The sequence below is a fragment of the Thiohalophilus sp. genome (genome assembly GCF_046483665.1).
Lineage (GTDB): Bacteria > Pseudomonadota > Gammaproteobacteria > UBA6429 > Thiohalophilaceae > Thiohalophilus.
On record NZ_JAWOCR010000063.1, the window covers coordinates 12,501 to 65,992 of the forward strand.

Consider the following 53,492-nt stretch of genomic DNA (forward strand, 5'->3'; position numbering starts at 1 on the left):
GCCCTTTTGCCGTCTCAGGAGGCGCGCATTATACGTAGCTTTGCCACCCGGTCAACACCCTTTTGAATAAATGTGTAAAAAAAATTACAGACCGCTATCGGCGAGTAAATTTGCGGTTGTTACCGGCCGGTTTCTACCCGGGGCTGCGGTCGATTTGTCACGCAAAAAAGCTTTCAGGGTCTCGCCCGGCATAACCCGTAAATAACGGCCCCTCCAGGCAGGCCCGATCAACGAGCGAAACCGGGCCATCGCACTGTCAGTTGAGAGACTCGGGTGAAAAACGCTTATCGACCTGTCAACAACAGGGCCAGGCCATCCCTGGTGTACAGGTGGCGAAGGGAAAATGTCGCCCGCCGCTGTCAGAGAATAGTGACCCGGGCAAATCGCCGCTTACCGACCTGGATTACACAGACTGAGCCGGTGGCCAGCTCCAGCTCGATGTCGTTGATACGCTCACCATCGATTCGAACCGCTCCCTGTTGAACCATTCGCCGTGCATCGGACGTACTCTTTGTCAGTCCAGCTTCTTTAAGCACTGATGAGATGGGCATACCGCCATCTGCCGACTGCAGACTTTTCTCCGGTATTTCGTCGGGCATGGCGCCCTGCTGGAAGCGGGCAATGAAATTCTCCTGTGCTTTTTTAGCCGCCTCGACAGAGTGAAAACGGGCCACGATCTCCTCGCCCAACAGGAACTTGATATCGCGCGGATTCTTGCCCGTAGCAATCTCCTCTCGGAACTGCGCGATTTCCTGCAGCGGTCGGAAGCTGAGTAATTCGAAATAACGCCACATCAGATCATCAGAAATCGACATAATTTTACCGAACATGTCGTCAGGCGGTTCATGGATACCAATATAGTTGTTCAGGGACTTGGACATTTTCTGTACGCCATCCAGTCCTTCGAGAATCGGCATGGTCAGTACGATCTGCGGCGGCTGACCGTACTGCTTTTGCAACTCACGGCCCACCAGCAGATTGAATTTCTGATCGGTACCACCCAGTTCGACATCGGCTTTCATAGCCACCGAGTCGTAGCCCTGGACCAGGGGATAGAGAAATTCGTGAATAGCAATGGCCTGTCCATTGTTATAGCGCTTGTGAAAATCGTCCCGCTCCAGCATACGCGCAACCGTGTGTTTGGCGGCCAGCTGGATCAGATCGACAGCACTCATCTCGCCCATCCAGCTGGAGTTGAACATCACCAGAGTTTTTTCGGGATCGAGTATCTTGAAAATCTGCTGCTCGTAGGTGCGGGCGTTTTCGATCACTTCATCCCGGCTCAGCGGCGGACGGGTGGCACTCTTGCCGGTGGGATCGCCAATCATGCCGGTAAAGTCCCCGATCAGGAACAGCACTTCATGGCCCAGATCCTGAAACTGGCGCAGCTTGTTGATCAGTACGGTATGCCCCAGATGTAAATCCGGGGCGGTGGGATCAAACCCCGCCTTGATTCGCAGGGGGCGGCCGCTCTTGAGTCGCTCGATCAGCTCCGACTCGATCAGTATCTCATCGGCCCCGCGTTTGATCTGTTCCAGCATCTTGTGGATCGAGCTCATCGGTCACTTTATCCTGTGCGAAAAAGGCTGCGTAGATTAGCATATTGCCTCGTAGCCCTCATCTATACGACCGGCAGCGGTGGCCCGGACAGATCAAATTCTGTCGACCCGGTAATTGACGTTACCCGGGAATCAGGCTATCTTAAGAAACGACTACAAAAAAACAAGATAATTCCGTGGATTACAACACATTCTTAACAAAAGATTACAAGTCTCTCGGACAGCCGATGCATCGCCGGGGACTCCGCTGGTCGCATTTGCACACCATCGTGGTGCTGATCGTACTGAGTACCGTCGGCACCCTGCTGGCGTTTCTCTCCACGGACGTCGCCGCTTCGCGCAACGATACGACGGACAGTTCACTGCCTCGCGCCCTGTCGGCCGCGCAGATTACGATTCCGCTGGAACTCGCCCAACCCACTGGCAAGGGAAGCACCGCAGCCCCGTCGACCCGTTTTGAGCCTGATCCGCTGGTTAATACCATCACTGATCAGGAACCCGGGGAGCAACCCGCCATGGCTCGCCCCGATGAGAGCTGGCTGACCATTACTGTTCGGCGCGGGGACAGCCTGGCCGCCATTTTTAAACGGCATGCGATTCCTGCCCGGGAACTTCACCAGATCATGCAACTGGGCTCCATTACCCGCAATCTCAATGCCCTGCACCCCGGCGACACCCTCCGCTTCAAGCTGGATGAACAGCAGCGAATTCAGCAGATGGTCTTTGACATTACCCGTCTCAAATCACTGCAGGTATCCCGACAGGCCGATGAGCAGTTTGCCGCACGGATAATCGAACATGAACTCGATCGACGCCTGACCCAGAGCAGCGGGGTCATCAAAACGTCCCTGTTTGAAGCAGGTAAGGCCGCCGGACTGGATAACGGGCTGATCATGCAAATGACCGCCATCTTCGGCTGGGATATCGATTTTGTTCTGGATATCCGCCGCGGCGATCAGTTCACACTAATTTACGAAGAACAGTATCTCGATGGTGAGAAAGTCCAGGACGGACCGATCATTGCCGCCGAATTTGTTAACCAGGATCGCCAGATCCATGCCATTCGCTATACTGATAAAGAAGGTCGCAGTGATTATTATTCACCCGAGGGCTATTCCATGCGCAAGGCTTTTTTGCGCACGCCGGTCGATTTTCGCCGCATCAGCTCGCGCTTTGGCAAGCGCCATCATCCGGTACTGAACCGGATGCGCATGCACAAGGGTGTCGATTATGCCGCGCGCCCGGGAACCCCGATTCAGGCCGCCGGCGACGGTAAAATCGTTTACCGCGGATGGAAAGGTGGTTACGGTCGGGTCATCATCCTGCAACACGGCGGCCGCTACAGTACGCTGTATGCCCACATGTCCGGATTCAAGGGCGGGCTGCGGGTGGGAAGTCGGGTCAAACAGGGACAGACCATCGGCTTTGTCGGCAGCTCCGGACGCGCCACCGGTCCGCATCTGCATTACGAATTCCGGGTTAACGGGTCGCATCGGGATCCGCTCACTGTCAAGCTACCCGAGGCTGAACCAATCAAGCCCACTTACCAAGCAGACTTCAAGCAGCTGGCTCAACGACGCCTGGCCCAGCTTGACGCCGCTCGACCCGCTATGCTGGCGCTGAATCAATAACCCGGCGCGGAACCCGGGCCTGGATTATTTCAAATCAAAGCCTTGACGTTAAAGGGAATTATTGCCAACAATTGAATTAAGAATTGTATGGTAATTAAGCTGCCCGGAGGCGCCATGTCAGTATCCAGCGAGCACGTCAGCAAGGATAAGGAATGCATCATTCACCTTGGCGACAAGCTCGTCTATCGACTCTATCATGAATTTCGGCAGGCCTATACCAACTGCGATCCGGCCACCGAACTCATTACAGTCGATCTCCAGAATACCCGTTATATTGACAGTTCGGCACTGGGTATGATGTTACTGTTGAAAAAACACGCCCGGGACAATCAGCGTCAAATCCGGATAATCAATGTCAGTGACCCTATTTTACGCACCTTCCAGATCGTGCAACTGGATAGTGAATTTGACATCCAGTCCACTACCGAGAACCGTCAGCACGCGAGTTGACAGGCCCCCGGCACACTTTAGCTGGAGATCAGTGTCTGCATTTGCCGGCCAACAACGTTTTGCATAGCATGAGCGCATGACAACCTATTATCTTGGCCTGATCTCGGGAACCAGTATGGATGGTATCGACGCCGCCTTACTGGTATTTAACGAACAACCCCGGCTGCTCGCCCATTACAGTCATCCTCTACCGCATCATATTCGCCAGCAGCTCTATCAACTGCAGACACCCGGCCAGGATGAACTGGCCACCGCCATGCGCCTGGATGTGGAACTGGGCCGGTTGTTTGCCACAGCGGCACTGACTCTGCTTGAACAGGCCAACCTGGACCCCGATCAAGTAACCGCTATCGGCAGTCATGGCCAGACTCTGCGCCATTACCCGGATGGGCTCACCCCCACTACCTGGCAGATTGGCGATCCCAACATCATCGCCGAACAGACCGGCATCACCACGATTGCTGATCTGCGCCGACGCGACGTGGCCGCCGGGGGGCAGGGCGCCCCACTGGTGCCGGCCTTTCACGCGGCGGTGTTTCGTCAGGGGGGGACTAACCGGGCCATTTTGAATATCGGCGGCATCGCCAATCTGACCCTGCTACCGGGAGAAACCACCCGGCCGGTAACCGGCTTCGATACCGGCCCCGGTAACGGCCTGATGGATGCCTGGATCGGACAACACCAGGACCAGCCTTACGACCGGGACGGTGAATGGGCTGCCAGCGGCCACGTGCATCCCGGTCTGCTGGAGCGACTGCTGCACGACGCCTATTTCCAGCGCCCACCGCCCAAAAGTACCGGTCGCGAATACTTCAACCTGGACTGGCTGAAGCCGCGCCTGGAACCTTTCGCGGATCTGGCTCCCCGGGATGTGCAGGCGACATTGTGCGAGCTGAGTGCACGCACGATTGCGGAGGCACTGGAAACCAGAATGGATTATGTGGAAGAGTTACTGATCTGCGGCGGAGGCGTTCACAATCGCCAGCTGTATCAACGCCTGGAAGAACTGCTCACCCCGGCCCGGATCACCACGACCGCCGAAGCCGGCATTGATCCCGACTGGGTCGAAGCCGCCGCCTTCGCCTGGCTGGCGAAACAAACCCTGGCCGGCGCTCCCGGCAACCTGCCTTCGGTCACGGGTGCCTCGCATCCGGTGGTGTTGGGAGGGATATACCCCGGGAAAGGGCCGAGTGACGAGTAACGAGGAAAAGCTTCACCACGAAGACACCAAGACACGAAGGCTTGAAAATGAAATCCTTCATGGCCTCACGTCGTGATAGCTAAACAGCGTAAAACACCTGCCTCTGAGAACAGGGATGAAAAAAGTTCCGGGTTTCCTCGTTACTCGTCCCTCGTACCTCGGCCCTGAGAAAAGCGCGGGCGCGCTTTTCGTCAGCGCTTGTTAATCGGGACGTACTTGCGGACCGGCTCGCCGGTATAGACCTGGGTTGGCCGGAAGATACGATTGTCGGCCAGCTGTTCGCGCCAATGCGCCAGCCAGCCGGCGGAGCGGGCCATGGCGAAGATAGCGGTAAACTGATCGGCAGGAATCCCCATTTCCGAATAGAGAATGCCACTGTAGAAATCCACATTGGCATAGACGCCCTTGTGGGCCAGTCGATCTTCGCAGACCTGTTCCACCGCCTTGGCAATATCGAACAGCGGACTGACATTGCCAGCCTTGGTCTCCATGTACTGATCGATCAGCTTTTGCAGAATGATGGCACGCGGATCCTTGGTCTTGTATTCGCGGTGCCCCATTCCCCAGATCACTTCCTTGTTGGCCAGCCGTCTGTCCACGTATTCTTCGGCGTTCTCGGGAGAACCGATCTCCTTCAGCATTTCCAGTACCCGCTGATTGGCACCGCCGTGCAACGGGCCGGACAACGCACCGATAGCCGCAGCGACCACGCTGTAGGGACTGGAGAGCGTCGAGGCGTTCACCAGCACCGCGAAGGTGGAGGCATTGATAGTGTGTTCGGCATGAAGAATCAGACAAACATCCATGATCCGCGCCAGCAGGGGCTCCGGCTCCTTGCCAGTCAGCATCCACAAGAAGTTTTCCGCATGACTCAGATCATCACGGGATTCGACCGGATCGTAACCCTCGCGAATGTGCTGCCACATGGCCACAATCGGCGCCATACGGGCGATGATCTTGATCGACATGTTATGGATGTAATTGACATCCTCACAGGCATCGCCGCCGGTTAAACAGTCATTACCCGGATAGAACATCCCCAGACTGGCCACCACGGTTTGCAACATCTCCATCGGATGGCCGGTATTGGGGAAATTCTTCATCATTCCGCGGGTATGGAACTTGATGCGACGGTTGTCCTTGAGCTGATCGCTGAAGGTCTGCAGCTCCGAACGGGTCGGCAGGCGCCCATCGAGCAATAACAGAGTGGCTTCCTCGAAGGTACTGTGTTCAGCCAGCTCCTCGATGGGATAGCCGCGATAGGAGAGAATGCCTTTCTCGCCGTCGATATCCGAAATATTGGATTTGGTGGCGGGAACGCCGGCCAGCCCCGGAAGGTATTCACTCATGGAAGACTCCCTGAATTTAAAAAACAGTGCGCTATACCAAGAATAACAAAAAAAACCCGGGGCATCGGCAAGGACAACAGAAAAATGGTGATCCGATGGCGGGCGGCGCGGTTTTCATCTCCCGCAAACAAAAAATGGCATGACCGAAGTCATGCCATTTTCTGTACGGACGCTGTCGGGATTAAACGCCGAAGGACGAACCGCAACCGCAGGTGGTCGTCGCGTTCGGATTGCGAATCACGAACTGTGCACCGGAAAGGTCTTCCTTGTAGTCGATCTCCGCTCCCATCAGGTACTGGAAGCTCATTGGATCCACCACCAGGGTAACGCCGCCTTTTTCCACCCGGGTATCACCGTCCTGTTCGTCTTCCTCGAAGGTGAAACCGTACTGGAATCCGGAACAGCCGCCACCGGTGACGAACACCCGCAGCATCAGATCGTTATTGCCTTCGTCTTCGATCAGCTGCCGGACCTTGTCGGCCGCGGAATCAGTAAAGACCAGCGGGCTGGGGATTTCGCTTGCTGTATCGGTTGCTGTGCTGCTCATAATGTCTCTCCACCAGGATTGATATCTACAGGGCCTATTATGCTATTCCTGATTGTTTTAATCAAGAATCGCTTGTGCCACTGTCAGGCGCTATACGTGAGTGGTTACTACTCTTGTGAACCAGGTTACCATTAACTTCCGCACCCATCGCCATCTCGATCAGGCTGTAATAGACGTTCCCGTGTACCCGGGCCTGGGCGGCCAGCTCAACATGTCCGGGCGCGTGGACATCGCCGATGACCGTGCCGTTGACCACGACATTGGGCACCTTCACTTCCCCTTCTATGGTGCCGCGCTCGCTCAAAGTCAAGAGGGACTCCTCGCCGTCTTCGGCGATCACGCTGCCTTTAACACTGCCATCCACATGCAAACCGCCGCTGAAAATGACGTCACCCCGGATTTCGGTGTTCTGGCCTATTAACGAGTCAATCTGTGCCGTCCGGCCAGGCTTTTTATTGCTCCCCCACATGCTATTTATTCTCCTCAATAGACCAGTCGATGGTTTTTTCAATGCTGTTACGCGCACTGCCCCGGGGCAAAATCCGCAGTGTGGCCCGTAACAGACTGAAATTATCCGGTAGCCGGATGTCCCCTTCGAGCTTTTGAAAATACTTGAAGCGGTAATTTAATTCGTTGACGGAATTCTCGGTTACATCCTTGAAGGTCAGGGACCTGGATTCGCTTTCCTGAAGTCCTTCGAGTTCCAATTGTACCCGGCCACTGGCCAGCCTGTCATTGCCCAGCACCTGGGTCAGTACCACCCGATAGCGCAACCGGCGATCGGAGCCGCCAGGCTCAAGGCTGAACTTCTGCAATTGCAGACCGGTAGAGGCTTCCCGGGGTGAAACAATACCGCGATAAAAAGCCAGTTCTTCCTTCAGTTCCAGAATTTCCGATTGCAGGTTCTTGATGGTGCCATCCAGTTCATCATAGGCCTGACGCTCGATCTGTCGGCCTCGTTGCAACAGAGCTTTTTCCTGGCGCAGGGTCTCAATCTCCCCCTCCAGCTGTTTTTTGACCTGCAGCAATTCTTTTTTGATCCGACCGGCTTCGCCACTGTCATAACCGGCCAGGTAGCGCCCGTAGTCGAACAGGGTATAGCCCCCGGCCAGCATCAGCAGGACCGCCAGGGCCCACAACGCCCGTGTTTTCCAGGGGTGGTGAGGTTTGACCACCAGACTCATAGGTACATCCTAGGGCAACAATCCGATTGTATTCAGGCCCGCTGTCTCATCCAGGCCGAACATGAGGTTCATATTCTGTATGGCCTGGCCGGAGGCGCCCTTGACCAGGTTATCGATCACCGACAGAACTACTACCGTATCACCATCACCGGGCCGGTGCAGGGCAATCCGGCAGTGATTGGCGCCCTTGACGCTGCGGGTTTCCGGATGCGAGTCAGGTGGCAGAATATCCACGAACGGTTCGCCGGCATAGCGTTCGCTATACAGTGCCTGCAGTCCCTTGGCCGGGCCGCTCAAGCGGGCGTAAAGTGTGGCATGAATCCCCCGTATCATTGGCGTCAGATGGGGCACAAAGGTCAGTCCTACCGGCTGGCCGGCCGCCCGGGTCAGTCCCTGGACGATCTCGGGCAGATGGCGATGGCCCGCCACCCCGTAGGCCTTCATGTTCTCGCTGGCTTCGCCCAGCAGGGTGCCCACGTTGGCCTTGCGCCCGGCCCCGCTGACCCCCGACTTGGCATCGGCCACCAGCTGGTCAATATTCACCAGACCCTGTTCGATCAGAGGCAGGAAACCCAGCTGGACGGCGGTAGGATAACAACCCGGGCAGGCGATCAGGCGCGCCTCGCGAATCGCCTCGCGATTCATCTCGGGCAGCCCGTAAACCGCCTCGGCCACCAGCTGCGGCGCGCTGTGGGCCATGCCGTACCACTTTTCCCATTCCCCCACATCCTTGATCCGAAAATCGGCGCCCAGATCGATGATGCGCACACCCTTGTCCAGCAGTTCAGCCGCCGTATTCATTGCCACGCCGTGCGGCGTGGCAAAAAACACCACATCGCATTCGGCCAATTGCCCGGGGTCGGGGTTACTGAAAGCGAGATCGACAACCCCTCGCAGATTGGGAAACATGTCCGCCACCGGCTGCCCGGCTTCGGAGCGGGAAGTAATCAGATGCAGATCCACCTGTGAATGCAACGCCAGCAGACGCAGTAACTCCACGCCCGTGTAACCTGTCCCGCCGACAATGCCTGCCTTGATCATGATTCCATCCCGGTTATTCAAGGGGGGTAATGATAAGTGCTGGCGGGATAAACGAAAAGGCTGATACGTGATGAATCTCTCAACCCCGGTCGCCTTTATTCATTCGCCGGGACAAATAAAAAAGCGGCCTTGCAGCCGCTTGAGGTGATGATATTGCACGTTATTGTTATTAAGGCTTGGCGGTTACTCCCCTAAGGGATTTCTACCCTATTCCCCACATTTCACAAGGTCAAGGTTTTTTGCGGTTTTTTTCGCCAATGGCCTGGTCGCGCCTGGCCGGTGCGTTGGCACGACGCCATGCTAGAATCGCTGCGCATGAATTTTCAGCATTTCAAACGCACCCGGCAAAAGCTCTTCACTCTCATGAAATGGAAAGTGCGGCTGCTGTTCTGGGGTAGCGCACTGACTGTGGGTGCCGTGGCGGCCCTGTTTGCGCTGGTAGCGGGTACCGCGGATGAGGCCTTTCATCATCTGCATGAACAGCGACCCTGGTTAACTTATCTGCTACCGCCCGTGGGGCTGGCGCTGATCGCGTGGCTGACCCGGCGCTTTTTCCCGGGCAGTGAGGGCAGTGGCATCCCCCAGGCGATTGCCGCCCTGTCGATGCGCAGACATGCCCTGCGGAGCAAGGTGCTGTCGCTGCGCGTGGCCGTGGCCAAGATGGTACTGACCACCTTCGGCCTGTTCTGCGGCGCCTCCATTGGCCGCGAGGGACCCACTGTGCATATCGGCGCCTCGCTCATGTATTCCCTGCGCCGTTTCGCCCCCATGCCGTTACGTGGTCAGGATATGCTACGAGGGATGATCCTGGCCGGTGGGGCCGCCGGGATTTCGGCGGCCTTCAATACGCCGCTGGCCGGGATTTTGTTTGCCATCGAAGAGATGAGCCGTTCCTTTGAACAACGCAACAGCGGGACGTTGATCATTGCTGTCGTCCTCGCCGGTATCACGGGGCTGATGATTCTGGGCCCGTATACCTATTTTGGCAGCACTGACGCCACATTGCCCCTATCCGGCGCCTGGCTGGCGGTGATCGTCTGCGGGGTGGTCGGGGGGCTGCTGGGCGGGCTGTTCGCCACAGCGCTGATTCAGGGGTCCCGTCGCGTGGCCCCCCTGGCCTGGCGTTACCCGGTGCGCGTGGCCTTCATCTGTGGCCTGCTCATCAGCGTGCTGGGATTTGTCTCCGACGGTCAGAGTTACGGCACCGGCTACATTGAAGCACGGGCCCTGGTAGACGGCGGCGAGGCGTCACTGCTATTCCCGCTATGGAAGTTACTGGCAACTCTCTCTTCCTATCTCAGCGGCATCCCCGGCGGGATTTTCGCGCCGTCCCTTTCGGTGGGGGCCGGACTGGGGGCCGATCTGGCGCTGTTGCTACCCCATTTGCCCGCCGCAGCCCTGGTGATGCTGGGGATGGTCGGTTACTTCAGCGGCGTGGTGCAAACCCCGATCACCGCTTTTGTCATCGTGATGGAAATGACGGACAATTCCGGTATGCTGCTACCACTGATGGCCACGGCGCTGATCGCGCGAGGCGTTTCGAGCCTGGTCTGTCCGCGGCCAATCTATCAGGCTCTGGCCGAAGCCTATCTGCACAAACAGGATTCCCCGAAGGTCAAAGATGAAAAATCGTGACAAATTAATTGCTGTATTTGTGGTACTGCTTATCGGTGCGCTGGCCTGGATCTGGTTCAGCCCCTCCGGCTTGCAACGTGCGCCCGACATCAGCTTCAAGAATGTCGAGGGGAAAACGATCAGTTTGCAGCAACTGCACCAGCAGGATCGACCGGTGCTGGTGACTTTCTGGGCGACCTCCTGTCCCGGTTGCATCAAGGAGATGCCGCACCTGATCGAGATGTACCACGATCTGGCTCCCCGGGGACTGGAAATCATCGGGGTAGCCATGGACTATGATCCGCCCAATCATGTGATGCGCATGCGCGAAGAAAAAGCCATTCCCTATCCCATTGTGCTGGATATCGACAGCGCCATTGCCCGGGCTTTCGGCGACGTCAAACTGACGCCCAGCCATTTTCTGATCAACCCCAATGGCCGCATCGTGCATCACAAGATCGGTGAACTGGATATGGAGCGTGTACGCACCCGTATCCTCGCTATGCTCAACTCAAGCTCTCAAGGATAACGCAAAATGCTCTGGGTCAAGGCGTGGCATATAATCTTCATGGTGACCTGGTTCGCCGGCCTGTTTTATCTGCCGCGCCTGTACGTCTATCATGCCATGGCGGAGGACACAGCCAGCCAGGAACGGTTCAAGATCATGGAACGCAAACTGTTTTACGGCATCATGACTCCGGGCGCCATCATAACTATCGTACTGGGATTATGGTTACTGGGTGATTATGCCTGGGCGGCCTATAAAAACAGCGGCTGGCTGCATGCCAAGCTGGTGCTGGTCGGTATCCTGATTATCTATCACATCCACTGCGGCAAATTACTGGTCGATTTCAAGCATGACCGCAATACCCGCTCGCACGTTTATTATCGCTGGTATAACGAGTTTCCGGTATTGCTTCTGATTGGTGTGGTATTACTCGCGGTAGCCAAACCTTTTTGATCTTCTCTGGCAGAACGTGAGATCAACACTCGAGACAGAAGATTTCGACTTCCCGCAATTGTGCCATTGCCCGCTGACAACATTACATGACTATGACTTTTGTCAGATCCGTCGGTTGCGATGGCAACCTCCTCGACCCCGCTCCAGTTAACCTGCTCGCCTTGTTCCATAAAGGGTAATGAAGCGATCGCATTGGCCACATGGACCAGTGCCATCTGAACCGGAAACAGTTTTGCCTGCCGGCATCTGATCGAAGGCGATACATTCGCGCAGGTTGCTCGATAATCTTCACAATTCCGCCACTGCCTCGCCCGGCTCCTGGGCCTGCAAACCTTAATAGAGACTGTGATGCCAGAGATCCTCCACCGAAACCCGATCGGTCGGAATTCCATCGAACCTCCGGGTTGCAGCGGTGCCGATCACCAGATCGGGGAGCTGTTGCGAACCGGGCGGGAGACACCGCACCCGAGACCGTACCGACCTGGTTGGAGAGGCCATAACAGGACGAGCGTCATCAGGGGGATTGACACTGAATATATAATCCCTCTGTCGAATTTCACCAGTTCACCCGAACCCGGCTGATAAATTTCCTGAGTTTCAAACACGCAATACCTGTTTGATCAGCGCTGTCTTTCCCCCCGAATTGCTGATAAATTTGAATACAACCTTGCCGGTCAACAAGTAAAAACGGGTCCCATCGTGAGCTTATCAGCCAGTCACCTTAACGAAATTTACGTCGTTTACGGTTTCTCTTTTCTGTTGCTTGGATTTATCGTTTTACTTCAGCCCAAGGAAGATCGGGCACTGCCTTTCGCACCGTATCTGTGGCTGATTGGCCTGTTCGGTCTGCTGCACGGGGTGAAAGAACTTTTTGACTGGTGGCAACTGGCCTATCAACCCCACCACCCGGCCATCGACGCGCTGGACAATGCCCTGCTGCTGATTTCCTATCTGCCCCTGTTTGAATTCGGGCGACGTATTGGTCGCCAGTTTCGCAGTAACAATACACAAACCCTGCTTCAGCATCCTTTGCCACTCGGCCTCTATACCGGCGCCGGACTCGGTCTGATTCTCATTACCCTGCTGGCAAGTGAGTTAGACAGTGGTCTGGATGCCGCTATTCGGCTGTTCGTTGGCCTGCCCGGGGCCCTGCTTACCGGTCTGGGACTGCTCGGCTATTTGCGTGTAAATCATCACTACCTGCCCCGGAGGCAGGCCGGCTGGACACTGAAATTGAGCGCCTACGGATTCATTGCCTATGGCTTGCTGACCTCGCTGATCATCAGCGACCCGCGGATCGGTCTGGTACTTCCCACGCAAACCCTGTTTCTGGAAGTCACCGGCACACCGATACAATTGTGGCGGGCGTTGCTCGCCATCATCATCGCGCTTGGCCTGGGTCTGTTTTTGCGCAGCATCAATAACGAGAGTCGTCAGCGTGAGAATGAAACCACCCGCCGTTATCTCGAGCTTAACGCTCAACTGGAACAGCGCATCCAGTCCCGTACCCTGCAATTGCAGGAGATCAACGACCAGCTCAATGAAGTGATCGAGGAACAACGGGCCACGGAACAGGCCTTGCGCAAAAGTGAGCGGGATCTGAACCGGGCCCAGATGATCGCCCATATCGGCAGCTGGACGCTGGATGTCAAACAGAATCTTCTGGAATGGTCCGACGAAACCTATCGTATTTTCGCCCTTCCAAAAGGCAGAAAACTCAGCTACGAGATTTTTCTGGATGCCGTGCATCCCGAAGATCGGGAAATGGTCGACCAACACTGGCAGGCCGCACTATCCGGTGCTGACTATAAAATCGAGCACAGAATCATTATCCACGATCGCGTCAAATGGGTACGCGAGCATGCGGAACTGGAATTCGACGACCAGGGCGAGCTGATTTATGGTATCGGCACGGTGCAGGACATCACCGACCGGGTCGAGGCACAGCTGGCACTGGAAGAGGCATTGAAAGAATTACGTCTGTCGGAAAAAACGCAACGGGAATTGCGTCTGCTTGCTGAACGCGAACAGGGCCGTATGGCCGCACTGCTATCAGCGATGAATATCGGAATCCTGTTCGAGGATCGTAATCGCGTCGTGGAATATGTTAATCCAGCATTTCGTGCAATGTGGGCCATCCCTGACACCGAGGTACTGGAAAACCGCGAAACCGTTACTGTCCTGGAGCATTCCACCCATCGCTTCGCTCGCCCTGATCATGCCTCCAAATACGTCTTGCAGGTACTTGACACCCACGAGATCAGCGAACGCTTCGAACTGGATCTGTACGATGGACGGGTCCTGACACAGATTTCCTATCCGGTACTGGATAACGATGAACGGGTACTGGGCCGACTCTGGATCTATGAAGACATTACCAATGAACGCCAGACTGCCCAGCAACTACTCTATCTGGCCCAGCGGGATCCCCTGACCGGTCTCTGCAACCGACATCGTTTTCAGGAACAGTTGGATCAGTCAATTATCAATGCCCAGCGGAATAACGCTCGCTTCGCCCTGTTCTATTTTGATCTGGATGAATTCAAATACATTAACGATACCTTTGGTCACAGTGCCGGTGATTCAGTACTCATTCGTATCGCCAACGAGGTGCAGGCACTGGTACGCGGCGGCGAAACCCTGGCCCGGCTCGGCGGGGATGAATTCGCCCTGCTGACGGCGCTGCAAGAGAGCAATGACATCAGCGCTCTGGCCAGTCGCATTGTCAGCGCGGTCTCCGCCCTGCCATTCCGTTTTCGGGGTCGGCATCTTCGCATGACCACCAGCCTGGGCGTGGCGGTATTTCCGGATCACGGTCTGGATACCGAAGATCTCGTTGCCCGCGCTGACGCGGCCATGTATCAGGCTAAAAGCCAGGGCAAAAACACCTGGGCTATCTACGATGCGCAACGGGATACCTCGCAAGCAATGGTAGAACGCCTGACATGGAACCAGCGTATCGTGCAGGCGATGGAGAAGGATTTACTGGAGTTGCACTATCAGGGAATCTACAAAACCAGCGACCACAGTATCAGTCATCTCGAGGCACTGGTACGCATGCGTGATCCACTCAATCCCGAACAACTGTATATGCCCGGTCAATTTATCCCGATGTCAGAGAAATCCGGCACGATTGTCGAACTGGACCGCTGGGTCATCAAGCGGGTGATACGAACTCTCTCGGAACTGCCACACCTCCCGGCTATCGCGGTCAACGTCTCCGGCCGCACGTTCGACGATCCTGCGCTGCCTCAATATATCCGCAACCTGCTCAGAGAATATAAGCTGGATCCACAGCGACTGATTATCGAGCTGACAGAAACCGCCGCCGTCTCCGACATGCAGGATGCTCAGGCCTTCATCGAAGCGATGCACCGCGCCGGTTGCCGTGTCGCGCTGGATGATTTCGGCAGCGGTTTTTCAACTTTTACCTATCTCAAACACCTTGGCGTGGAAATTCTCAAAATCGATGGCCAGTTCATCAGCGACCTGCCCAATAATGCGGAGAACCAGGCTTTTGTCAAAGCCATGGTGGGCGTCGCCCGCGGCCTGCACAAGGTCTGTATCGCCGAGTTTGTGGAAGACGCGGCCACGCTGGAGATGATTCGGGATATCGGTGTTGATCTGGCCCAGGGCTATTATCTGGATCGCCCCGATCCCGAGCACCCGGCGCTTACGAAAACCACAGACAAAAAATAACCCGGGATCCCGCCGGCCATCAGTGGCCGAAAGAAGCCCGGGTCTGTCGCTTGCGGCGACGTGTCGAATTTAACTTTTGTGAAACTCCTTGAATGCCTTGATCAGCTCAACCGGCTTGTTTTTCTTGTTATCACTGTTAAGGACGTAAATCACGGTTTCACCCTTCGGCCCGGAAGCGATTTCGGTATAGAAATAGGCCGCATGACCGGTATCGCGCACCGCTTTCATATCCTGGTAGTTATCGAAAACATAAATCCGACCGTGACGGTACATTTCGCCATAGAAATTTTCGGGCTGGCGCTTGCCGTCGTAAATTTCCACAGCAGGAATCCCACTGCGTTTTTTCTTGTCTTCACCCGTTAAGCCAAAGACGATCGTTTCCCCGTTGGGACCGGCACCGATCCGGGTCAGACGATAAGAGGTTTCGCCGTTTTGCATAAATCCGGCGAACGTTTCCCGGTCATAGAAAATATGGATGCGTCCGTGGTCGTGGACTTCCAGCAGAAGGTCATCTTTTTCCGAGGTAGTGGTATTGGCGGCACAGGCGGCCATCGACAAGGCGGCCACAACCAGCAACAGCCGATTGATTTGTCTGGATAAAATAGAGATCATGATACTTGCTCCCGTTACGGTTTTTGTACATTCGGATTCCGGGAGATAATACGATGTATTCTTGACAGTTCTGTTACAGCGTTAAAGATGACTCATTCATGACACCTAAAGACGATTTGATCCGCCACTATCGCTGGCTACGTCAGTACGAGATTAACGATTCACACAGCGGTAATGCCTCGGTGCGAGAGGGCAATACTATCTGGGTCACGCCGACCGGCGCCTGTGCGGATACGCTCGAGCCGGATCAACTCATTACCTGCGATATTGACGGCACGCTGGGAGAGGATGCCTCGCTGGATGCGCGACTGCATGTGATGGTCTATCAGAAAAACCCGCAAGCCCGCGCGGTACTGCACGGTCACGGCGCACACACCGTCGCCCTCACGCTCAACGGCGAGGATTTCACGCCGCCGGACTTCGAGGGGCATTATTATTTCGGCACAGTGCCGGTACTGAATATCGCTTACGACAACTACCTGGCCGAGGCGCCGGAACAGGTCTCCAACATACTGGCGCGACACAAGATTACCGTGGTACGCGGCCACGGCGTCTATGCCCAGGCCGAGAGCATCAACCTGGCCTACAAATGGAACTGCTCACTGGAACTGTCCGCCAAAACCGCCTGGCTGGCACGGCTGGCCGGTACCCTGCCAGACAGTTAAAAGCTTTAACGCAGAGGACGCAAAGTTTTATTTTGAATATGTTGTTCTCAGGAGACACAGAACTGCTGAGTCCTGATATATACCCTAAATTAAAGCTCCATAATTTTATGAGCTACCCGGATGATCAGTTATTTATTATTTCTTTCTCTGCAGTCTCTGCGCCTCTGCGTTGATCTCTTGGGCAGATAATAAACGTTTGCCCAGGTTTCAGATTTCGATCATTTCGAAGTCTTCTTTGCCCACACCGCATTCGGGGCACTGCCAGTCTTCGGGGATGTCTTCCCAGCGAGTACCGGGGGCGATGCCTTCTTCGGGCAGGCCCTGTTCTTCATCGTAGATAAAGCCGCAAACGACACACATGTATTGCTTGTATTCCATGATCACCACTACATCGTTGACTGTTTGAGTCGGCTATTATCGCATTTTAGCCGGCCAATAGGAATCGGTTGAATTGTCCGTGCTAGACTCCATGTCGTTGGATTACAGTCATTTGTCCAGGTTGCTATTTATGTCCGAGTCTCCGATCCCCGTGGTGATGTGCTTCTCCGGGCTGGATCCCACCGGCGGTGCCGGTATTCAGGCCGATATCGAGACCCTCGCCAGTATGGGGGGCCATGCCGCGCCAATAATTACCGCACTGACCGTACAGGATACCCGCTCTGCCCACCGCTTTGAGGCCGTGGATCCCCTGCTTTTAATCGAGCAGGCGCGCGGGGTACTCGACGATATGCCCATCGCCGCTTTCAAGCTTGGGATGCTCGGCAGCGTCGAGGTGATCGAGGCGATTCATTCGATCCTGACCGATTATCCGGATATCCCGCTGGTCCTGGATCCCGTCCTGACCGCCGGCGGAGGCGGTGAACTGGCGGACGAGGCGATCGTCAACGCCATGAAAACTCTGCTGATGCCACAAACCACAGTATTGACCCCCAACAGCGAGGAGGCCCGGCGCCTCGCCCCCGGATCCGACACCCTGCATGCCTGTGGCCAGGCGTTGCTCGATCTGGGCCCCGAATATGTGCTGATCACCGGGGGCCATGAACCGGGGCCGCATATCGACAATCATCTGTATGCCAGCCACCGTCAGCTGGAAAGTTTCAGCTGGGACCGCCTGCCCCATGCCTATCACGGCTCGGGGTGCACCCTGGCTTCGGGCATCGCGGGGCTGCTGGCCCAGGGACTGGATCCCTTCGCGGCAATCCACGAGGCCCAGGAGTTCGCCTGGCACGCCCTGCAGCAGAGCTTTCGCCCCGGGACAGGGCAACACATCCCCAACCGCCTGTTCTGGGCCCGGGACGACGACGAATAATGCGGGATCCCCGTTTGCAGGGACTATACGCTGTCACCGACGGCCGGCTCGTCGGCGAGCCGCTGCTCGCCGCTGTGCAGGCCGCCCTGGTCGGCGGAGTCAGGATTGTGCAGTACCGCGATAAAACCGGCGAGATACATCGCCGTCAAGACGAAGCGGCCCGGCTGGTTAAACTGTGCCATGAACGGGGCGCGCTGCTGTTGATTAATGACGATAGCGAGCTGGCCCTGGCAGTGGGCGCCGACGGGGTTCACCTGGGCCAGCGCGATACCCCGCTCAGCGTCGCACGTGAGCAGCTGGGGCCGGACAAACTCATCGGCGTCTCCTGCAACAATCGCCTCGACCGGGCCCTGGCGGCCCAACAGGCGGGCGCCGACTACGTTGCCTTCGGCCGCTTCTTTGCCTCTACCACCAAACCCGATGCCCCACCGGCCGAACTGGCGCTGATTGAACAGGCCCGCCAGCAACTCGATCTGCCCCTCGCCGCCATCGGCGGTATCACCCCCGATAATGCCCCGCAATTGCACACCGCCGGCGCCGACATGCTGGCCGTGGTCAACGCCCTGTTCAGCCAAGACGACATCGAAACCGCTGCCCGCCGCTTGAGCCGCTGCTTCGATTGACCTTTTCACCATCCGGCAAGAATTTTTAACGCAGAGGCGCAAAGACGCAGAGGACGCAAAGACAACTTTTGTATTGAAAACAGTTTGATGATCTCTCAAACACCCACTGAATGGACAAAAAATAATTTCCCCTCTGCGTTCTTTGCGTCTTCGCGCCTCTGCGTTTTTCTTTTCCTGCCCTGTCGTCAGATGCCTGATTTGGTTATCATTCTTGCCTTGTTCTCAAATTTGTCATTCTCGAATCATTGAAGGAATCGCGTTATGTCCCGTTCGCATGATCTGTTTGTTGCCGCCCAGAAACACATCCCTGGCGGGGTGAATTCCCCGGTGCGAGCCTTCAAGGGCGTCGGCGGGGATCCGTTGTTTTTCAAGCGGGCCGCGGGGGCCTGTATGTTCGACGAGGACGGTAACAGGTACATCGATTATGTCGGCTCCTGGGGACCGATGATCGTCGGCCATGCCCACCCCGAGGTCATCAAGGCCGTCGAGGCGGTACTGCACAATGGCCTGAGTTTCGGCGCACCCACCGAACTGGAAACGCAAATGGCCGACAAGGTCTGCGAGCTGGTCCCTTCGGTGGAGATGGTGCGCATGGTCAATTCCGGCACCGAGGCCACCATGTCCGCGTTGCGCCTGGCGCGCGGCTTTACCGGCCGCGACAAGATCATCAAGTTCGAGGGTAATTATCACGGCCACTCCGATTCGCTGCTGGTCAAGGCCGGTTCCGGTGCGCTCACTCTGGGCGTGCCCACCTCGCCGGGCGTGCCTGCCTCGCTGGCCGAGCACACCCTCACCCTGACCTACAACGACAGCGCGCAGGTACGGGAAACCTTCGACCAGCTGGGTGATGAGATCGCCGCCATCATTGTCGAGCCGGTCGCCGGCAACATGAACTGTGTTCCGCCGGTGGACGGTTTCCTGCAAACCCTGCGCGAAGTCTGCGACCAGCACGGTAGCGTGCTGATCTTCGACGAGGTGATGAGCGGCTTTCGCGTGGCGCTCGGCGGCGCCCAGGAATACTTCAGCGTCACACCCGACCTGACCACGTTGGGCAAGGTCATCGGTGGCGGTATGCCAGTCGGTGCTTTCGGCGGCAAACGCGCAATTATGGAACAGATCGCGCCGCTGGGACCGATCTACCAGGCCGGCACCCTGTCCGGCAATCCGGTCGCCATGGCCGCGGGGCTGGCCACACTCAATCTGATCAGCCAGCCCGGATTCTTCGAACGTCTCACTCAGCGGGTCGATCAGCTGACCGGGGGACTGCGCCAACGGGCGAAGGCCAGTAACATCCCGTTAACCACCAACCAGGCCGGCGGGATGTTCGGCTACTTCTTCAGTGACGAAGAATCTATTACCCGGTTCGATCAGGTCAGCAACTGCGACATGGAACGCTTCAAACGTTTTTTCCACGGCATGCTGGACCAGGGTATTTATCTGGCCCCGGCCGCGTTTGAAACCGGCTTCATCTCTGCCGCACATACCGAACAAGATATCGAGGCGACGCTGGACGCGGCCGAGCGCGTCTTTGCCGGGCTCTAATCACGACATTTGAGCTCAGCACGAAGACACGAAGTGAAAGAAATGTTGTTCCTCTCTTTCGCAAACATCCGGATAAAACCGGATATGTGCCCGATAATACTGCGTAACCAGGGTCATTGAACTTCGTGTCTTCGTGGTTAATGCTTTTTATTGACCTGTACTCCTTGCCCGCCTTTTTCAGGTATTATCCCGCCTATGTCGATGGCCAGTTTTGTTCAGTTATTCGAGTGGTTAAGCCAGCATCCGATCAGCGCGGCCCTGCTGGTCTTTATCATTGCCCTGAGTGAATCGCTGGCATTCGTTGGGCTGATCGTACCAGGCATTTTTTTCATGGTGGTGTTCGGTGCGCTGATCACCACGGGCTACATGGATTACGGCTGGACTGTCACTGCCGCCATACTCGGCGCCATCGCTGGTGACGGTATCAGCTACTGGCTGGGCCAGCGATACCATAAACATCTGTATAACTTCTGGCCGTTTCGCAACCGGCCGGGCCTGCTGGAACGCGGCGAGGCATTTTTCCATCGCCACGGGGGTAAAAGCATACTCCTGGGTCGCTTTGTAGGCCCGCTACGTCCGGTCATTCCCGCCATTGCCGGTATGCTGGCCATGTCACGCCAGAGATTCATTCTGACCAACGTCGGTTCTGCCCTGTTATGGGGACCGGTTGTATTGTTGCCTGGCATGGCCTTCGGGCTCTCACTGGAGCTGGCCGCGGAATTTGCCGGACGTCTTTCCCTGTTGCTGATCATCGTACTGATACTATTATGGGTGGCTTTCTGGCTCATACGCCAGCTTTATTATTTTGTCGTGCCACGCACCGATACTCTGTTCAGTTATGTTATTAACTGGATCAATCGCCATCCTTTGATAGGCCGTGTACCGGCCGCCCTGATCGATCCCCGGCATCCCGAAATGCGGGTCCTGACATTATTGGCGTTGATGTTATTACTGGCCGCTATAGCCTTTACTGCTCTGTCACAGTTTCTGACGCAACACTCGCTGATTCTTGGCCTTAACGATCTGGTCTATTATCAGTTACAACAACTGCATAATCCGCCCTTTAATCGGGTAATGTTATTTTTCAGCCATCTGGGCGATGACCTGTTTCTCGCCCTTCTGAGCCTGATCCTGTTTGTCTGGACTGCCCTGCATCGAAACTGGCTTGCCGGCTGGCACCTTCTGGCAGCACTCGTCTTACCCTTGATTGTCGTGCACACCCTGCAACTTTTATTTGACGTCCCGCGTCCGGATATCACCGCCAGTGTTTCCAGCCTGGCGTTTCCCGGCGCCCACATTATCATTGCCACGTCGGTATACGGTTTTATCGCCGTAGTGCTGACTCGCAACATGCCAACGGTGTTGCGCATCAGCGTTTATGTTATCAGTGCGTCACTGATACTATTGATCGCCTTTGCCCGGCTCTATCTTGGGATCCACTGGTTAAGTGACATCCTCAGCGGAATTTTACTGGGACTGATCTGGGTTAGTTTGCTGGGCATCGGCTATCGACGCCATATCGGCTTACCTCCGTTACCGATCAAAACCCTGAGTTATCCCGTCTCGCTGATTCTGATCCTGCTGGTGGCCTATCCTCTGAGCCAGCTGGACAGGGGACTTCCAAAAACAGTCGAAACACCCCAACATTACCGCCTGGGAATGACAGGTTGGCAACAAACCGGCTGGCAAGCTCTGCAGCAGTATCGCTCTGATCTTCTGCAGCAGCAAAAGTACCCGCTCAATCTGCAATGGGCCGCACCACGGCAGGTGATAATCAATACCCTTGAAGATCTCGGCTGGCAACGACCCGGCGAGCCTCACTGGCGCGGCTGGTTGCGACCCTCCACGGCAATCGAAAAACTACCGGTGATTCCGCATCTGCATGAAGGCCGCTATGAAAATCTGCTTTTCGTGCGTGTCAACGAGAAAAATCAACGACTATTAAGCGTACGCCTGTGGCAATCGAATCTGTTTGTGCAACATAATGACCAGGAAGAGACGTTGTGGGTCGGCGAGGTAGCTTATCTGGAAGCAGTGCGTATCGGGCCGCTTAAATATCTGAAAACAGCAGACGATTTCAATCGGGCCCTGAATCATTTTCTCAGTGACCTGGATAGCAGGGTCCGGACAACCCGGCACCGGGCAGGTCCGTTGCAGATTATCCTGTTAAGTGAAAAACCGGGACCGGAGCCGGACAGGGAATAACCCGAGACCGGGATTTCCTTATCAAGACTGCTGCTTCAAAACAGCGGCAACTTCAGCGAGTTTCTGGCTGGCATTATCGACGCTGAGCAAACGCTGTTTGACTTCCATATCCAGTGGCAACAACTCTATCAGGCGCGAGGCCACCCAATCCTCATCATCCAGATGCTTCTGCAGTGTTGAATAGGGGGGCTCCAGCTGACCCAGAATATTGTCGAGTATACGGGCAAGATACTGCTGAGTCTCGGGCAGTGAAGCACCGATAATTTCCGGCAACAGCTCTACCTCGGCCTGAATGGACTGATCCCTGTTTGTCTGGCGGGACAAAATACTGAAACGCTGCTCACCCTCTAGTGTCACGCCCAGCATGCCATCCACACGGCGATTCCAGTAACGGATTTTGCACAGGGTTCCGACATTACAGGTTTCGGCAGCCTTGCCGACCTCCTGCCCCTGTTGAATCAACACGACACCAATGCCGCAATCCGTGCGCAGACACTGGCTTACCATATCCAGATAACGCGGTTCGAAAATCCGCAGCGGTAACACACCGCCGGGAAACAGAACGGTGTTGAGGGGAAACAGAGGGATCGTGAGTTTCATCAATTTACTGGCTGCTCAGGCAACTCATTCGGTGACGGGATTGCCCCACGAGCGGGTCAGGGACTGTTCGATACCCAGATGTTCCAGAATCCGAGCAACCACGAAATCGACCAGATCCGAGACACTCTGCGGCTGATAATAAAATCCGGGATTGGCGGGCATAATCGTGGCGCCGGCGCGGGACAAGCGCAACATATTCTCCAGGTGAATTACCGACAGGGGCATTTCCCGTACCACCATGAGCAGTTTACGCTGTTCTTTGAGCATCACGTCCGCGGCCCGTTCGATGAGGTTATCGCTATTGCCATTGGCCACCGCCGCCAGCGTGCCGGTCGTGCAGGGACAGATTACCATATGACTGGCATTGTGCGAGCCACTGGCAATAGGTGCGGTCCATTGCTCTTTGCCAAAGACCGTCAACAATTGCGGAGCAGACTGATAATATTCGGTAAACCAGGCCTGCATCTCCGCAGGGCGGGAGGGAATATCCAGTTCGGCCTCCATTTGCAATACCATCTGCGCTGCCTTGGATACCAGCAGATATACGGGTTGTTGCTTTTCCAGCAAGCACTGTAGCAAACGCAGGGCATAAGGCGCTCCCGAGGCGCCGGTCATGGCCAGTATGACAGGGCGTCTAACCGATTCGGACATAATAATCAGCCTTGATATTTATTGGACATATTCGTCATGTTCAGGCGTTCCAGTAATCGCTGATGCAGATTCTCAAACCCGCCGTTACTCATAATCAACACATGCGTATCGCCCTCTATCTGTTGCAGAATATGATCGATAATCGTTTCAGTATTATCGGCCACGCTAACCGGGGGCGTGGCCTGATCAAATATAGCAGCAATATCCCATGATAAACCCGCCGGGTGCAGAACAATCGCCCGGTCCGCCTCTGCCAGCGCCGCCGGCAAGGCCTCGCGCTGTACGCCAAGACGCATAGTATTGGAGCGCGGTTCCAGCACAGCGATAATCCGCGCCTTGCCCACATGCTGGCGCAATCCATTGAGCGTAGAGGCAATCGCGGTGGGATGATGGGCAAAATCGTCATACACCGTCACACCGTTGACCTTGCCGCGAATCTCCATACGCCGTTTAATATTACGAAAGTCGCTCAGCGACTCAATGGCCAGACCAGCCGGTACGCCGGCATGGCGCGCCGCGGCAATCGCCGCCAGCGCATTTTCCACATTGTGTAAGCCGAACAAGGGCCATTCAACTCGCCCCTGCGCCCTGCCCTGAAACTGCACATCGAATGTGGAACCATCCTCATGGTGCAGTTTGGCTGACCAGCCATCGGCATGGTTTATGGTTTCCACCGGCGTCCAGCACCCCCTGGCGATAACCTCCTGCAAAGCCGGACTTGCATCGTTGGTCACGATTAGTCCATTGCCGGGCACGATACGGAGCAGATGATGGAACTGGGTCTGTATAGCGGCCAGGTCAGGGAAGATATCTGCATGATCATATTCCAGGTTATTCATGATCAGGGTTCGTGGCCGGTAATGAACAAACTTGGAACGCTTGTCGAAAAAGGCGGTGTCGTACTCGTCGGCTTCCACCACGAAAAAAGGTTCCCGTCCGACGCGACTACTGACGCCGAAGTTGGCCGGTACACCGCCGATTAAAAAGCCGGGCTCAAGGTTATTTGCTTCCAACATCCAGGTCAGCATACTCGCGGTGGTGCTTTTTCCGTGGGTTCCGGCGACGCCCAGTACCCAGCATGAACCAAGTACATGTTGCGACAGCCATTGAGGGCCTGACGTATAGGGGATATCACTGTTCAGGATATATTCGACCAGCGGGTTACCACGTGACAGCGCATTGCCGATGACCACACAATCCGGACGAGGCTCAAGATGCTGCGGCTCATAACCTTCCATCAGCGAAATCCCCTGCTCTTCGAGCTGGAGGCTCATGGGCGGATAGACATTGACATCGGAACCGGTCACCGTATAACCCAGTTGTCGGGCTAAAATGGCGATACCGCCCATAAATGTGCCACAGATACCAAGGATGTGAATATGCATGCGTGGTCCAGTGTCGTTCCGAATTAGATTCAGCTTACCTGTGGAAGCATTGCATTAAACGCCGCCAGGCCCAGAATCAGGTAACCTATTGCGATGATAACACCGGTCAGCCGATGAACCGACAGAGCGTGAGAAAGAACATGCCCGACAATCACCAGACTCCAGATCTGCATCGCCATGATAAGCAATGTTGCCATGGTAAGATTGTCTGGGTTCTGGTGGGTAATAAAATCCAAGGGTAACATCAACAGCGAAAGAATAATCCCGGTTCCGGTCAATGCTGTCAATGTCTGAACGATTCTTGCACGGTATCCGAACAACGACAGCAAACCGGCCGTGATCGATAACATAAGCAGGGTGTGCAAAATAATTATGCCAGCCAGCTGCCATGCAGTCACCCCGGCTAACAGAAGATTGACTCGTAGATTATCGACAGCATAACCGAGGAGCAATAATACTAGCAGTAGTGGCGGCGAATGGGGTATATCTTCCGGCCCCTTGCGCAGCAGGCAGATCTCCCAGAAACGCGCCACCAGCGGTCTGGCATAGGCCAATAACCGGTTACTCATTACAACCACCCGTTTTACGTCTGTTATCTGCGTGTAACTGATTCTGATTCAGTAGATAATATAGGGTGAAACTGGTAGTGTCATCACCCATGTCAAATTACCAATATATCGAGACTATACCGCAACTCGAAGCGGCCTGCGAAATCCTGCGCCTCAACCCGGTGCTGGCGCTGGACACCGAGTTTATGCGCGAAAAAACCTATTATGCCCGGCTCTGCCTGATCCAGATCGCCAGTGAGGATCAGGTCTACATTCTCGACCCGCTGCGCCTTGAGCATTTGCAGCCCCTGTTTGAATTACTATATGACCCGGGCATTCTCATAGTCCTGCATGCCGGTCGTCAGGACCTGGAATTGTTCTATGACCTCACCGGCCGAATCCCCGCCCCGGTGTTCGACACTCAGATTGCCGCAACGCTACTGGGTTTTGCCGATCAGATCGGTTATGGCGCACTGGTCGAAAAGGTCCTCGGTGTGCAATTGGACAAATCACACGCCCGGACTGACTGGGCCCAGCGTCCTCTTTCTGACAAACAGCTGACTTACGCCGCCGATGATGTCGTCTACCTGATGCAGCTCTATCCGGAAATTCATCGCCGACTGCAAAAGCTTGGCCGCGAAGCGTGGCTGACAGAGGATTTTGCCGCTCTCTCGCAACCGGAGTTGTATCAAAATGACCCGGCACAAAGCTGGCAACGAGTCAGTGGCCACGGCCGACTGAAGCCACGGCAGCTGGCCGCCTTGCAGGGTCTCGCCATGTGGCGAGAAAAACGCGCCCAGCAGCTGGACAAGCCCCGCAAATGGATACTGAGTGACGATGTGTTATTAAACCTGGCTCAACGACTACCTGATAAAAAGGACAAGCTCGCCGCCATCCGCGGGCTGCCCGAGACCGTGGTACGTGAACATAGTGACCCGCTGCTCGCGGCGATCCAACAGGCCCGAGCCATGCCCGAATCCGAACTCCCGCAAACCCGGGATAGATTTATCCCCGATCATGATCAGGAGTTAGTCATTGACAGCCTCTTGCTCTATCTCAAGTATCTGGCTTTCAACAGCCAAATCAGTCCGGCAACACTCGCCAATCGCAAGGAAATAGAACGTCTTGTCAGAGGCGAACGTGAGCTGGCAATACTCAAGGGCTGGCGTGAACATATTGCTGGTCAAGCATTACTGGATATGCTCGAAGGTAAAACAGTTATTCGGATCGACAATGGGCAGCTGAAAATCCAGAGCGCAAGCTGAGTCCTGTTGGCAACAACATTGTGGCCCGGCCTACATTCTCTGTATGCAAGCCGCCTGTTTCAGGTGTTCCATCAACTATGTCGCTACCCTCTAAACAAAGCGATCACTTTTCCTGGCATACCGGCTGCCGGTTTACCCTGCTTGTGGACGGTGAGCAATACTTTCCGAAAATGCTTGCGGCTATTAATCAGGCCAGAGATTTTATTTTGCTGGAATTTTATCTGGTCGAATCCGGGTATATCACCCGCCGCTTTATTAAAGCACTGACCAGGGCCCGTCAGCGCGGCGTGTCTGTTTATATGCTGCTGGATGACTATGGTTCCCGCTTCCTGGAACCTCTGGACCGTGAGGTTTTGCTGGCCCAGGATATCAATCTTGTCTGGTACAATCCGTTTGATTATCTTCGCTTCTTTCGTAGCCTGCGCCGCGACCACCGCAAGCTGTTACTGGTCGACGGCGTCAAAGCCTTCACCGGGGGCACCGGCCTGAGTGACGCCTTTGCCCCGCCGTTTGATTCGCAACAGGCCTGGCACGAAGTAATGGTACAGATTGAAGGTCCGATAGTGGCCGACTGGCAACAGGTATTTTCCCATACGTGGCAAACGGTTACCGGTCGATTACCAGATTTACCTGCTTGCAGCAGACAACAGCACAGCTCGGAGCAATCAGGTCGGCTGCTAATTTCTGCCGGATTATCCCTGCAGGAAATCAAACGAGCTGTTATCAAAAATGTGCGCCATGCCAACCAACGCATCTGGTTTACCACGCCTTACTTTGTACCTTCACGCAAGATTCGTCGTGCCCTGATTCGTCGCGCCAGGGCAGGTGTCGATGTCAGACTGCTGCTGCCCGGTCCCCTGAGCGATCATCCCTGGGTATCCCATGCCGCGCGTGGATTTTATCATCGCTTATTACGGCACGGCATCCGGATATTTGAATACCAGCCTCGCTTTACCCACGCCAAGATCGGGCTGTGTGATGACTGGTGCACAATCGGTTCCAGCAATCTGGACCGTTGGAACCAGCGGTGGAATCTGGATGCGAACCAGGAAATCGACGCCAGGGATTTCGCCGCACAGGTGGCACAATTATTTGAAACTGACTTTGCACAAAGTCTGGAAATCACACTCGATGGCTGGCTGGCCCGGTCAAGAGTCCAACGGCTGCAGGAATGGCTGGCCGCCCGACTGGTTATGCTGATCGAGCTTGTCGCACGCCGTTATCGAAAATAATCGGGTATCAGGCATGAAAAAGGGGGCCGAAGCCCCCTTTTTCACCTAGCGCCGCCTTCTGGCGCTTTTCTTCTTGGCTTTCTTCTTCGTCTTTTTCTTGGCGACCTTCTTCTTGGCAGCTTTCTTCCTGGCGCCCTTCTTCTTGGCGACCTTCTTCTTGGCAGCTTTCTTCTTGGCTACCTTTTTCCTGGCGACCTTCTTCCTGGCGGCCTTCTTCCTGGCGACCTTCTTCTTGGCGACCTTCTTCTTGGCGACCTTCTTCCTGGCGACCTTCTTCTTGGCAGCTTTCTTCTTGGCTACCTTTTTCTTGGCGACCTTTTTCCTGGCGACCTTCTTCCTGGCGACTTTTTTCTTGGCAGCTTTCTTCCTGGCTACCTTTTTCTTGGCGACCTTCTTCTTCGCCGCTTTTTTCCCCACCTTCTTCTTGGCTACCTTCTTCTTGGCCACTTTCTTTTTGCTGCTCTTTTTAGCTGCGGCCTTTTTCTTGGCGACTTTTTTCTTGCCAGCTGCTTTTTTCTTGGCACTTTTCTTCTTGGCAGTTTTCTTCTTACCGCCACTCTTGCTGGTCGGTCCTTTCTTGAGAGGTTCAGGGGCTGGCTTGGCCGTAGATTCAGTACCGGGCAGGCTGGCCAGGATACGTTCCACCGCGGCGAAAATATCGCTGATTTCACCCACGCCCTGAACAGTACGCAACTTACCCTGACGACGATAGTACTCGATCAGCGGGGCGGTTTGCTCCTGATAAACCTCCAGGCGCTTGCGAATGGTCTCCTCGTTATCATCTTCGCGCTGGGTCAGTTTGCCACCGCACTTGTCGCAAACGCCCTCGATGCGCGGCGGGGAGAAATAGATATTGTACATCTGGCCGCAGGAGCTGCAGGTCCGGCGCCCGGTCAAACGTTTGACGAGCATATTCATATCCACATCGATCAACAAACTGACCTGTAGCGGCTTGCCCATCTCCCCGAGTAGCTGATCGAGGGACTCGGCCTGGGCCGTATTGCGCGGGAACCCGTCCAGAATAAAGCCCTTGTCGGTATCGGGTCGCGACAGACGCTCACGCATCATGCCCAGTACGATATCATCGGAAACCAGCTGACCTGCATCCATCGCGGCCTTAGCTTGCATACCCAGCGGCGTTCCCTTGGAGACCGCCTCGCGCAGCAGATCCCCGGTTGAAATCTGCGGTATGCCGTATTTTTCTACCAGCAGTTTGGCCTGGGTGCCTTTACCGCCCCCCGGCGCACCAATTAATACGATTCTCATTGTTTTCTATACTCCATTGGCTGTATTTGTCATGAGTCAGGCTTGTGCTGAAATTTCCTGTCGTTAACAGACTGCCATCTGTATACATATTTTGATTAAAACTAATCCCTGACATGGGTCAAGTCAATGTGAATCCGCCGCAATTTTGACCCCGTTGATTAACTCAACAACGGCGCAATCACCAGGCTGACAATGGCCAGCACATTGATCAGGATGTTCATTGAAGGCCCCGAAGTGTCCTTGAACGGATCGCCTACCGTGTCCCCCACAATGGCGGCCTTGTGGCTGTCGGATCCTTTGCCACCCAGTTCGCCCCCTTCGATATACTTCTTGGCATTATCCCAGGCCCCCCCGGCATTGGACATCATCAGCGCCAGCAATACACCGGTGACCAGCGCGCCGCCCAGCATCCCGCCCAATGCTTCGGGGCCAATCAGAAAACCGACCAGTGGCGGCGCCGCCACAGCCATACCGCCGGGTAACAGCATCTTGCGCAGCGCGGCGTCAGTGGCAATCGTAATACAGCGATCGGTATCTGGTTTTGCGGTACCTTCCATTAATCCCGGGATATCCCGAAATTGACGCCGAATCTCCTGAATCATCGTATAGGCTGCGTCGCCCACCGCCGTCATCGTCATGGAAGTGACCAGAAACGGAAAAATCCCGCCAATGAACATGCCCACCAGTACCTCTGGTCGGGCCAGATTCAGATTGAAATCGGGCAGGTTATGGGACACCGTCTGGATATAGGCAGTAATCAGCGTCAGCGCCGCCAGCGCCGCCGCGCCAATCGCAAAACCCTTGCCGATAGCTGCTGTGGTGTTGCCCACCCGATCCAGTGTATCGGTGATCTCCCGGGTCTCTTCGCCCAGTTCCGCCATTTCGGCAATGCCGCCGGCGTTATCCGCCACCGGTCCGTAAGCATCGATGGCCATGGTCATGCCGACGGTTGCCAGCATACCGACCGCCGCGATCCCCACACCGTACAAACCGACCCAGTGACTGGCCAGGTAGATAATCAACGCAATACTCAATACCGGAAACAACACCGAGCGAAATCCGGTCGCCAGCCCGGTAATGATCACCGTGGCCGCACCGGTCCGGGAGGATTCAGCCAGATGCTGCACCGGCTTGCCGGCAGTATAGTATTCAGTGGACAGGCCAATCACCATGCCGCCCGCGGCGCCCAGCAACACACAGAACCAGACGTCGATATGGACCCCCAGAGCGCTAATCACCAGCCAGGCAGCGAGCATGAACAGCATGGCGGTTCCCAGCAGGGAATAGCGAATCGCCTGCTGGGCCCCGCGGTTCTGGTACAGACGCATTACCGCGATCCCCACCAGCACGCACAACAACCCCATGCTGGATAATGCCAGCGGCAGGAACATCAGGGTCGACTGGGAACCCAGCCGGGTCAGTGCTGCCTCGGACATTACCGCGGCCAGCGCCAGGGTGGCGATCATCGCCCCGCAATAGGATTCAAAAATGTCCGACCCCATGCCGGCCACATCGCCAACATTGTCACCCACATTATCGGCAATCACGCCAGGATTGCGCGGATCGTCTTCAGGAATCCCGGCCTCGAACTTTCCCACCAGATCCGCGCCCACATCCGCCGATTTGGTAAAAATGCCGCCGCCAACACGGGAGAACAGCGCCACCGATGACGCCCCCATGCCGAAACCGTGAATCACATGCGAGCCGGCAGGATCGCCGCCGTAGACCACAAACAGACCTCCCAGACCAATCAGTCCCAGCGCTGCGACCGTCAGGCCCATAACCGCCCCGCCGGAGAAGGCAACGCTCAGGGCCCGGCCGGCGCCGACCGTATTGGCTGCATAAGTGGTGCGCACATTGGCGTAGGTGGCCGCCTGCATACCGATATAACCGGCGCCGGCAGAACAGAGCGCGCCAACCACGAAGGAAACGGTGGTTCCCACACCGAGATAAATATACAGGAGTACCGCAACTACCACGGAAAACAGGGTCAATTGCAGGTATTCGCGGCGCAAAAACACCATAGCGCCACGATGGATTTCTCCCGCGATCTCCAGCAGACGACCCTCACCTGCCGGGTAGCGACTGATGCGATAAAAAACCAAGAGTGCGGCCGCCAGACCGAAAATGCCGATGATCGGTGGTAACCAGATAAGTGATGACATACCTGCCTCCTGTTCTATTGTTAGGGTTATTATGCGTTATTACAGGTACGTTAATATGACACTTCCACATTACCCAAAGACTACGCACCTGACAATGGCCGGCATTTCTGTTTGGCGTCGGTGCTGGTAGAATAGGCACCTTTTGTGGCCCCGGCCAATTTCCCGGCCGGTTATACACCCCGGCGGCCAAATCAACCTATTTCGAGGCTTGAGCAATGAATCTGGACAGAGTGAATTCCGGCAAGGATATCCCCGACGACGTCAATGTCATCATCGAGATCCCCGCTCATAGCGATCCGGTCAAATATGAAGTGGACAAGGACACCGGTGCCATGTTCGTAGACCGTTTCATGAACACCGCTATGCATTATCCCTGCAACTACGGTTATGTTCCCCATACTCTCTCCGAGGACGGCGACCCGGTGGATGTGCTGGTGGTGACTCCCATGCCGGTCATCAGTGGTTCGGTGGTACGCTGTCGTCCCATCGGGATTCTGAAAATGACCGATGAAGCCGGTCCTGACGCCAAACTGCTGGCCGTGCCAATTACCAGGCTGTGTCAGCTCTACAACAAGGCCGAGACCCCTGAAGACATGCCACAGCAGCTACTCGACCAGATTGCCCACTTTTTTGAACATTACAAGGATCTCGAAGAAGGTAAGTGGGTCAAGATCGACGGCTGGGGCGACAAAGAGGCCGCTCATCAGGAGATTCTGGACTCCATCGAGCGTTATAACAACGCCCCGGAAAAACCCTGCTTCTGATACATCGACATTATAGTCTTAACCTGACCAAAGCGCTTCTGCCATGAAAGTCTGTATTGTCTCCGACAGTCACGATAACCGCTTCCTGCTCAGGGCCGCGGTCGAGGAGGGCAAACAGCGGGGGGCTGAAGTCGTGCTGCATTGTGGTGATGTGGTCGCCCCCACCACCCTGCGTACTCTCAATCCCGTGGGACTGCCGGTGCATGTCATTCATGGCAACAATACCGGCGACATGTACAGCATGGCCCGGCTCTCCCACGATCCTGATAGCCTGATCCACTATCACGGTCAGGACGCCGGCATCGAGCTGGGGGGACGCAAAATCTTTATTGTGCACTACCCCCACTACGCCCGGGCCATGGCCACCACCGGCGAATGGGATCTGGTCTGCTGCGGCCACGACCATCGCGCCCGGATCGAACCGATTGTCAATATTCGCCAGGGTCATACCTGGTACATCAACCCTGGCACCGTGGGCGGCATCGGCGCCGAACCCACCTATGCCATGGGCAACCTCGATACCCTCGAATTCGACATCCTGCCTGTCCCGGTTGACGAAAGCTTGCAAGTCAACAAAGCCTCCGTCACCCCGCATACCTGATGTCCCTGTAGCTGGAAAAACCCAACGCAGAGGCGCAAAGAACGCAGAGAAAAGATTGATTGTGCAGATCGCGCTGGCGATAGCTTGCGTGACCCTGCTCAAAATGAAGATAACCACCGAAACATTGAATACGCTGAACGACACAGAAAAGGGTCAGTGAATTGAATCCAACTTAATGTTCGCCATTGTCGGTTGGTATATTTTTAATTATCTCTCTGTGTATCTCTGCGCCTTTGCGCCTCTGCGTTGAGATCTTTTTAATACCCGGCGGTGTTGTTTTCGACCCAGCGTTCGCCTTCAGCGGTCTGTTCTTTTTTCCAGAACGGCGCTTTGGATTTGAGTTCTTCCATCAGATAGCGGCTGGCTTCGAAGGCGTCCTTGCGATGCGCGGACCAGACGGCGACCAGAACGATGGCGTCATCGGGTTCGACCCTGCCGACCCGATGCAGGATCAGGCTGTCGAGCAGCTTCCAGTGGCTGGCCGCATGCTGGCTGATGCGCTGCAGGTACTTTTCCGTCATCCCCGGGTAATGTTCCAGCTGCATGGCGATGACGGTCTCGCCCTCGTTCAGGTCGCGCATGCTGCCGACAAACACGGCCGTCGCGCCGTAGCGTCCGGCCGCCTGCATGGTCTGCTGGTATTGCAACAGCTCGGCATAGGGCTCGAAGGGTTGTTCACGGATTTCGCTGTGCATCTCAACCCCCGGTGACCGGCGGGAAAAAGGCGACCTCGTCGCCATCGCGTACCGGCGTCGCGGAATCGACATATTCCATATTCCGTGCCATTAACACGTTGACCGGCAACTCGGCGTTGCCGGTGGCTTGCGCCCAGACCTCGGCCACGCACAGTGGCTCACTGGCATCCAGTCGGGCCTCGCTGCGTCCGATCTGTTCTCGCAAACTGGCGAAAAATTTCACTTCAATCGTCATGGTTTCGGTACCGAAAGCGGGGGCAGGATTGCCCCGACAGGGCGGGCAGCCTATCATGGATGCTGGCACAGCCCCAACTGGATAGTCTCTACTATTTATGAGCAAACTGACCCATTTCAATCAGGACGGTGACGCCCACATGGTCGATGTCGGGGACAAATCCGTCACCCGCCGGCTCGCCGTCACCGGCGGCGAGATCCGGATGCAAGCAGAAACCCTGCAACTGATTATCGACGGTGGCCACAAAAAAGGCGATGTGCTGGGTATTGCCCGCATAGCCGGTATTATGGCCGCCAAGCGCACCGCCGATCTGATCCCGCTCTGCCACCCGCTGATGCTGACCCACGTGGAAGTGGAACTGATCCCGGATCCAAAAAACCATTGCGTGCATTGTCGCAGCACGGTTGAAACCCGCGGTCAGACAGGGGTAGAGATGGAAGCGCTGACCGCGACCCAGATAGCATTGCTGACCATTTACGATATGTGCAAGGCGGTGGATCGGGGAATGAGCATGCACAATATCGGCTTGCTGGAAAAACAGGGCGGCAAGTCCGGTCACTGGCAAAGCCAGCCGGCCTGAGTCCATGTCAGCCTCCTCACCGGTTGGCCCGCCCGACTCGATCGAGCAACTGCTCGAACGTAGCCGGCAGCTCGCCGGTCTTCACTTTGCCGAGCTGGCCAAAAATCTGGGCGAACCCGTTCCGGATGACCAGCGTCGCGCCAAGGGCTGGCTCGGCCAGCTACTGGAGCAAGCGCTGGGCGCCGACGCGACCTCGTTACCCGAACCGGACTTTCGAAAACTGGGGGTGGAACTCAAAAGCCTGCCACTGAATGCTGCTGGTCAGCCCCGCGAGTCCACCTATGTCTGTACCGTGCCGATGCATGACACACAGCAGCTAAGCTGGGAGCGCTCCTGGTTGCGGCTCAAATTACAGCGGGTCTTGTGGGTACCGGTCGAAGCCAATCCCGATATTCCCTTTCATCGGCGGCGCATTGGTACGGCCCTGCTCTGGTCTCCCTCAAGCGAAGAGGAAGCCCTTCTGCGCGATGACTGGGAAGATCTGATGGAACTGATTTGCCTGGGCCGCTGGGAAGAGCTCTCAGCCCGTCATGGCCGATACCTGCAGATTCGCCCCAAGGCCGCCCATTCACGCATTCTCACCGCCGCCCATGACAGCGATGGCAACCTGTGTCAGACCCTGCCGCGTGGTTTTTATTTGCGCACCAGTTTTACCCGGCGAATCCTGGAACACCACTATGCCCGCACCTGAACGGTGCGCACTCAGGAATCGCGCCATATTGCCGATAACCGTTCAGATTACAGATATTTTTTCCAACTCATTCACCATCGGCCTGGCTGTCTATGAACGGACTGAAACACTGGATTCACCTTATCGAGCAACAGGAATTGCCGATTTTCCGTTACACTATTAATGCCATCCATGATGTCGTCAGTGACGAAGACAGTTCCACTGCTCGCCTCGCCCAGGTCATTTTGCAGGACGCATCCCTTACCGCTCGCATCCTGAGAATTGCCAACAGCACGACTTACAACCCGACGGGATCACCTATCAACACGGTCAGTCGCGCGATCGTATTCATCGGTTTTAACATGGTGCGTGATCTGAGCCTGACTCTCGCGGTGATCGAGGCGCTGCTCAATCGCAAGGGACAGAAGCACATTTTTCAACTCATGGCACGCGCCTTTCACGCCGCAGTACAGGCCCGGGCCATGGCTGTGCAACGCGGTGATGATGCGCCGGAAGAAGTATTTATTGCGGCCCTGCTCTACCCCCTGGGCGAGATGGCTTTCTGGTGTATTGCCGGTAAAGAAGGGGAAGAGATACTCCGGCTGATAGAAAAAGAGGGGCTGTCACCCAGGGCCGCTCAAAAACAGGTACTGGGCTTTACCTTTGAACAGCTTACCGTAGCACTTACCCAGGACTGGCACCTGAGCGATCTTCTGCACAGTGCGATTAACAATCCTTCTTTAAAAAACCCACGAGTCCGCGATATCACTGACAGTCACAAACTCTCGACCGAAACTGAAAAAGGCTGGGACAATCCGTCTGTACAAAACAGCATTGAACAAATCGCACAACGCCTGGACTTGAACCCCCGGCAGACCCGTGAATGGCTGAAGGCAAATACCCAGGATGCGGTGGAAATTGCCCGGCTATTCGGCGCCGGCTCGATTACCGAATACCTGCCGATTCCACACCTCCACTCACCCAGCGAGGAAGAGGAGCCAGCAGATAAATATCCGGTTGCCGATCCGATCCTGCAACTGAGTATTTTACGCGATCTATCACGCATGCTGGAGAAACAACCCAGTATCAACCTGATTCTGGAAACGGTTCTGGAAGGTATATACCGGGGTTGCGGCATGGATCGCACCCTCTTCGCTATCCTCAGTCCGGACAAAACACTATTACGGTCCAAGTATGCCCTGGGTGAACACACCCGGCAGTTCAGCGAAAAATTTGTGTTCAATCTGGACGAGACACCTTTCTTCAACTGGTTGTTCGGACAAAACGACGCGGTCTGGATCAGGGACTGCAAGACAAAAGCCGCCGGTTCACCGTTAACCCCGGACTTTCTCGCCGTTGTCGATACCCCGGCTTGTCTGGCTTGTCCCATATCCATCAGAGGCAAACCTGTCGGGATACTCTATGCTGATCGCGCCCCAAGCGCCCGCAAGCTTGACGCCGATACATTCGAAAGCTTCCGTCACTTTTACCTGCAGGCAAAAATGGCCATCGATTATATCTCCGCTGGCGGATGATGTGCCCTGCGTAACATCCGGTGACAGCAAGAAATAATCTCCCTGATTCAATAGCATCACTGGCAGAAGCACACGTGCACGTCCCCTCTCTCGTCAGGGCCTGTTTGAATGGAGAATAATCGCCTGACAAACATCAGGCTATTGCGGGCAGACATCGCACGACAGGGGGGCAATATCGGTCTCTGTAAAATCGGCTGGCTAACCTTTATAATAATCCCCTGATACAACCGATACACACAAAGAATGCGCGGGAGTTCGCAATGAGTGAGTTTGATATTGATGAAGCCATGTTCGGTAACCGGGCGATGGCGTCGAACCCTGAAATGTCACTGGAAGATCAACTCAAGCTGCATCAACAGCACGTTGCCGAATTGCCGGACACTGCATCCAGTCTGGACCGCGCCCGCGCCCGACTGGATGTCGCCGAATTGCTGCTGGCTCTGGAGCGCAAGGATGAGGCCTGGGCAGAAGGACGCGAAATTATCCAGACATTTTTAAACAATGAAGCCTGGCAGGAAGCGGTGGAAACCTGCAATGTCCTGTTCCAGTGTGAACAGCCAGATTCGCTTTCAGCGCTGGGGCAGGGTGTCTGGCTGGCGGTGACCTTTCCCATCATGCCGCAGACAACGATTGCCATGCTCAATCATATCATTGATGAAACACCGGAGGACTCTGATGGTGCCGCCGTGGCGGCGATCACCTCTCATTACATCGCCGACCTGAGGACACCGGAAGACAAACATGAAAGCCTGACATTCCTGACTTCCAAGGTTCTGGCGGATGTTGCCCGGCGACACAGTAATGTTGAATCACAGGAGCAGATGGATATGTGGCTCAAGAAACTGGAGCTGGAAGACCCCAAAGCCTTTTTGCCCCGCCTGTCCACGGTGATCGATGTACTGGTTCAGGATGACTGGTGGTTTGATCGCGAAGCAGTACGGGAAAAACTGCCGGTTAACTGAATAGTCTACTAGCGGGGACGCCGGCGACGAACAGGTATCACGAATTAGCTGAGATCTCCCGCCCCGGCCCGGCTTTCAGCCTGGTTTCCGGCGCTTTGTACACGCAAACGGTCGTGTCGATCCACGATAATCTGATTGCGTCCCAGCCGTTTGGCTTCATACATCGCATCATCTACCCGTTTGAGCAGTGACTCGATATTATCACCCTCTTTCAACAAAGCTACTCCGGCCGAGAAGGTCGGTGCCGGGACATCGGTTTCTCCACAGTGACATATCGTCTCGGCGGCTTTTTCCTGTACCTTGCACAAGGCTGACAAAACCCCATCGAGATCTGTATTTGGGAGGATCACGGCAAATTCTTCGCCGCCATAACGCGCAACCATATCGTGATGCCGAAACGTTGTCAGGATGTGATTTGCATAGCAGGTCAGCACCGCATCACCAACAACATGTCCATATTCATCATTAACGGCTTTGAAAGAATCAAGATCCAGCAGGACCACGGCCAGATGAAAGCCGTAACGTTGTGAGCGACCCACTTCATCCTCGAGACGGCGCATCAAGGCCCGCCGGTTAGGCAGGTCGGTCAGTTCATCGGTCATACTCAACAGGCGCACCCGGGCCAGTTCCTCGCTAAGTTGCTGACTGTCGGTTTCAATCATCTTCAGATATTGCTTGGCTTCGGCCAGTTTTCCCAGCAACCCCTGATATGCACCGCCAAGTTTCTCCACGTCTTCCATCAGGCTGTGACGTAACAGGTTGATGTCATCAATCTCCTCGGCCTCGGCCAGACCCAGCTTGACATTCTCCAGCATGTCACCGAATTGTTTATTTTCGTCAATCGTCTCCTGTATATGCTGCATCAGCTTGGCCTGAACTTTTTCCGCCTGCCGGTGCTGAGTGCTGAGGTATTGACGGTACCTGGAAGCCAGTTCCTGTTCAGTCGACTGATCGTTACGGGGTAACAATTCTTCAATCAGGTTCTGAATCAACTGGCGTTGTGACTCGTGTTGCGGTGACGGGATTTCTTCGTCCTGTTCTTTCCCGTTCGGCTGTTGTGCTGCAATTTCACCAGAAGCGCTATCATTAGCGTCATCATCACTATAATAAGAAAGTACCGGCTGCAGGGCTCGACGTAATACAGCTTCGTCGATCAGCTCCATACGGGAAATATGCAGGGCATACAGATCTATGTGCCGTTGCAGCTCTTTCAGCTCATGACTGGTATGAGGCAACCGGAGTTGTTTTTGCAGCAGCTTGACATGCAAGTGCATTGAACTGCCGGGACTGAGATGCTTGGAATAAACATCCAGCAGCGAACGCAACCAGTAGCGCAGGATTTGATCACGATTGTTCTGTTCCTGCTCATGCTCGCTCAGCATGCGCTCCACATGCTGATATAGCACCATACCAGAGGTCGACGATTTAAGATCGTCAAGCAGATTCAGAACGCGGCCGGCCGCGCCGGAGTAGACAGAGGCTTTCTCCCCGTCAGGCTTGACTCCGATCAGCGCATCGACGCCTCTGTTATCAGGTGCTGACATCACTGTCCCTAATTTGTCTGGTCTTGCTTTTCTGTGATCCCCCGAACAATCTCACCAGGCCCGCATGACACTGTTAACCGTAACAACATGCCATTACTGAATCGCTGGAAAACAATCAGTTGGCCAGATGATTGACTGAAATTATCTGATCCGCCTGTCTGGCGCAAGCAGTTCTTTTTTCAACATATTATGGATTAAAACCCGGCTGATGACTTTAGCGTTACAAGCACTTGGACCAACTTCGTAAACATTTTGTTTAATTGTGGCTTTTAACAAACTGAACCGATCACTACCGCACGTTTCAAAACCGCTATAATGGATTACAGACTTACGGGTTTTCCCTAACCCCCTGCCCCCTGTGCGGAGGTGTTCCATGTCACGATTATTTTTGGTATTCCCCCTGCTGGGATTGCTTGGCGCATGCCAGGCACCGCCCTTCTCACCCGACTCGCCACTGACAGGGGTGCCGGTGCAGTCCACCTTGATCCTGCATGAACCGCTGACCCTGCCACCCCGGACGGTCAGCCTCTGGTTTCAAAATGGCAAGCAACAAAAGGAATCGAACCTGGACCGCTATTATCCACATTGTAAATTCGAGACACTACGCATGCAGGATGTTTCCAAAATCGTTCAGCCCGACACGTTTGTGATTCATAAAGTGGTACGCTGGGATGACTATGCCACGCAGCCCGTTCAGCTGGCACACAACCGGTTTATATCGGGCCTTACACCGGGCGACAGCGATGGAGGTCTCTCTCATGTCAACACCGCAACTGAAATGTTTCTACGCTCCGGGCGACAGCCCGATGTCTATCGACTTGTCTGCAGTCAGTGGGAAGATGCAGCCGAAGCCAACCATGTGACCATCAACCAGATCCGTCGCGTGCTGGGTGAAATATTTACACTAAAATTACCGGAGAAACGGTCGATAAATTCAGACGGATCCTGATAAACCGACAGCGCCAACGACATGACCAGTATCAAAGTCATCCCGGATGATCGCGGCACCCAGAGCCTGCGCGCCGATAATTTGCGACCGCAGGCCACAGGGCCAGTCTCGGCCATCACCGGCCCGCGCGCTCTTCAAACCGGGGAAACACATAATGCTCCCGCACCCCGCTTGCGAATCGCCCATCCGCGCATTCGTCGTCGCCTGCTGGCCGAGCGCCGCACCCGGCCGGATCGACGTCGTTATCAGGAGCGCCGGCGCGCTAACCGACCGGTTATGCTCGATACCCGCAGTCAGCACGAACGCCGCCGCCGGGCCGGGCGCCGACGCAGTGATCAGGGCTTTCGAACTATTCACCACGGTATCGATACCGAAGTCTGAACCGGCTCCTTTACCTAATCGACGAACGGTCCCCACTGATGAATCGGCTCCTCATGGGGCTGCCCTATCACCAGCATGAACCGGCTTTCCTGTTGGCCTTTCATTGCCAGTTCGGACAGTAACTCGAAGAACAGGGCCTGACCGGCCTGCAGTGATTGACCGTTCACCTCGACGGCGCCCTCCATCACATATAACAGCCCCCTGAAACCGTCCGGAACCGGTTCAACATACTGTCCCCCGGCGGGCAGCCGGACATCGTAATAACGCATATCGGTTTTGATCTTCAGCGATGAGGGTTCGCCGACAATCACCCGTACCCGGGCATCGTCTACCTGCCGCACCGGCAGCACCTCGCTATCGACCTGTTGATAGCCGGGATCGATCTGTTTGAGTCGTTGCGGCAGATTGATCCATAACTGAATACCGCTGCTTTGACCCTGGCTCGACGGCATTTCCGAATGTTCGATCCCACGCCCGGCAGTGAAGCGTTGCGCACCTCCGGCCATGACCGTGGACTGATTGCCCAGGTTATCCTTGTGCTCCATGCTGCCGTTGAACATATAGGTAATCGCCTCGAAACCCCGATGTGGATGCGTCGGAAACCCATTGCCGGGTTCAATGGTGAAGTGATCCCACAAAACAAACGGGTCGTAATGCATCATACGACGCGGGATGGGAAATAACCGTTGCACCTCGGCGCCATCGCCTTCCTGCATCAACAGGGCATCGGTCACAAATATGGACTGACTGCTCATAGCCTTCCCCCCCGATCATGCTTCTGCAGTAAATCCTGCGCCGGTCCCTTGGGCACGATGCGAGTCGGATTCAGCTCGACATGACTGTAATAGTAGTGCTGCTTGATGTGCTCAAAATTCGTGGTAGCGGCAATGCCCGGCATCTGATACAGCTCGAGCAGATAATTAAACAGGTTCGGATAATCGGCGATGCGTTGCCGGTTACATTTAAAATGACCGACATACACCATATCGAAGCGTAGCAGGGTTGGAAACAGCCGCCAGTCCGCCTCGGTAATCCGCTTACCGATCAGATACCGGTTTTTCGACAGACGCTGTTCCAGCTCATCCAGTGCAGCGAACAGGCTGTCGAAATTTTTCTCGTAAGCCGCCTGGGTGCTCGCAAAACCGGTACGATAGACGCCGTTATTGACGGGCTCATAGATCCATTCATTGAGTTCATCGATTTCACTACGCAGTGCCTCGGGATACAGATCCACCTCCTGGTCGGCCCACTCATCAAACGCGCTGTTAAACATGCGTATAATCTCCGCCGACTCGTTGTTGACGATAGTTCCCCGCTGTTTGTCCCACAATGTGGGCACGGTCACGATACCGCTGTAATGGGGTGCGGCCCGGGTATACAACTGGTGCATGTACTCATAACCATACAGCGTATCGCCGGTGGTTCCGGGATAATCGCGAAAGTCCCAGCCTTTGGGTCCCATATGCGGATGAACTACCGAGACACTGATGAGATCTTCAATTTTTTTCAGCTTGCGAAAGATCAGTGTCCGATGCGCCCAGGGGCAGGCATAGGAAATATACAGGTGATAACGACCCGGCTCGGCCCTGAAACCGCCCTCGCCGCTGGGGCCGGGTGACCCGTCGGGCGTCACCCAGTGACGAAACTGCGAGTCCTGGCGCACGAATTCGCCGTTTTCGGTTTCGGCATCGAGCCAGTCCTCGTGTAACTGGCCGTTTATCATCAGGCTCATGGGGTATCTTCCTCTTTACTGCAGTTTAATATTCAGTATGCATTTCCGTTCGCAAAGCAACGCCAATGAACGAGAACAGGTAAATCCGGCTGGGTTCATTCGCGCGGACGGTCGGCCGGGCCCTACTTCCTGTCCAGACTCAACGCCCCGGCACCGTGCGCCGCCAGCATCAGCAGTCCATCGACCATGGCCAGGTTCTTCATGAACAGGATCGATAGCGTCTGTTCGGCAAAATTGCTGTGGAGAATAACCGCCGAGACGATGTTGAATGCCGCCCGGGTCCAGGGGCAGCCCGGCGGGTCTGCCAGCCGAGGAGCCGCGCCAGCGCGCGACCGATTTCCAGCAGAATGACCAGGGGCAACAACATCCCCGGCACCCCCATCGATTCCATATAGCCCGGGGAACCGGCATAGCCGCTGATCTTGCTGATCCCCGCCAGAAAAAAGATAGGGGCCAGCAAAATCCGTCCGCCAGTGTCTGATATTTGCCCATGTAGCTTTTCTCTCAAATAGTGTTAATTCGTGAAAGGAACATAGCCTTTAAATATTCGATAAAAAAGTCGAAATATATGCTTATATATATCGGATTAGTTGATATATTTACACCATGCGCACCCCCCGTATCAGCCTGGATCAATGGCAGGTTCTGCAGGCTATCGTCGAGCACGGCAGTTACGCCCGGGCCGCCGCGGCCCTGCATCGCAGTCAGTCCTCGATCAGCTATGCCATCAAGCAGTTACAGATGCAGCTCGGGGTCGCCGTGCTGGAGGTGCGGGGACGCAAGGCACAGTTGACCGGAGCCGGCGAGGCCCTGCTGGGCCGCGCCCGGCAGCTGCTGGAAGAGGCCGTGGCCCTGGAGGATCTGGCTCATCACCTGGAACAGGGCCGGGAGGCAGCGATCCGGGTGGTGGTGGACGCGGCCTTCCCCCCGGACCTGTTACTCGATGCCCTGCACGCCTTTGCCCTGCAGGATCGCGGTACCCGGGTACTGCTGGAGGAGGTGGTATTGTCCGGCGCGCTGGACGCGATGGAACAGGGTCAGGCGGATCTGATTATCGGCGCCGAGTTGCCGTCGGCCTCCCTGGCCGATCCGCTGCTGGAAATCGAATTTGTGGCCGTCGCCCACCCCGATCATCCCCTGCACGGGCTCGACCGCCTGCTGAACATGGCGGATCTGGAAAAAGAGATGCAGGTGGTGGTCAAGGACTCGGGAGCGCAATCCCCGCGTGATTTTGGCTGGCTGGGCGCCGAGCACCGCTGGACCGTCAGCAGCATCGAGACCGCCGTGACGACTATACGCCACGGACTGGGTTACGGCTGGTTACCCCGCCATCAGATTCAGGCCGAACTGGAAAACGGTAAACTGGTGCCTCTGCCGCTGGCCAGCGGTCAGACCTACCGTACTCATCTGTATCTGGCCTTCGGCCAGGAACTTCCAGGGCCAGCGACACAGTTAATGAGTGATCTGATCCGGGCCCGGGCCACGAGTTGGTACCGCAACCAGTCGGCTTTCTGATAGATGCCGACCCGTTCGGTATGGGCGAGGAGGTGATCCTGCTTCTCCTCCCGCAGTGTCGTCTTGCCCGGCTTGAGCAATTCCGGCCGCACAATATTCCCGGCTGGAGCTTAGTAAAACAGCGATGCCCAGCGGATGGCGGTCGGGGTTCCACTGGCCGGTCTGCTTTCAGTCATCGATTCCCTGCCGACTCCCTGCAGGCAAATCACCATCAACCACATTCTCTGGCAGACCGTGGCTGTGGGTGGCAGGTTATACAATATCCCGTAAATAGACCATTTTGTGGGCATCGGGATACGGCGGATACGATTCAGCAATTGATGAATGGATTGCCTGAGGATGCGCTGTATCTGTCAGATATAGCGACATAGCCAGGTATCGCTATGGTTATCGATAGCGCTCTGATTTTGTTCAACCATAATAGGAATGTATTGGTACAGGCTACTCACCCCTGAATGTTGGCAACAACAGGTGACCAAATACTTGCCGGGGCAGACCTTTAACACCCTCTCTCCTGTCTATACTGAATAACAAATCCATTGCCACAGGAAATGCGTTATGACTCTTAACCAGCAACAACGCGAACAGTGCCGAACCAGCCGCTGGGACTTTTCCGATCTCAGGGCGGTATTTCTCAACTGCACCCTGAAGAAAAGTCCGGAACTGTCACATACCGAAGGATTAATCGATATTGCAAAAAGTATCCTGCGGGAAAACGGCGTCAGTACACAAATCATTCGTCCGGTGGATCATGACATCGCCGTCGGTGTGTATCCGGACATGACCGAACACGGCTGGGAGCAGGATGCGTGGCCGGCACTGTTCAAAGAAATCATTGCTGCCGACATACTGGTGATCACGACGCCGATCTGGTTGGGCGACAAGTCTTCGATCTGCAGTCGCATCATCGAACGGCTCTATTCGATGTCCGGTGAACTCAATGAGCAGGGGCAGTATCTATATTACGGACGGGTCGGCGGATGTCTGGTGACCGGCGATGAAGACGGCGCCAAACACTGCGCCATGAATATTCTTTACTCCCTGCAGCATCTGGGTTACCTGATTCCGCCGCAATCGGACGCAGCCTGGGTCGGAGAAGCGGGACCGGGCCCCTCCTATCGCGATGCAGGTTCCGGTGGCCCGGACAACGACTTCACCAATCGCAATACCACCTTCATGACCTGGAACCTGTTGCATATGGCGCGGATGCTAAAGGATGCTGGCGGTCTCCCCGCCCATGGCAATCAGCGTTCAGAATGGGAGGCCGGTTGCCGGTTCGATTTCCCCAACCCGGATTACCGGTAACATGACAAAAGAGCCTTCAGGCGGTGTTTTTCTCATCCATGAACGCCGAGATTTCGGCAATGGTCTGATATTCAAACAGGTCCACTACGTCGATTAATCCCGGATGCTTGTCATCGATGCGCTGATGAATCTCGGCCAGGGCCAGCGAGCTGATCCCCACATCGAAGAAGTTATCGTGCAGGTGCAGAGGCTTATCGGTCAGTACCTCGTCGCAAATGGCTTTAACTTCCCGCTCGGTCGGGCTCAGATCATTATCCTCACCGGCATGGGCGGTGCTATCGAGTTGTTTCAATTCCTGCAGCACGCTGTTGTATTCGCCTTTGAGATAATCATCGCCCAGCAGTCGGCGTTGCACCTTGCCGCTGGTGGTTTTGGGGATCCGTTTGACCGGAATCACATGCGCGATATCCAGCCCGGTCTGTTCGTTAATGATATGCGTCACTTCCCGGGCCAGGGGCAAAAACTCGGCCAGATCACCGCGATAGAGGATAAAGATCAGTAGCTCATCTTCCTGTTGTTCGGGCTGGCGCACGCCAAAGGCCACCACCTTGCCCAGCTCCAGCTTGTCGCATTGCAGGGCGATATGCTCAATATCATGGGGATAGTAGTTCAGACCATTGGCGAAGATGATCTCCTTGGTCCGCCCGGTAATCACCAGTTCGTTGTTCTCGGTCAAAAAACCCTGATCGCCGGTATTCAGCCAGCCCTCGCCGGTCAGGGCCACATGATTGGCCTCCTCGTTACGATAGTAACCGGCGGTAACACTGGGGCCCTTGATCTGGACATCCCCGATATGTTCCGTGGGCAATGTTCCGTTGTTTTCATCGGTAATCTTGATCTGCATATCCCGCACCGGCGGGCCTTCGATGGCAAAGCTGACTGCATCGGGATGGGTTGTGTCGACACAGGTGATCTGATCATCGAGCCGCAGCTTGTGGCGATCCAGATGCACGGCGCGGTACATTTGCCCTTGCGGCGGAAACGCCACCGCCAGAGTCGCCTCGGCCAGGCCGTAGACGGTAAACATCACTTCCCGTTTCAAACCGTAATCCTGCATCGCATCCAGAAACTGTTCGATCAAGGTCACGGAGATCGGCTCGGCGCCGTTGTACAGGACCCGGACATGGGACAGGTCCACCTCCTCGAGTTTTTTATCGCCCAGCGCCTTGAGAAAATGTTTGTAGCCGAAGTTGGGGGAGCAGAGTACCGTGGCCTTTTTCTCGCTGGCCTTTTGCCACCAGATTAGCGGCCGACGGCTGAACAGATCGGTGGGAATCAGACACTGGCTCATATTGCAGGCCACCATGTTCAGATGAAAACCGATCAGCCCCATATCATGGGTCAGGGGCATCCAGCTCAGACTGATATCGCTATCGGTATAACCGGCTCCTTCGGCGATAGCGTTGAGATTGGTAAGAATATTGCGATGGGTCAGTACCACGCCCTTGGGATCGCTGGTGGAACCGGAAGAGAACTGGATAAACGCCACATCCTCCGCTTGCGGGGTGTGGGGTTGGCCAGCTGCATGATTTTCATCGGGTTGATCCTGTAACAAGGTACGCTGTTCAAGCAATGTGTAATCGGAGATCATCTCGTGCGTCCCGGCGAACTTTTTTAGCCGCTCGAGATTCTCCCCATCGGTAAACAGCCAGGGACGTTCCAGTTTGTTGAATATCTTGTAGAGCTTGGCGCGATGTTCGTCACTGATACCGACGGCCACCGGCACCGGCACAATCCCGCCCAGTATCGCGCCCCAGAAGGCATCGATAAAATCCGGATTGCTGCGGGTCAGGATGACCAGCTCATCACCGGGTTGCAAGCCCATCGCCTGCAGGCGGCCCAGCATAGACAGGGCCCGGGTCTGCAGTTGCCGATAGGTGATCACCTGTTCGCTATCGCGGCCCTCGATGTAGGTCACGGAGCGTTGATCGGAGGCGTTGTCGAGCAAGGCCTCGTTAAGCGTTTGATAATTCAGCATGGAGTTCGTTTCAACGACGTATCAATTGCAAATAAATGGGTTGCTTGTTACGCAGGTTCACTGCCGGCTCAAGTTCAAGTGGCTGCTCATCCAGCAACTTCACACGGAATTTTCGCGCCATCAACCCGAAATGCATTTGCATCTCGACCGTGGCAAAAAAGTCCCCGATGCAACGTCGCGGTCCGGCGGAGAACGGAATATAAGCCTGTTTGTGCTGCTCACGAATATTCTCCTCGGCGAAATGTTCCGGATCGAATTTTTCCGGCTGCGACCAGTAGCGAGGATGCCGATGCAGGAAGTAGGGCGTGATAAAAATATCCGTGCCTGCCGGCACAAAATAGTCGCCGAGCTGATCGGCCTCGATGGCGCGACGAGTGTAAAGCCATACCGGCGGATAATAGCGCAGCGCCTCTTCAACAACCTGTTTGACGTAGGGTAACTGGTCCAGATCATCAAAATCGGGAATCTGTTCGTAATCGGCGTTATCGACCTCAGCGTGCAGTTTGCGCTCGACGTCCGGATATTTAGCCAGAAAATACCAGACCCAGTTCAGGGTGATGGCGCTGGTCTCGTGGCCGGCGATGATCATGGTCATGATCTCATCCAGCAGTTCCCGATCGGTCATCGCGGCCTCGGTTTCCCTGTCCCGGGAATCCATGAACATGGCCAGAAAGTCGATCCGCCCGGGTTGCTCGCGTCGACGCCGCTCGATCACTTCCAGAATAATTTTACTCAGGGCACGAAATTTAATAACCAGTTGAATATCCCGGGCCATGTCATCGGTGAGAATCGAAAACGGATTACTGCCCTGTTCGGCTATAATCCGGTCCAGATCCTCGCTGAACAGGGAACGCAACACGATCTGCAGGGACAGTTCACTGGCCTCACTGGTGATATTGATCGGCTCGTTCCCATCGGCCTTCGCCTCCCAGCTGTCGAGCAGTTCCAGGTTACAGCGTTTAATCTGCTCGGAAAGCTCGGCGATTACCTTGCGACTGAAAGCTGGCTGGATCATGCGCCGCTGGCGTCGCCAGAACGGACCGTCACTGACAATAATTCCGTTGCCCAGCAACATCTTGACCCGATCAAACCCCACGCCTTTGGTATAATTCTGGTGATTCTTCACCAGAATTTGCTTGAGATAATCGGGATGGTTGACCAGATAGGCGTCGCTCTTGCGACTTTCGGAAGTCAACCGGCAGATATCGCCATACTCGGCAATCAGCCCGGCGATAATGTCAAAGGATTCCGGTGTGGTATTGAGATCGCAGGGCTGTACCGGGCCGGGTGGTAATTTTTTCGAACCCTGTGCTGTCGCCGTCATTCGCTTGCCTGAATTTAGGAAAATCGTATTACGAGTAGATTATGAGCCAGTCTGAAGTCCGCCTACTATATATGAATATCGATCCGGAGAAAATCAGCCCGGCGATGCTGGGGCAGTGGCTGACACAACTTCCTGCCCGTAAACGTGAACAGATTGGCAAACATCGCCAGCATGCCAACCGGGTCCAGTCCGCTGCAGGCTGGCGTCTGGTCGAACAGGCCATGCACGAGCTGGGTTTTACCGATTTCAACCTGGAGGCGGTCGACTTCGCCAGTCCCCATAAATCCGGCTCCTCCTTCCCCGCCGATTTCAATATCAGCCATTCAGGGCAGCTGGTCTGCGCCGCGGCCCTGGCCGGTGGACGGATCGGCGTCGATGTGGAACAGTTTCGGCCCCTCAAAAGCGACGTCATACACAAATACCTGACGACCGGGCAGGCCAGTGAGTGTGAGACAGATTCGAACCGATTTTTTGATTTCTGGACCCGAAAAGAAGCGGTCGTCAAGGCCCATGGCCAGGAAGGCATCGTGCGACTGCGTGAGGTTGAACTGTACAATGGCAAGGCCGTTTTCGCCGGCAAGACCTGGTACCTGACCCCTCTGCATCTGGCCGAGGGCTATGCCGGCCACATTGCCACGGATCGCCCGAACTGTCAGCTCAACATCACCCGGATTGATCCATTAGAATAGATGCCAAGGCAGTCGCCGGATAAAATCACCTCTCGCGAAGCTGCCAGGACGCAGAAAAAGAATGAATAACTCGTTCGGTTTCAGAGGAGCTTACATTATCAATATGCTCTGCCCTTGACTCCGGGCATGAATGACTTTACGCCTGTGCGGCACGGCGAGAGCCATTCTCAACACAAACCATACACGTTGCCTGTATATAGTGAGGAAGCATGAAACTACGCAGACATCTGCTGTCGCTGTTTGCCAAACCCCTGCTCAAGGGGTTGATGAATGTCCTGTGGCTCACCTGCCGGGTGAAAGCTGTCATCGGCGAGGAGCATGCCGAACGGATACTGGCCGATGGCAAACCGATGATTCCCTGTTACTGGCATCAGCATCATATTTTTGGTATCTGGTACATGTTGCAGCTGCGTCGGCGCGGACTCAAGGTGGGTTTTTTGATCAGCCCCTCGCGGGACGGAGAAGTCCCGGCGAAGATCGCTGAATCCTGGGGACTGCGGGCCATTCGTGGATCCAGTCACCGCACCGGCGCCCGGGCCCTGAAAGAGCTGTATGAACTGATCACCAAAGAGGGGATCTCGCCGGTCAATACTTCCGATGGACCGACCGGGCCGATTCACAAATTCAAACCCGGTGCCATCATGCTGGCACAAATGAGTGGCGCGCCCATTCTTCCACTGTCCTGGGCCGCCGATCGTTACTGGCAACTGTCTTCCTGGGATCGGTTTATTATTCCCAAGCCGTTTTCCCGCATTGTCATCGCCGTTGGCGAACCACGGCATATCGATCGCCAGCTCGGGATGACCGAACTGGAACCGGTGCAACAGGAACTGGAGCAGACACTGCAGGGCCTGACCAAAACAGCCGAACAGGCGCTGCAGGGATAATTGCTGAAAGCCCCCAGACAGGCGATATCAGGGAGTGGCGGCGTGGAACACACTCCTCCCGACTATAACACTCTCGCCAAGACGCGGAGCGCGCTGAGTTTTAACCATATCCGATTTCTTTGCGCCGTGGCAGCTCTTCGAGAGATAAGCTTTTCCTTCACCTTACTGCACACCGAACCAGAACAAGGAACATCACCGAAACACCGAACACACCGATGCAATAAAAGTCCCCTTATCCGATCACTCTACGTAGGGTGGAACAAGCGAAGCGGTTCCACCTGAACCCCGGCTATAATTCTCTCGCAGAGACGCAGAGCACGCCGAGAATGCGCGACATCTGATTTCTTTGCGCCGTGGCGTCTCTGCGAGAGACAAGCTTTTTCCTTCTGCTTGGACTCTGTATATTCAGAGAATGCAATACAGCGGAAACGCCCCCCTGCAGCGTAGACATAAACATCCGCCGAATCAGGCTTTCAGTTCTTCGCGCACGCCGGCGAGAATTTCCTGCATGCTGATCGTGTCGCGCAGCAGATCCATGACCTCTTTTTCGGTCACCGGCCGGCTGAACAAGAAACCCTGAATGGTATGGCAACCGAGTGCGTGCAGATAGGCCAGCTCACGGGCGGTTTCCACCCCTTCGGCCACCACATTCAGACGTAAACTGTGCGACAGGGCCATGATGGCCGTCACAATACTGGCGTTGTCACTGCTGGCCCGATCGTTCACATTGGTGACAAAGGAACGATCGATTTTCAACGTATCGATGGGAAAGCGTTTGAGATGACTCAGCGATGAATAACCGGTGCCAAAGTCATCCACCGCAATACGCACACCCATGGTCTTGAGCTCTTCGAGCACCCGGGTACTGGTCTTCACATCAGACATCAAACAACTTTCAGTGACCTCGATCTCGATATTATCGGGTTCGACCTGACTTTCTTCGAGAATTTGCTGTACCCGTCGGGTGAAATTGTTTTGCTCAAATTGAGGTGCCGCCACATTCACGGAAATCGGTAACAACGGCAGTCCCTGCGCCTGCCAGCGATTACTGGCCGCGCAGGCTTCGCGAATGACCCACTCTCCCACCGGAATAATTAGCCCGCTTTCTTCGAGTACGGGCACAAACTCCAGCGGCGGCACCAGTCCGCGCTGGGGATGCTGCCAGCGAATCAGCGCTTCAAAGCCTTTGATTGTCCCGCTGGTCGAATCGACTTTGGGCTGATAATGCAGTTCGAACTGATGCTGTTCCAATGCCGCGCGCAGACCGTGTTCGGCCCGGAGTCGCCCTGCACTGCCCTCGCCCATCTCCGGTGTATAAAAAGCGATATGCCGGCCTCCGGTTTTCTGGGCCCGCTGCATCGCCGCATCGGCCGACATCAACAGTTTTTCATCTTCCTGATGATCGACGGGATAAACCGCTATACCGACCCGGGTGGTGATATCGATCTCGTGCTCGTCAAACAGGTAAGGCTCGTCGGCCACCTCGACCAGGCGCAATACGGCCTTTTCGATTTCATCCTTGCGCTCTACATCACCCATAATTATGGCGAAGTCATCGGCACACATACGTATGACGCTGTCACTGGCCCGCAGGATATTGCGCAGGCGCTGGGCCATTTCCATCAGCACGCGATCGGCTACCGCGTGTCCCAGGGCATGATTAATCCGCTGAAAGCGATCGATATTGATCCGCACCAGCGCCACCAGCTTCTCTTCCCGCCGGGCATGGGCACAGGCCCGTTCCAGCCGATCCCAGAACAGCACCCGGTTGGGCAGCCCGGTCAGATCGTCATGATAGGCACGCCGGGCCAGTTCGATATCCTGCAGTCGGGAACGGTTTAGCAACCAGCGGTCGAGTAGCATCAGTGCCAGCAACCCGACGCCCAGCAACAGCAGCATCGACACCACCACGGTGCGCCGCGTTCCCGTCGCCAGTGCTTCCAGTGAGTCGGCGGGAGTCACCACTTCCAGCGAGGCCTGCGCCGGTTCGCCCACGGGGACACGGGTCAGCACCCGGGAGTTATCTTCTGCCTCGACCAGGACCGTCTTCCGGGATGTCGGGGAGGGAAAGAGGTCTGTGGGCTCCTGATCCGAAGCCGCTGACAACAGCGGCAAGCCATTGGTCCCGGAAAGCTGATAATACGTCGGCCCGAATGCCTCGATAAGGCGCTGCAGGCCTTCGCGTTCGGTCTTTGAGGCCTGGCCCGCGAGTAACGCCTGCCAGCCCGGTTGCTGTGGCAACAGTTGGGCCAGGTGTTCGGCCCGGGCCGTCTGCTGCTTGAGCAGGAGTGTCTCCTGCTGGGCAAGCAACACCTGCTGCACCGCGATACCCAGCCCGAGCACCAGTAGCAGTACCAGTAAAAATCCGGCGTGAAGCACATAGCCCTGCTGCCGGGAAATAGAATATTGGGTCATACAGCCTGTATTGCCGCGGACGCGGTTCCTTTGAGTTTTATTGTGCTAAACAGGTGGCGCAGGCGGATTTATCGACACTTCCCGCCGTAAACTTGAGAGGCCGATCACAGTTTCACCCCTGGTTTCAGGAGGACTTATTCAGATGATTGATTTTAAAGAGAAAAATCGGGGAGAAGCCGGTCACAGATTGGACTGCCAAACGACAGAGCAAGACGGCGACAACCTATAATCGATCCCATGTCACACACTCTGCCCAGATTTGCCCATACGACTGCCCTGCTCCTGGTAGCCGGGCTGTTATGCCTGCAACCGGCCCAGGCCGCGCTGGTCAAAATCGGGGTATTCAGCCCCGAGGGTTTCGCCACCGGCATGCAACGCTGGCAGCCGAGCGCCGACTACCTAGGCCAGCAAATACCGGCGCACCGTTTCCAAATGCTGCCCTACCAGGATCTGGGCGAGCTGGAAGACGATACGCGCCGGGGCAAATTCGATTTTGTCCTTACCCACCCGGCCTCCTTCGTTCAGCTCGAGCAACAGGCGGGCCTGATCCGGCTTTTGACCCGTCGTCACCGCGACGGCGCACTGCAACATACCAGTGCCGCCGTGGTCATTTTCACCCGCGCCGACAACCGCATCCAGGGGCTTGCCGATTTTGCCCGGACCCCCTTTGTCACCACCCGCGCGCAGGATTACAGCAGCTGGCAACTGGTGCAGCTGGAACTGGAACGCCTGGGGCAGGATCCCGACCACGCCCTGTCCGAGGTGACATTCGCCGGGGACAGCGAAGCGGTACTGGACGGTGTTATGAGTGGCGATTATCCGGCGGGTGCCATGGCAGCGCGGGATTTCGATCGTTTCCTGCGCCAGGGGCGTATTTCCCCGCAAGCAGTCCAGATCCTCGAGGCCAGTGAAACGCCCGGCTTTCCGTTTCGTTTCAGCGGCCGACTCTATCCGCAATGGCCGCTGGGTGTCCTGCCCGACACCCCGGCCGAACTGCGCCAGGCCGTAGAACAAAGCCTGCTGGCTCTGCCCGAAGGACACGTGGCACTGGAGGCCGGACACTATGCCGGCTGGCAACCTGCCGACAATTACCATGCCGTGCGTCCGTTACTGAGCAAAAGCCTGAGTCGCCATGTGGTTGAACGCCAGCTGAGCGTGGCCAACCTGTGGCTCGAGCAACACCGTCAAACGCTGTTGATCACGCTGGTATTCACCCTGCTGGCCTGGTTGCTGATCCGCCTGTTCGCCCATCCGCGAAAACTCGCCCGGTCTTAAACGCCTTTCTACCCTTTAACCCGATATCTGATCGGGCTTTTTTGCCGCGCCATCCCAACCTGTTACAATAAGGTCGGTTTCAAACAACACACTTCCCTCATGGCAAATGACGACACCAAAAAATATTCCGGCGAACTGCATCAAGGCGCAGA

At 55.6% G+C, this 53,492-nt stretch carries 49 protein-coding genes and 1 pseudogene; 27 read left to right on the top strand and 23 right to left on the bottom strand.

Annotated features, from left to right (window positions below; translation table 11 throughout):
- Window positions 1-359 precede the first annotated feature (359 nt).
- The gene (tyrS, locus tag R6U90_RS12390; protein WP_410352996.1) at window positions 360-1,559 is read right to left on the bottom strand and encodes a tyrosine--tRNA ligase; all 1,200 of its coding nucleotides are present in this window, start codon (window positions 1,557-1,559) and stop codon (window positions 360-362) included.
- Between the two features lie 176 nt (window positions 1,560-1,735).
- On the opposite strand from tyrS, the gene R6U90_RS12395 reads away from it, so the two are divergent.
- The 3 genes from R6U90_RS12395 (at window position 1,736) to R6U90_RS12405 (ending at window position 4,841) form a co-directional block, all read left to right on the top strand.
- On the top strand, window positions 1,736-3,190 hold the full coding sequence (locus R6U90_RS12395; RefSeq protein WP_410352997.1) for an OapA family protein: 1,455 nt from the start codon (window positions 1,736-1,738) through the stop codon (window positions 3,188-3,190).
- 114 nt (window positions 3,191-3,304) lie between these two features.
- Window positions 3,305-3,640 carry an STAS domain-containing protein gene (locus R6U90_RS12400; protein ID WP_410352998.1) on the top strand — a complete coding sequence of 112 codons (336 nt, stop codon included), beginning with the start codon at window positions 3,305-3,307 and terminating at the stop codon, window positions 3,638-3,640.
- Between the two features lie 76 nt (window positions 3,641-3,716).
- The gene (locus R6U90_RS12405) at window positions 3,717-4,841 is read left to right on the top strand and encodes an anhydro-N-acetylmuramic acid kinase (RefSeq protein WP_410352999.1); all 1,125 of its coding nucleotides are present in this window, start codon (window positions 3,717-3,719) and stop codon (window positions 4,839-4,841) included.
- 191 nt (window positions 4,842-5,032) lie between these two features.
- On the opposite strand, the gene R6U90_RS12410 is transcribed toward R6U90_RS12405, so the two are convergent.
- The 5 genes from R6U90_RS12410 to argC form a co-directional block, all read right to left on the bottom strand.
- Complete coding sequence (locus R6U90_RS12410) at window positions 5,033-6,190, bottom strand: citrate synthase (RefSeq protein ID WP_410353000.1); 1,158 nt, start codon at window positions 6,188-6,190, stop codon at window positions 5,033-5,035.
- Window positions 6,191-6,371: 181 nt separating this feature from the next.
- Entirely contained in the window at window positions 6,372-6,737 is a 366-nt protein-coding gene (gene erpA, locus R6U90_RS12415; RefSeq protein WP_410353001.1) for an iron-sulfur cluster insertion protein ErpA, read from the bottom strand.
- Window positions 6,738-6,798: 61 nt separating this feature from the next.
- Window positions 6,799-7,206, bottom strand: coding sequence for a polymer-forming cytoskeletal protein (locus R6U90_RS12420; RefSeq protein WP_410353002.1), 408 nt, complete (start codon window positions 7,204-7,206; stop codon window positions 6,799-6,801).
- A gap of 1 nt (window position 7,207) precedes the next feature.
- Complete coding sequence (locus R6U90_RS12425; protein WP_410353003.1) at window positions 7,208-7,921, bottom strand: DUF6776 family protein; 714 nt, start codon at window positions 7,919-7,921, stop codon at window positions 7,208-7,210.
- 9 nt (window positions 7,922-7,930) lie between these two features.
- Window positions 7,931-8,962, bottom strand: coding sequence for an N-acetyl-gamma-glutamyl-phosphate reductase (gene argC, locus R6U90_RS12430; RefSeq protein WP_410353004.1), 1,032 nt, complete (start codon window positions 8,960-8,962; stop codon window positions 7,931-7,933).
- A gap of 315 nt (window positions 8,963-9,277) precedes the next feature.
- Here argC and R6U90_RS12435 point away from each other — a divergent pair, with 315 nt between their 5' ends.
- From R6U90_RS12435 to R6U90_RS12450, 4 genes are all read left to right on the top strand, one after another.
- On the top strand, window positions 9,278-10,597 hold the full coding sequence (locus tag R6U90_RS12435) for a chloride channel protein (RefSeq protein WP_410353005.1): 1,320 nt from the start codon (window positions 9,278-9,280) through the stop codon (window positions 10,595-10,597).
- Window positions 10,584-11,105: a peroxiredoxin family protein gene (locus R6U90_RS12440; RefSeq protein WP_410353006.1), complete on the top strand. Its 522-nt coding sequence runs from the start codon at window positions 10,584-10,586 to the stop codon at window positions 11,103-11,105. Before R6U90_RS12435 ends, R6U90_RS12440 begins: the two co-directional genes overlap by 14 nt.
- Window positions 11,106-11,111: 6 nt before the next feature.
- Window positions 11,112-11,537: a CopD family protein gene (locus tag R6U90_RS12445; protein ID WP_410353007.1), complete on the top strand. Its 426-nt coding sequence runs from the start codon at window positions 11,112-11,114 to the stop codon at window positions 11,535-11,537.
- A gap of 699 nt (window positions 11,538-12,236) precedes the next feature.
- Window positions 12,237-15,236: an EAL domain-containing protein gene (locus R6U90_RS12450; protein WP_410353008.1), complete on the top strand. Its 3,000-nt coding sequence runs from the start codon at window positions 12,237-12,239 to the stop codon at window positions 15,234-15,236.
- A 69-nt stretch (window positions 15,237-15,305) separates the two neighbouring features.
- Here R6U90_RS12450 and R6U90_RS12455 read toward each other — a convergent pair whose 3' ends face one another.
- Complete coding sequence (locus R6U90_RS12455) at window positions 15,306-15,848, bottom strand: hypothetical protein (protein WP_410353009.1); 543 nt, start codon at window positions 15,846-15,848, stop codon at window positions 15,306-15,308.
- Between the two features lie 98 nt (window positions 15,849-15,946).
- Here R6U90_RS12455 and R6U90_RS12460 point away from each other — a divergent pair, with 98 nt between their 5' ends.
- Entirely contained in the window at window positions 15,947-16,513 is a 567-nt protein-coding gene (locus R6U90_RS12460) for a class II aldolase/adducin family protein (RefSeq protein WP_410353010.1), read from the top strand.
- A gap of 207 nt (window positions 16,514-16,720) precedes the next feature.
- Here R6U90_RS12460 and R6U90_RS12465 read toward each other — a convergent pair whose 3' ends face one another.
- The gene (locus R6U90_RS12465; RefSeq protein ID WP_410353011.1) at window positions 16,721-16,891 is read right to left on the bottom strand and encodes a rubredoxin; all 171 of its coding nucleotides are present in this window, start codon (window positions 16,889-16,891) and stop codon (window positions 16,721-16,723) included.
- A 130-nt stretch (window positions 16,892-17,021) separates the two neighbouring features.
- Here R6U90_RS12465 and R6U90_RS12470 point away from each other — a divergent pair, with 130 nt between their 5' ends.
- The 4 genes from R6U90_RS12470 (at window position 17,022) to R6U90_RS12485 (ending at window position 22,192) form a co-directional block, all read left to right on the top strand.
- A complete protein-coding gene (locus R6U90_RS12470) occupies window positions 17,022-17,822 on the top strand; it encodes a hydroxymethylpyrimidine/phosphomethylpyrimidine kinase (RefSeq protein WP_410353012.1) in 801 nt (266 codons plus the stop codon).
- The gene (gene thiE / locus R6U90_RS12475; protein ID WP_410353013.1) at window positions 17,822-18,445 is read left to right on the top strand and encodes a thiamine phosphate synthase; all 624 of its coding nucleotides are present in this window, start codon (window positions 17,822-17,824) and stop codon (window positions 18,443-18,445) included. The genes R6U90_RS12470 and thiE overlap by 1 nt, the downstream gene beginning before the upstream one ends.
- 261 nt (window positions 18,446-18,706) lie before the next feature.
- Window positions 18,707-19,987, top strand: coding sequence for a glutamate-1-semialdehyde 2,1-aminomutase (gene hemL, locus R6U90_RS12480; RefSeq protein ID WP_410353014.1), 1,281 nt, complete (start codon window positions 18,707-18,709; stop codon window positions 19,985-19,987).
- Window positions 19,988-20,182: 195 nt separating this feature from the next.
- Complete coding sequence (locus R6U90_RS12485; protein WP_410353015.1) at window positions 20,183-22,192, top strand: VTT domain-containing protein; 2,010 nt, start codon at window positions 20,183-20,185, stop codon at window positions 22,190-22,192.
- Window positions 22,193-22,213: 21 nt separating this feature from the next.
- Here R6U90_RS12485 and R6U90_RS12490 read toward each other — a convergent pair whose 3' ends face one another.
- Genes R6U90_RS12490 through R6U90_RS12505 form a run of 4 tightly spaced genes read right to left on the bottom strand, consistent with a single transcriptional unit; the run spans window position 22,214 to window position 25,397 of the window.
- Complete coding sequence (locus R6U90_RS12490; protein WP_410353016.1) at window positions 22,214-22,792, bottom strand: LON peptidase substrate-binding domain-containing protein; 579 nt, start codon at window positions 22,790-22,792, stop codon at window positions 22,214-22,216.
- A gap of 24 nt (window positions 22,793-22,816) precedes the next feature.
- Window positions 22,817-23,443 (bottom strand): flavin prenyltransferase UbiX, encoded by a 627-nt coding sequence (locus R6U90_RS12495; protein WP_410353017.1) that lies wholly within the window; start codon window positions 23,441-23,443, stop codon window positions 22,817-22,819.
- A 5-nt stretch (window positions 23,444-23,448) separates the two neighbouring features.
- Window positions 23,449-24,828, bottom strand: coding sequence for a UDP-N-acetylmuramate:L-alanyl-gamma-D-glutamyl-meso-diaminopimelate ligase (mpl, locus tag R6U90_RS12500; protein WP_410353018.1), 1,380 nt, complete (start codon window positions 24,826-24,828; stop codon window positions 23,449-23,451).
- Window positions 24,829-24,857: 29 nt separating this feature from the next.
- A complete protein-coding gene (locus R6U90_RS12505; protein WP_410353019.1) occupies window positions 24,858-25,397 on the bottom strand; it encodes a hypothetical protein in 540 nt (179 codons plus the stop codon).
- Window positions 25,398-25,486: 89 nt separating this feature from the next.
- Here R6U90_RS12505 and rnd point away from each other — a divergent pair, with 89 nt between their 5' ends.
- Both rnd and R6U90_RS12515 read left to right on the top strand, forming a co-directional pair.
- Entirely contained in the window at window positions 25,487-26,641 is a 1,155-nt protein-coding gene (rnd, locus tag R6U90_RS12510; protein WP_410353020.1) for a ribonuclease D, read from the top strand.
- 77 nt (window positions 26,642-26,718) lie between these two features.
- Window positions 26,719-27,873: a phospholipase D-like domain-containing protein gene (locus tag R6U90_RS12515; RefSeq protein WP_410353021.1), complete on the top strand. Its 1,155-nt coding sequence runs from the start codon at window positions 26,719-26,721 to the stop codon at window positions 27,871-27,873.
- A gap of 636 nt (window positions 27,874-28,509) precedes the next feature.
- On the opposite strand, the pseudogene R6U90_RS12520 reads toward R6U90_RS12515, so the two are convergent.
- Both R6U90_RS12520 and R6U90_RS12525 read right to left on the bottom strand, forming a co-directional pair.
- Window positions 28,510-29,139, bottom strand: a pseudogene (locus tag R6U90_RS12520) (adenylate kinase); the annotation flags it as partial.
- A gap of 158 nt (window positions 29,140-29,297) precedes the next feature.
- Complete coding sequence (locus tag R6U90_RS12525; protein WP_410353022.1) at window positions 29,298-31,304, bottom strand: sodium-translocating pyrophosphatase; 2,007 nt, start codon at window positions 31,302-31,304, stop codon at window positions 29,298-29,300.
- A gap of 215 nt (window positions 31,305-31,519) precedes the next feature.
- On the opposite strand from R6U90_RS12525, the gene ppa reads away from it, so the two are divergent.
- Together ppa and R6U90_RS12535 are read left to right on the top strand one after the other, a co-directional pair.
- Window positions 31,520-32,068 carry an inorganic diphosphatase gene (gene ppa, locus R6U90_RS12530; RefSeq protein ID WP_410353023.1) on the top strand — a complete coding sequence of 183 codons (549 nt, stop codon included), beginning with the start codon at window positions 31,520-31,522 and terminating at the stop codon, window positions 32,066-32,068.
- A gap of 43 nt (window positions 32,069-32,111) precedes the next feature.
- Window positions 32,112-32,669: a metallophosphoesterase family protein gene (locus R6U90_RS12535; RefSeq protein WP_410353024.1), complete on the top strand. Its 558-nt coding sequence runs from the start codon at window positions 32,112-32,114 to the stop codon at window positions 32,667-32,669.
- 257 nt (window positions 32,670-32,926) lie between these two features.
- On the opposite strand, the gene R6U90_RS12540 is transcribed toward R6U90_RS12535, so the two are convergent.
- Entirely contained in the window at window positions 32,927-33,364 is a 438-nt protein-coding gene (locus R6U90_RS12540) for a molybdenum cofactor biosynthesis protein MoaE (protein WP_410353025.1), read from the bottom strand.
- Between the two features lies 1 nt (window position 33,365).
- Window positions 33,366-33,599, bottom strand: coding sequence for a MoaD/ThiS family protein (locus R6U90_RS12545; RefSeq protein ID WP_410353026.1), 234 nt, complete (start codon window positions 33,597-33,599; stop codon window positions 33,366-33,368).
- Window positions 33,600-33,696: 97 nt separating this feature from the next.
- Here R6U90_RS12545 and moaC point away from each other — a divergent pair, with 97 nt between their 5' ends.
- The 4 genes from moaC (at window position 33,697) to R6U90_RS12565 (ending at window position 37,346) form a co-directional block, all read left to right on the top strand.
- Window positions 33,697-34,179: a cyclic pyranopterin monophosphate synthase MoaC gene (moaC, locus tag R6U90_RS12550; protein WP_410353027.1), complete on the top strand. Its 483-nt coding sequence runs from the start codon at window positions 33,697-33,699 to the stop codon at window positions 34,177-34,179.
- Between the two features lie 4 nt (window positions 34,180-34,183).
- On the top strand, window positions 34,184-34,870 hold the full coding sequence (gene mutH, locus R6U90_RS12555) for a DNA mismatch repair endonuclease MutH (RefSeq protein ID WP_410353028.1): 687 nt from the start codon (window positions 34,184-34,186) through the stop codon (window positions 34,868-34,870).
- A 92-nt stretch (window positions 34,871-34,962) separates the two neighbouring features.
- The gene (locus tag R6U90_RS12560; RefSeq protein WP_410353029.1) at window positions 34,963-36,384 is read left to right on the top strand and encodes an HDOD domain-containing protein; all 1,422 of its coding nucleotides are present in this window, start codon (window positions 34,963-34,965) and stop codon (window positions 36,382-36,384) included.
- Between the two features lie 260 nt (window positions 36,385-36,644).
- Window positions 36,645-37,346 carry a hypothetical protein gene (locus R6U90_RS12565; protein WP_410353030.1) on the top strand — a complete coding sequence of 234 codons (702 nt, stop codon included), beginning with the start codon at window positions 36,645-36,647 and terminating at the stop codon, window positions 37,344-37,346.
- Window positions 37,347-37,390: 44 nt separating this feature from the next.
- Here R6U90_RS12565 and R6U90_RS12570 read toward each other — a convergent pair whose 3' ends face one another.
- A complete protein-coding gene (locus R6U90_RS12570; protein ID WP_410353031.1) occupies window positions 37,391-38,890 on the bottom strand; it encodes a GGDEF domain-containing protein in 1,500 nt (499 codons plus the stop codon).
- Window positions 38,891-39,263: 373 nt separating this feature from the next.
- Between R6U90_RS12570 and R6U90_RS12575 the strand changes: the two genes are divergently transcribed.
- Together R6U90_RS12575 and R6U90_RS12580 are read left to right on the top strand one after the other, a co-directional pair.
- Window positions 39,264-39,839, top strand: a complete 576-nt coding sequence (locus tag R6U90_RS12575; protein WP_410353032.1) for a hypothetical protein — start codon at window positions 39,264-39,266, stop codon at window positions 39,837-39,839.
- 21 nt (window positions 39,840-39,860) lie between these two features.
- Window positions 39,861-40,220 carry a hypothetical protein gene (locus R6U90_RS12580; protein WP_410353033.1) on the top strand — a complete coding sequence of 120 codons (360 nt, stop codon included), beginning with the start codon at window positions 39,861-39,863 and terminating at the stop codon, window positions 40,218-40,220.
- Window positions 40,221-40,234: 14 nt separating this feature from the next.
- On the opposite strand, the gene R6U90_RS12585 is transcribed toward R6U90_RS12580, so the two are convergent.
- The 3 genes from R6U90_RS12585 to R6U90_RS12595 form a co-directional block, all read right to left on the bottom strand.
- Entirely contained in the window at window positions 40,235-40,975 is a 741-nt protein-coding gene (locus tag R6U90_RS12585; protein ID WP_410353034.1) for a pirin family protein, read from the bottom strand.
- Window positions 40,972-41,952 carry a glutathione S-transferase family protein gene (locus R6U90_RS12590; RefSeq protein ID WP_410353035.1) on the bottom strand — a complete coding sequence of 327 codons (981 nt, stop codon included), beginning with the start codon at window positions 41,950-41,952 and terminating at the stop codon, window positions 40,972-40,974. The genes R6U90_RS12585 and R6U90_RS12590 overlap by 4 nt, the downstream gene beginning before the upstream one ends.
- 199 nt (window positions 41,953-42,151) lie before the next feature.
- A complete protein-coding gene (locus tag R6U90_RS12595) occupies window positions 42,152-42,412 on the bottom strand; it encodes a DoxX family protein (RefSeq protein ID WP_410353036.1) in 261 nt (86 codons plus the stop codon).
- Between the two features lie 146 nt (window positions 42,413-42,558).
- On the opposite strand from R6U90_RS12595, the gene R6U90_RS12600 reads away from it, so the two are divergent.
- Window positions 42,559-43,467 (top strand): LysR family transcriptional regulator, encoded by a 909-nt coding sequence (locus R6U90_RS12600; RefSeq protein WP_410353037.1) that lies wholly within the window; start codon window positions 42,559-42,561, stop codon window positions 43,465-43,467.
- 558 nt (window positions 43,468-44,025) lie between these two features.
- Complete coding sequence (locus tag R6U90_RS12605; RefSeq protein WP_410353038.1) at window positions 44,026-44,772, top strand: flavodoxin family protein; 747 nt, start codon at window positions 44,026-44,028, stop codon at window positions 44,770-44,772.
- Window positions 44,773-44,788: 16 nt separating this feature from the next.
- Here R6U90_RS12605 and R6U90_RS12610 read toward each other — a convergent pair whose 3' ends face one another.
- Both R6U90_RS12610 and R6U90_RS12615 read right to left on the bottom strand, forming a co-directional pair.
- Entirely contained in the window at window positions 44,789-46,750 is a 1,962-nt protein-coding gene (locus tag R6U90_RS12610; protein WP_410353039.1) for a non-ribosomal peptide synthetase, read from the bottom strand.
- A gap of 10 nt (window positions 46,751-46,760) precedes the next feature.
- A complete protein-coding gene (locus R6U90_RS12615; RefSeq protein ID WP_410353040.1) occupies window positions 46,761-48,074 on the bottom strand; it encodes a cytochrome P450 in 1,314 nt (437 codons plus the stop codon).
- A gap of 71 nt (window positions 48,075-48,145) precedes the next feature.
- Between R6U90_RS12615 and R6U90_RS12620 the strand changes: the two genes are divergently transcribed.
- Window positions 48,146-48,763 carry a 4'-phosphopantetheinyl transferase family protein gene (locus R6U90_RS12620; protein WP_410353041.1) on the top strand — a complete coding sequence of 206 codons (618 nt, stop codon included), beginning with the start codon at window positions 48,146-48,148 and terminating at the stop codon, window positions 48,761-48,763.
- Window positions 48,764-48,972: 209 nt separating this feature from the next.
- The gene (locus tag R6U90_RS12625; RefSeq protein WP_410353042.1) at window positions 48,973-49,650 is read left to right on the top strand and encodes a lysophospholipid acyltransferase family protein; all 678 of its coding nucleotides are present in this window, start codon (window positions 48,973-48,975) and stop codon (window positions 49,648-49,650) included.
- Between the two features lie 465 nt (window positions 49,651-50,115).
- Here the strand turns inward: R6U90_RS12625 and R6U90_RS12630 are convergent, their stop codons facing one another.
- Window positions 50,116-52,065, bottom strand: coding sequence for a putative bifunctional diguanylate cyclase/phosphodiesterase (locus R6U90_RS12630; protein WP_410353043.1), 1,950 nt, complete (start codon window positions 52,063-52,065; stop codon window positions 50,116-50,118).
- Between the two features lie 237 nt (window positions 52,066-52,302).
- Here R6U90_RS12630 and R6U90_RS12635 point away from each other — a divergent pair, with 237 nt between their 5' ends.
- Entirely contained in the window at window positions 52,303-53,340 is a 1,038-nt protein-coding gene (locus tag R6U90_RS12635) for a phosphate/phosphite/phosphonate ABC transporter substrate-binding protein (protein ID WP_410353044.1), read from the top strand.
- Window positions 53,341-53,492 lie beyond the last annotated feature (152 nt).

Bases quoted from the DNA above. Each gene is read 5' to 3' on its own strand.
- tyrS (WP_410352996.1), bottom strand. From the start codon at position 1,559: ATGAGCTCGATCCACAAGATGCTGGAACAGATCAAACGCGGGGCCGAT.
- R6U90_RS12400 (WP_410352998.1), top strand. From the start codon at position 3,305: ATGTCAGTATCCAGCGAGCACGTCAGCAAGGATAAGGAATGCATCATT.
- R6U90_RS12405 (WP_410352999.1), top strand. From the start codon at position 3,717: ATGACAACCTATTATCTTGGCCTGATCTCGGGAACCAGTATGGATGGT.
- R6U90_RS12410 (WP_410353000.1), bottom strand. From the start codon at position 6,190: ATGAGTGAATACCTTCCGGGGCTGGCCGGCGTTCCCGCCACCAAATCC.
- erpA (WP_410353001.1), bottom strand. From the start codon at position 6,737: ATGAGCAGCACAGCAACCGATACAGCAAGCGAAATCCCCAGCCCGCTG.
- R6U90_RS12420 (WP_410353002.1), bottom strand. From the start codon at position 7,206: ATGTGGGGGAGCAATAAAAAGCCTGGCCGGACGGCACAGATTGACTCG.
- R6U90_RS12425 (WP_410353003.1), bottom strand. From the start codon at position 7,921: ATGAGTCTGGTGGTCAAACCTCACCACCCCTGGAAAACACGGGCGTTG.
- argC (WP_410353004.1), bottom strand. From the start codon at position 8,962: ATGATCAAGGCAGGCATTGTCGGCGGGACAGGTTACACGGGCGTGGAG.
- R6U90_RS12435 (WP_410353005.1), top strand. From the start codon at position 9,278: ATGAATTTTCAGCATTTCAAACGCACCCGGCAAAAGCTCTTCACTCTC.
- R6U90_RS12440 (WP_410353006.1), top strand. From the start codon at position 10,584: ATGAAAAATCGTGACAAATTAATTGCTGTATTTGTGGTACTGCTTATC.
- R6U90_RS12445 (WP_410353007.1), top strand. From the start codon at position 11,112: ATGCTCTGGGTCAAGGCGTGGCATATAATCTTCATGGTGACCTGGTTC.
- R6U90_RS12455 (WP_410353009.1), bottom strand. From the start codon at position 15,848: ATGATCTCTATTTTATCCAGACAAATCAATCGGCTGTTGCTGGTTGTG.
- R6U90_RS12460 (WP_410353010.1), top strand. From the start codon at position 15,947: ATGACACCTAAAGACGATTTGATCCGCCACTATCGCTGGCTACGTCAG.
- R6U90_RS12465 (WP_410353011.1), bottom strand. From the start codon at position 16,891: ATGGAATACAAGCAATACATGTGTGTCGTTTGCGGCTTTATCTACGAT.
- R6U90_RS12470 (WP_410353012.1), top strand. From the start codon at position 17,022: ATGTCCGAGTCTCCGATCCCCGTGGTGATGTGCTTCTCCGGGCTGGAT.
- thiE (WP_410353013.1), top strand. From the start codon at position 17,822: ATGCGGGATCCCCGTTTGCAGGGACTATACGCTGTCACCGACGGCCGG.
- hemL (WP_410353014.1), top strand. From the start codon at position 18,707: ATGTCCCGTTCGCATGATCTGTTTGTTGCCGCCCAGAAACACATCCCT.
- R6U90_RS12485 (WP_410353015.1), top strand. From the start codon at position 20,183: ATGTCGATGGCCAGTTTTGTTCAGTTATTCGAGTGGTTAAGCCAGCAT.
- R6U90_RS12490 (WP_410353016.1), bottom strand. From the start codon at position 22,792: ATGAAACTCACGATCCCTCTGTTTCCCCTCAACACCGTTCTGTTTCCC.
- R6U90_RS12495 (WP_410353017.1), bottom strand. From the start codon at position 23,443: ATGTCCGAATCGGTTAGACGCCCTGTCATACTGGCCATGACCGGCGCC.
- mpl (WP_410353018.1), bottom strand. From the start codon at position 24,828: ATGCATATTCACATCCTTGGTATCTGTGGCACATTTATGGGCGGTATC.
- R6U90_RS12505 (WP_410353019.1), bottom strand. From the start codon at position 25,397: ATGAGTAACCGGTTATTGGCCTATGCCAGACCGCTGGTGGCGCGTTTC.
- rnd (WP_410353020.1), top strand. From the start codon at position 25,487: ATGTCAAATTACCAATATATCGAGACTATACCGCAACTCGAAGCGGCC.
- R6U90_RS12515 (WP_410353021.1), top strand. From the start codon at position 26,719: ATGTCGCTACCCTCTAAACAAAGCGATCACTTTTCCTGGCATACCGGC.
- R6U90_RS12525 (WP_410353022.1), bottom strand. From the start codon at position 31,304: ATGTCATCACTTATCTGGTTACCACCGATCATCGGCATTTTCGGTCTG.
- ppa (WP_410353023.1), top strand. From the start codon at position 31,520: ATGAATCTGGACAGAGTGAATTCCGGCAAGGATATCCCCGACGACGTC.
- R6U90_RS12535 (WP_410353024.1), top strand. From the start codon at position 32,112: ATGAAAGTCTGTATTGTCTCCGACAGTCACGATAACCGCTTCCTGCTC.
- R6U90_RS12540 (WP_410353025.1), bottom strand. From the start codon at position 33,364: ATGCACAGCGAAATCCGTGAACAACCCTTCGAGCCCTATGCCGAGCTG.
- R6U90_RS12545 (WP_410353026.1), bottom strand. From the start codon at position 33,599: ATGACGATTGAAGTGAAATTTTTCGCCAGTTTGCGAGAACAGATCGGA.
- moaC (WP_410353027.1), top strand. From the start codon at position 33,697: ATGAGCAAACTGACCCATTTCAATCAGGACGGTGACGCCCACATGGTC.
- mutH (WP_410353028.1), top strand. From the start codon at position 34,184: ATGTCAGCCTCCTCACCGGTTGGCCCGCCCGACTCGATCGAGCAACTG.
- R6U90_RS12560 (WP_410353029.1), top strand. From the start codon at position 34,963: ATGAACGGACTGAAACACTGGATTCACCTTATCGAGCAACAGGAATTG.
- R6U90_RS12565 (WP_410353030.1), top strand. From the start codon at position 36,645: ATGAGTGAGTTTGATATTGATGAAGCCATGTTCGGTAACCGGGCGATG.
- R6U90_RS12570 (WP_410353031.1), bottom strand. From the start codon at position 38,890: ATGTCAGCACCTGATAACAGAGGCGTCGATGCGCTGATCGGAGTCAAG.
- R6U90_RS12575 (WP_410353032.1), top strand. From the start codon at position 39,264: ATGTCACGATTATTTTTGGTATTCCCCCTGCTGGGATTGCTTGGCGCA.
- R6U90_RS12580 (WP_410353033.1), top strand. From the start codon at position 39,861: ATGACCAGTATCAAAGTCATCCCGGATGATCGCGGCACCCAGAGCCTG.
- R6U90_RS12585 (WP_410353034.1), bottom strand. From the start codon at position 40,975: ATGAGCAGTCAGTCCATATTTGTGACCGATGCCCTGTTGATGCAGGAA.
- R6U90_RS12590 (WP_410353035.1), bottom strand. From the start codon at position 41,952: ATGAGCCTGATGATAAACGGCCAGTTACACGAGGACTGGCTCGATGCC.
- R6U90_RS12600 (WP_410353037.1), top strand. From the start codon at position 42,559: ATGCGCACCCCCCGTATCAGCCTGGATCAATGGCAGGTTCTGCAGGCT.
- R6U90_RS12605 (WP_410353038.1), top strand. From the start codon at position 44,026: ATGACTCTTAACCAGCAACAACGCGAACAGTGCCGAACCAGCCGCTGG.
- R6U90_RS12610 (WP_410353039.1), bottom strand. From the start codon at position 46,750: ATGCTGAATTATCAAACGCTTAACGAGGCCTTGCTCGACAACGCCTCC.
- R6U90_RS12615 (WP_410353040.1), bottom strand. From the start codon at position 48,074: ATGACGGCGACAGCACAGGGTTCGAAAAAATTACCACCCGGCCCGGTA.
- R6U90_RS12620 (WP_410353041.1), top strand. From the start codon at position 48,146: ATGAATATCGATCCGGAGAAAATCAGCCCGGCGATGCTGGGGCAGTGG.
- R6U90_RS12625 (WP_410353042.1), top strand. From the start codon at position 48,973: ATGAAACTACGCAGACATCTGCTGTCGCTGTTTGCCAAACCCCTGCTC.
- R6U90_RS12630 (WP_410353043.1), bottom strand. From the start codon at position 52,065: ATGACCCAATATTCTATTTCCCGGCAGCAGGGCTATGTGCTTCACGCC.
- R6U90_RS12635 (WP_410353044.1), top strand. From the start codon at position 52,303: ATGTCACACACTCTGCCCAGATTTGCCCATACGACTGCCCTGCTCCTG.